46 protein-coding genes and 2 pseudogenes (1 of these 48 running past the window's edge) are annotated in these 57,671 nt (G+C 41.4%); 16 read left to right on the top strand and 32 right to left on the bottom strand.

Annotated features, from left to right (window positions below):
* The 6 genes from A4S05_RS21580 to A4S05_RS42660 form a co-directional block, all read right to left on the bottom strand.
* Positions 1-1,157 carry the start of a non-ribosomal peptide synthetase gene (locus A4S05_RS21580; protein WP_069071847.1) on the bottom strand. 2,125 nt of this gene lie to the left of the window's left edge, so 1,157 of the gene's 3,282 nt are visible here — the first part of the coding sequence; the start codon lies at positions 1,155-1,157; the stop codon falls past the left edge of the window.
* 75 nt (positions 1,158-1,232) lie between these two features.
* Complete coding sequence (locus tag A4S05_RS21575; protein WP_069071846.1) at positions 1,233-2,366, bottom strand: acyltransferase family protein; 1,134 nt, start codon at positions 2,364-2,366, stop codon at positions 1,233-1,235.
* A gap of 278 nt (positions 2,367-2,644) precedes the next feature.
* Positions 2,645-7,594 carry a type I polyketide synthase gene (locus tag A4S05_RS21570; RefSeq protein ID WP_069071845.1) on the bottom strand — a complete coding sequence of 1,650 codons (4,950 nt, stop codon included), beginning with the start codon at positions 7,592-7,594 and terminating at the stop codon, positions 2,645-2,647.
* The gene (locus A4S05_RS21565) at positions 7,588-9,624 is read right to left on the bottom strand and encodes a non-ribosomal peptide synthetase (protein WP_069071844.1); all 2,037 of its coding nucleotides are present in this window, start codon (positions 9,622-9,624) and stop codon (positions 7,588-7,590) included. Before A4S05_RS21565 ends, A4S05_RS21570 begins: the two co-directional genes overlap by 7 nt.
* Positions 9,625-10,172: 548 nt before the next feature.
* Positions 10,173-10,334 (bottom strand): hypothetical protein, encoded by a 162-nt coding sequence (locus A4S05_RS42665; protein WP_218107965.1) that lies wholly within the window; start codon positions 10,332-10,334, stop codon positions 10,173-10,175.
* A 71-nt stretch (positions 10,335-10,405) separates the two neighbouring features.
* Entirely contained in the window at positions 10,406-10,567 is a 162-nt protein-coding gene (locus A4S05_RS42660) for a CHAT domain-containing protein (RefSeq protein ID WP_218107964.1), read from the bottom strand.
* 312 nt (positions 10,568-10,879) lie between these two features.
* Between A4S05_RS42660 and A4S05_RS21560 the strand changes: the two genes are divergently transcribed.
* Together A4S05_RS21560 and A4S05_RS21555 are read left to right on the top strand one after the other, a co-directional pair.
* Positions 10,880-13,888 (top strand): UPF0182 family protein, encoded by a 3,009-nt coding sequence (locus A4S05_RS21560; RefSeq protein ID WP_084227191.1) that lies wholly within the window; start codon positions 10,880-10,882, stop codon positions 13,886-13,888.
* Positions 13,889-14,006: 118 nt separating this feature from the next.
* Positions 14,007-14,189, top strand: coding sequence for a hypothetical protein (locus A4S05_RS21555; protein ID WP_069071843.1), 183 nt, complete (start codon positions 14,007-14,009; stop codon positions 14,187-14,189).
* A 163-nt stretch (positions 14,190-14,352) separates the two neighbouring features.
* Here A4S05_RS21555 and A4S05_RS21550 read toward each other — a convergent pair whose 3' ends face one another.
* The 8 genes from A4S05_RS21550 to A4S05_RS21520 form a co-directional block, all read right to left on the bottom strand.
* Positions 14,353-14,820: a hypothetical protein gene (locus A4S05_RS21550; RefSeq protein ID WP_069071842.1), complete on the bottom strand. Its 468-nt coding sequence runs from the start codon at positions 14,818-14,820 to the stop codon at positions 14,353-14,355.
* A 104-nt stretch (positions 14,821-14,924) separates the two neighbouring features.
* Positions 14,925-15,227: a hypothetical protein gene (locus A4S05_RS21545; RefSeq protein WP_069071841.1), complete on the bottom strand. Its 303-nt coding sequence runs from the start codon at positions 15,225-15,227 to the stop codon at positions 14,925-14,927.
* Positions 15,228-15,515: 288 nt separating this feature from the next.
* Positions 15,516-16,919, bottom strand: a complete 1,404-nt coding sequence (locus A4S05_RS21540; protein ID WP_069071840.1) for a glycoside hydrolase 100 family protein — start codon at positions 16,917-16,919, stop codon at positions 15,516-15,518.
* Positions 16,920-16,982: 63 nt separating this feature from the next.
* Complete coding sequence (locus tag A4S05_RS21535) at positions 16,983-17,792, bottom strand: SDR family oxidoreductase (RefSeq protein WP_069071839.1); 810 nt, start codon at positions 17,790-17,792, stop codon at positions 16,983-16,985.
* Between the two features lie 271 nt (positions 17,793-18,063).
* Complete coding sequence (locus A4S05_RS21530; protein WP_069071838.1) at positions 18,064-18,723, bottom strand: class I SAM-dependent methyltransferase; 660 nt, start codon at positions 18,721-18,723, stop codon at positions 18,064-18,066.
* Positions 18,724-18,878: 155 nt separating this feature from the next.
* Positions 18,879-20,237, bottom strand: coding sequence for an APC family permease (locus A4S05_RS21525; RefSeq protein WP_069071837.1), 1,359 nt, complete (start codon positions 20,235-20,237; stop codon positions 18,879-18,881).
* A gap of 541 nt (positions 20,238-20,778) precedes the next feature.
* Entirely contained in the window at positions 20,779-20,934 is a 156-nt protein-coding gene (locus A4S05_RS41830; RefSeq protein WP_176727062.1) for a hypothetical protein, read from the bottom strand.
* A 96-nt stretch (positions 20,935-21,030) separates the two neighbouring features.
* A complete protein-coding gene (locus A4S05_RS21520; RefSeq protein WP_069071836.1) occupies positions 21,031-21,459 on the bottom strand; it encodes a hypothetical protein in 429 nt (142 codons plus the stop codon).
* 1,098 nt (positions 21,460-22,557) lie between these two features.
* Between A4S05_RS21520 and A4S05_RS21515 the strand changes: the two genes are divergently transcribed.
* Positions 22,558-23,199 (top strand): type 1 periplasmic-binding domain-containing protein, encoded by a 642-nt coding sequence (locus tag A4S05_RS21515; RefSeq protein ID WP_069071835.1) that lies wholly within the window; start codon positions 22,558-22,560, stop codon positions 23,197-23,199.
* A gap of 260 nt (positions 23,200-23,459) precedes the next feature.
* Entirely contained in the window at positions 23,460-24,785 is a 1,326-nt protein-coding gene (locus tag A4S05_RS21510; RefSeq protein WP_069071834.1) for a hypothetical protein, read from the top strand.
* Between the two features lie 324 nt (positions 24,786-25,109).
* On the opposite strand, the gene A4S05_RS21505 is transcribed toward A4S05_RS21510, so the two are convergent.
* Both A4S05_RS21505 and A4S05_RS44260 read right to left on the bottom strand, forming a co-directional pair.
* Entirely contained in the window at positions 25,110-25,925 is an 816-nt protein-coding gene (locus tag A4S05_RS21505) for a superoxide dismutase (RefSeq protein WP_069071833.1), read from the bottom strand.
* Between the two features lie 101 nt (positions 25,926-26,026).
* On the bottom strand, positions 26,027-26,179 hold the full coding sequence (locus A4S05_RS44260) for a hypothetical protein (protein ID WP_370684474.1): 153 nt from the start codon (positions 26,177-26,179) through the stop codon (positions 26,027-26,029).
* Between the two features lie 807 nt (positions 26,180-26,986).
* Between A4S05_RS44260 and A4S05_RS21500 the strand changes: the two genes are divergently transcribed.
* Positions 26,987-27,376 carry a hypothetical protein gene (locus A4S05_RS21500; protein WP_069071832.1) on the top strand — a complete coding sequence of 130 codons (390 nt, stop codon included), beginning with the start codon at positions 26,987-26,989 and terminating at the stop codon, positions 27,374-27,376.
* Positions 27,377-27,465: 89 nt separating this feature from the next.
* Here A4S05_RS21500 and A4S05_RS21495 read toward each other — a convergent pair whose 3' ends face one another.
* The 4 genes from A4S05_RS21495 to A4S05_RS21480 all read right to left on the bottom strand — a co-directional run bounded on the left by A4S05_RS21495 (position 27,466) and on the right by A4S05_RS21480 (position 30,823).
* Entirely contained in the window at positions 27,466-28,596 is a 1,131-nt protein-coding gene (locus tag A4S05_RS21495) for a site-2 protease family protein (protein WP_069071831.1), read from the bottom strand.
* Between the two features lie 341 nt (positions 28,597-28,937).
* Positions 28,938-29,411, bottom strand: coding sequence for a TspO/MBR family protein (locus A4S05_RS21490; RefSeq protein WP_069071830.1), 474 nt, complete (start codon positions 29,409-29,411; stop codon positions 28,938-28,940).
* A 260-nt stretch (positions 29,412-29,671) separates the two neighbouring features.
* The gene (locus tag A4S05_RS21485; protein ID WP_069071829.1) at positions 29,672-30,235 is read right to left on the bottom strand and encodes a 3'-5' exonuclease; all 564 of its coding nucleotides are present in this window, start codon (positions 30,233-30,235) and stop codon (positions 29,672-29,674) included.
* 153 nt (positions 30,236-30,388) lie between these two features.
* Positions 30,389-30,823 (bottom strand): hypothetical protein, encoded by a 435-nt coding sequence (locus A4S05_RS21480; RefSeq protein ID WP_069071859.1) that lies wholly within the window; start codon positions 30,821-30,823, stop codon positions 30,389-30,391.
* A 149-nt stretch (positions 30,824-30,972) separates the two neighbouring features.
* Between A4S05_RS21480 and petN the strand changes: the two genes are divergently transcribed.
* The 7 genes and pseudogenes from petN (at position 30,973) to A4S05_RS21455 (ending at position 38,907) form a co-directional block, all read left to right on the top strand.
* The gene (petN, locus tag A4S05_RS39170) at positions 30,973-31,062 is read left to right on the top strand and encodes a cytochrome b6-f complex subunit PetN (RefSeq protein WP_012408302.1); all 90 of its coding nucleotides are present in this window, start codon (positions 30,973-30,975) and stop codon (positions 31,060-31,062) included.
* A gap of 7 nt (positions 31,063-31,069) precedes the next feature.
* Positions 31,070-31,231, top strand: a complete 162-nt coding sequence (locus A4S05_RS41825; protein WP_094350864.1) for a hypothetical protein — start codon at positions 31,070-31,072, stop codon at positions 31,229-31,231.
* A 205-nt stretch (positions 31,232-31,436) separates the two neighbouring features.
* Positions 31,437-34,568, top strand: coding sequence for a GAF domain-containing protein (locus tag A4S05_RS21475; RefSeq protein ID WP_069071828.1), 3,132 nt, complete (start codon positions 31,437-31,439; stop codon positions 34,566-34,568).
* A 481-nt stretch (positions 34,569-35,049) separates the two neighbouring features.
* Positions 35,050-36,342 carry an ATP-binding protein gene (locus tag A4S05_RS21470; RefSeq protein ID WP_069071827.1) on the top strand — a complete coding sequence of 431 codons (1,293 nt, stop codon included), beginning with the start codon at positions 35,050-35,052 and terminating at the stop codon, positions 36,340-36,342.
* Positions 36,332-38,116 carry a tetratricopeptide repeat protein gene (locus A4S05_RS21465; protein WP_069071826.1) on the top strand — a complete coding sequence of 595 codons (1,785 nt, stop codon included), beginning with the start codon at positions 36,332-36,334 and terminating at the stop codon, positions 38,114-38,116. Before A4S05_RS21470 ends, A4S05_RS21465 begins: the two co-directional genes overlap by 11 nt.
* A 50-nt stretch (positions 38,117-38,166) precedes the next feature.
* Positions 38,167-38,584: pseudogene (locus A4S05_RS21460) on the top strand (XisH family protein).
* A complete protein-coding gene (locus tag A4S05_RS21455) occupies positions 38,572-38,907 on the top strand; it encodes a XisI protein (RefSeq protein ID WP_069071825.1) in 336 nt (111 codons plus the stop codon). The pseudogene A4S05_RS21460 and the gene A4S05_RS21455 overlap by 13 nt, the downstream one beginning before the upstream one ends.
* A 138-nt stretch (positions 38,908-39,045) precedes the next feature.
* On the opposite strand, the gene A4S05_RS21450 is transcribed toward A4S05_RS21455, so the two are convergent.
* From A4S05_RS21450 to A4S05_RS21430, 5 genes are all read right to left on the bottom strand, one after another.
* Positions 39,046-40,122 (bottom strand): PstS family phosphate ABC transporter substrate-binding protein, encoded by a 1,077-nt coding sequence (locus A4S05_RS21450; RefSeq protein WP_069071824.1) that lies wholly within the window; start codon positions 40,120-40,122, stop codon positions 39,046-39,048.
* 170 nt (positions 40,123-40,292) lie between these two features.
* Positions 40,293-41,537, bottom strand: a complete 1,245-nt coding sequence (locus A4S05_RS21445) for a serine/threonine-protein kinase (RefSeq protein ID WP_069071823.1) — start codon at positions 41,535-41,537, stop codon at positions 40,293-40,295.
* A gap of 1,173 nt (positions 41,538-42,710) precedes the next feature.
* A complete protein-coding gene (locus A4S05_RS21440; RefSeq protein WP_069071822.1) occupies positions 42,711-43,337 on the bottom strand; it encodes a cytochrome c oxidase subunit 3 in 627 nt (208 codons plus the stop codon).
* 122 nt (positions 43,338-43,459) lie between these two features.
* A complete protein-coding gene (ctaD, locus tag A4S05_RS21435) occupies positions 43,460-45,196 on the bottom strand; it encodes a cytochrome c oxidase subunit I (RefSeq protein WP_069071821.1) in 1,737 nt (578 codons plus the stop codon).
* A gap of 67 nt (positions 45,197-45,263) precedes the next feature.
* Positions 45,264-46,346, bottom strand: a complete 1,083-nt coding sequence (locus tag A4S05_RS21430; protein WP_069071820.1) for a cytochrome c oxidase subunit II — start codon at positions 46,344-46,346, stop codon at positions 45,264-45,266.
* 404 nt (positions 46,347-46,750) lie between these two features.
* Here A4S05_RS21430 and A4S05_RS21425 point away from each other — a divergent pair, with 404 nt between their 5' ends.
* Both A4S05_RS21425 and A4S05_RS21420 read left to right on the top strand, forming a co-directional pair.
* A complete protein-coding gene (locus A4S05_RS21425) occupies positions 46,751-47,692 on the top strand; it encodes a COX15/CtaA family protein (RefSeq protein ID WP_069071819.1) in 942 nt (313 codons plus the stop codon).
* A 227-nt stretch (positions 47,693-47,919) separates the two neighbouring features.
* The gene (locus A4S05_RS21420; RefSeq protein ID WP_069071818.1) at positions 47,920-48,873 is read left to right on the top strand and encodes a heme o synthase; all 954 of its coding nucleotides are present in this window, start codon (positions 47,920-47,922) and stop codon (positions 48,871-48,873) included.
* Positions 48,874-49,068: 195 nt separating this feature from the next.
* Here the strand turns inward: A4S05_RS21420 and A4S05_RS21415 are convergent, their stop codons facing one another.
* Positions 49,069-49,311 (bottom strand): type II toxin-antitoxin system HicA family toxin, encoded by a 243-nt coding sequence (locus A4S05_RS21415; RefSeq protein ID WP_069071817.1) that lies wholly within the window; start codon positions 49,309-49,311, stop codon positions 49,069-49,071.
* Positions 49,308-49,517, bottom strand: coding sequence for a 2-oxoisovalerate dehydrogenase E1 subunit beta (locus A4S05_RS21410; RefSeq protein WP_069071816.1), 210 nt, complete (start codon positions 49,515-49,517; stop codon positions 49,308-49,310). The genes A4S05_RS21415 and A4S05_RS21410 overlap by 4 nt, the downstream gene beginning before the upstream one ends.
* Before the next feature lie 69 nt (positions 49,518-49,586).
* On the opposite strand from A4S05_RS21410, the pseudogene A4S05_RS39165 reads away from it, so the two are divergent.
* A pseudogene (locus A4S05_RS39165) lies at positions 49,587-49,811 on the top strand (protoheme IX farnesyltransferase); the annotation flags it as partial.
* 151 nt (positions 49,812-49,962) lie between these two features.
* Here A4S05_RS39165 and A4S05_RS21405 read toward each other — a convergent pair.
* From A4S05_RS21405 to A4S05_RS43460, 5 genes are read right to left on the bottom strand one after another with little or no spacing between them, the layout of a single operon-like run.
* Positions 49,963-51,873, bottom strand: a complete 1,911-nt coding sequence (locus tag A4S05_RS21405; protein WP_069071815.1) for a caspase family protein — start codon at positions 51,871-51,873, stop codon at positions 49,963-49,965.
* A gap of 35 nt (positions 51,874-51,908) precedes the next feature.
* Positions 51,909-53,039 (bottom strand): hypothetical protein, encoded by a 1,131-nt coding sequence (locus A4S05_RS21400; RefSeq protein WP_069071814.1) that lies wholly within the window; start codon positions 53,037-53,039, stop codon positions 51,909-51,911.
* Positions 53,036-53,992 (bottom strand): AAA family ATPase, encoded by a 957-nt coding sequence (locus tag A4S05_RS21395; RefSeq protein WP_069071813.1) that lies wholly within the window; start codon positions 53,990-53,992, stop codon positions 53,036-53,038. The genes A4S05_RS21400 and A4S05_RS21395 overlap by 4 nt, the downstream gene beginning before the upstream one ends.
* Positions 53,977-54,957, bottom strand: a complete 981-nt coding sequence (locus tag A4S05_RS40470) for a hypothetical protein (protein ID WP_069071858.1) — start codon at positions 54,955-54,957, stop codon at positions 53,977-53,979. Before A4S05_RS40470 ends, A4S05_RS21395 begins: the two co-directional genes overlap by 16 nt.
* A gap of 33 nt (positions 54,958-54,990) precedes the next feature.
* Positions 54,991-56,112, bottom strand: a complete 1,122-nt coding sequence (locus A4S05_RS43460; protein ID WP_256091070.1) for a CHAT domain-containing protein — start codon at positions 56,110-56,112, stop codon at positions 54,991-54,993.
* 420 nt (positions 56,113-56,532) lie between these two features.
* Here A4S05_RS43460 and A4S05_RS21380 point away from each other — a divergent pair, with 420 nt between their 5' ends.
* The gene (locus A4S05_RS21380; RefSeq protein WP_069071812.1) at positions 56,533-57,408 is read left to right on the top strand and encodes an MBL fold metallo-hydrolase; all 876 of its coding nucleotides are present in this window, start codon (positions 56,533-56,535) and stop codon (positions 57,406-57,408) included.
* The last annotated feature ends 263 nt before the right edge of the window (positions 57,409-57,671 follow it).

The raw sequence follows: 57,671 nt of genomic DNA, 5'->3' as shown, positions 1-57,671 counted from the left end.
TTATCACTATCTAAACCCTGATCGATATTAAATGTAATGGGAACTAAGGGAATACGGCTAGAATCCCGTGCCAAAACTAATTTTTTGACCAGACTACCAAAGGTAAATTGTTGATGATCGTAAGCATCTAAGACAGCCGATCGCCGCGATCGCAAATAGTCGCTGAAAGATTTTTCGCCATCAATCTGGCTACGCAATGGTAATAAATTTACGCAGTGCCCTACGAGATTATATTGCCCCAAAGCAGCTTGTCCGGCGGCTGGAATACCTACAACCAAGTCGTTTTGTCCCGTCAGACGGTGCAGCCAAACCTCAAATCCTCCCAGGATAGTAGTCATAAAGCTACAACCGAGTTTTGTGCCTAGTTGTTTGAGGTTGGCAACTAGTTCGGGATTTAAATGCCAATCTTCGCGGGCGGCGTTAAAGGTTCTGAGTGGTGGACGAGGGCGATCGCTAGGGAAATCTACAACAGGTACAGTGTCAGCGAATTGTTGCAACCAATATTGTTCTGTGGCGATCGCTTCTGGACTATCCGCCTCTTCTTCCTGCAAAATCGCATATTCACTTAAATTGTCTGGTTCTTCCAATTCAGGAACAATACCCTGTTGTAAGCCAGAATAAAGTTTACCCAAATCTGGCATCAGCACCGCCCAAGACCAACCATCACAAATAATATGATGGGCTGTCAAAATAGCTAGATGCTCCTGCGGCTGCAATTTGACAATTTTTGCCCGAAATAGGGGGCCATGTTCCAAATCAAAAGGTTGCTCTACCTCTTGTCGCAAGATACTAGCTAATTTTTCCTGTTGTTCTTGTGGTTCCAGGTTAGAAAGATTAATAATAGGGATTTCAATTTGCCGAGAAGCAACAATGCAGAGTGTATTGCCATCGGTGCTAAAAGTTGTTCGTAGTGCTTCATGACGTTGTACTAACTCTTCAATCGCAGACTGGAGAACTTTGACATCAAGTTCGCCTTTGAGTCTCAGAGATTGGGATTCGTTATAAGCACAATTGGCAGCATCCCCCATTTGCACAGAAGCCCAAATTTCTTTTTGTGATTCTGTAGCAGGGGCGGTTAGAAGTAATTCTCCATCTGCAAATGGATCAAAATCAACCGCAGTTAATGTCGATTGGTAATCTACAGGTGATAAGGTCATAAAACTCTATTATTTTCTCAGTTTATTGAATGTGGTTAAATTTAAATCAGTCTTGATAAACTACTGACGCTCAATTCATTGTTTAGCGAAGATTGTAGATTTTAAATAATTACGGGCAGGAACTTCTACAAATCTATATGTCAAGGATGCAGTCAATAATACGATCATAAGAAATACTCCTAGAGATGTCAATGCTTCATATTCTGTAAACCCTTTGCCAAAAGGGTTGTGAAATTCATAAAGCCAAAATAGTTTTAACAATTCTTGAATAAACCAATGAATCATATAAATTGAGTAAGATATAGTGCCGAGATATAGCATTAACCGTGAACTTAAAAACTTGGATATCACACCATTATTGTTGACAGATACAGCTAAAATCAGTAGACAAAAAGCTGGTAAAACTAGCCAATCGTGAAGGGTACGCCAATAATTCCAGTAGTAATTCATAATCATAATTATCCAAGTTATAGCTATAATTGACAGTAAATTAAGATTGAAATACTTTTTATAATTACCTCTATAATAGATTTTGTAAGTTATAATACCGAGTACGCATTCTAGCCCACATCTAGCTATCGAAGGTATGCCAATAATACTATCTAAATTGCCACGGGTAAAGGCGATTAGTAATAATATGCTAATGAGAGTAAAACTATAAACTAGTAAATCATTTTTGGGACTATTTCTTAATAATAATAATAAAAATGGAAATATGCAGTAAATAACAAACTCTACGCTAATTGACCAAGCAGGTTCATTCCAGTAAGTATCACACCAAAATAAAGGTGGGCAATTTAAATCGAAGGCTTGTAGAAGAAAAACGTTAGCAAAAAGGGCAGTTAAGTTAAATTTACCCGTGAAGGCAGAAGTAGGTAGTAAAAATATTTTTATGATTTCTAATCCAACAAACAGAGACAAAATGAATATATGCAGAGGATAAATTCTAGCAAAACGTGATAATAAGTATGAACGATAGTTAGACGAATTAACTTTTAATGAAAAATCCCCAACATAAACGTGGGTCATGATAAAACCACTCAAAATAAAGAAAAAATCAACCCACAGATATCCATTTTTAAAAAAATCGCTATAGGCTGATAAAGTTGAACCAGTTTTAGGTAAAGTGTAATAAGAGAAATGGTGTATAACAACAAATAAAGCTGCTATACCGCGCAGAGAAGTAAGAGGCTTAATGTGTTTATACATTGATTATTTTTAAGTTTAATCATGAGTGAAATGTAAGTGTTTGGCTATGATTTACTTGTTACCTGAATATACTTGTCACCAGTTATTTATGTTTTGGTCAGGACAAGCTGACCAAAACAAAGGAATGTAACAGGTGCAACCTCATGTCCAACTATCGATTAATTCATAGCCAAGTGAGGTAAATTTTTAGCAAAGGAAGCTCTCAAAGTCATATCAAAACCTTAATATCGGCAGATTTTTTGCTACTTTTTTGATAAAAATGGCTGTTTCAAAACACTTCAGGAAACACTTGCAACTTGTAGATATTTCCCAGGACGTTCGGTATCGGGGATATACCAGGCGGGGTTCCCTTGGGGATCTCGTCCTAATTTGGCATTGGGTTGCGGAGGACGATTGCGTAGGCTGTTATTGGTAATTTCTGATCCATTGCGATCGCAGTTTGTTACTTCTATAGGCGGTGCAGACAAGAAGCCAGCAGATTGCATTTCGGCAATACTTTCTTTAAAGGCTGCCATTACAAAAGCCAGATCAGCTTCGGAATGGGCTGTCGTCAAGAAGCAAGGACGGTGATCCCAAGTATGCACTCCCTTATCCCGCAGCAAGTAAAAGAGTAAATCTCCGTAGGCGAACTCTGGTGCAGATTTCACCATAAACAGGGAGCCAAAATTATAAGCTGTGAACGGTGCTTGAACTTGCTGGAAATAACCCATGAGTTCCGCTACAAACTTATCGGTTCTGGCATTAAGATTTTGCTGCAAGCTGGGGCCACTCTGTTTTAAATGCTGAAGTACTGCTTTGGCGGCTGCTAGTGCGAGAGGATGGCGGACGAATGTGCCGGCAAAGTAAGTCACGCCTACTTCTGGAACGGAGTCATCGCCAAACTGCCAAAATCCACCGTCCAAAGCATCCATATATTGTGATTTGCCAGCAATGACTCCAATTGGTAGCCCACCGCCCACAATCTTGCCGTAGGTTGCTATGTCTGCCTTGATACCGAAATGCGCTTGAGCGCCACCTGGATGAATTCTAAATCCGGTAACGATTTCATCAAAAATTAGGGCAATACCAGCTTCTTCCGTGAAATCACGCAATTGCTGGAGGAATTCTTTGGGCTGGTATTCAGGGCGACGGCTTTGCACGGATTCCACCATCACTGCTGCTAACTCATCAGCCCGACTTCTGAGGATTTCTAGAGACTCAGGTGAATCGTAATCTACCACCAAAATGTTCTCTACCATTTCGGGTGGGATACCAGGAGCAGCAGGAATTGACCGGAGTTTCTTTGTACCCCGAACAATTACTTCATCCAAAATACCGTGATAAGCTCCAGAAAATATAGCGATTAAGTTACGTCCTGTGATGGTGCGTGCCATCCGCATCGCTCCCAGAACCGCTTCCGAACCTGTGTTACAAAAGGCTGCTCGGTCAAAGTTGGTCAACTCACACATCAGCTTCGCCACTTCTCCAACCAAGGGAGTTTGCGGCCCAATTTCCATGCCGAGTTTCAATTGTGCTTCAATTGCTTCGGTAATGAAAGGTGGCGACCAACCAAACAAATTCAAGCCAAAACCATTGCTTAAATCGACATATTCATTGCCATCAACATCCCAAAGTTTAGAACCAGATGAACGAGACACCACGATGGGGTAAACCATCTCTTTCATCGTCGGGTTAAACCCGGAAACAGTTCTTGGGTCTGCCAAATAAGGGCGATGAGTTTGAGTATATTCTTTAGATTTTTGAGTCCGTTTTGTATATCTTTGGATAATTTTGTCTAGATGAGTGCGTTGTTGCGCTGTCAGAGTTTTAGTTTGGGTCTTTTCAATTCGAGCCGCCGCACCAAATGCCTTTTTAGCACCATTTGACTCTGTTTCTACTGATGCTGATTCTTTGCTGGTTTGGGTTGGGGGGACAGATACAGCGTTTTGTGGCTTGACACCATTATTTTGAGATGTCACCGCAGGTACAACTGGGACTGTTAAAGATTGACTGCTATTACCCAATAGCGCCAATTGCTGGCTCATAATTTGTAGCTGCTGATTAATCACACTTTCTAGGACGTTACTAGATGCAGCAGGTTGCAGGGAAATCTGAGGTGCAAATCCATTTGATCCATTTGTATGAACTTCATGCACTACCAAAGTGGGTGATGTGGTTGCAGGTGGAGGTTCTGGCAATGGTGCTTCTGGAATTGGGTCTGCAACGGTTTCTATTAATCCTAGTGCAGATAAAGTTTCGGGAGACAAGGCTTGATTGATCAAGTCAGCCAACGTTACTAAGTTCGGGCAAATTTCTAGTAACTGCCTAAGTGTTACTTTGACTTTAAATTTTTTCTTCAAAGCTAACCCGACTTGCGTTAGAGATAAGGAATCTAATCCCATTTCTAAAAATGTTGTCGAGTCGTCAACACTAGCAATTTCCAATCCTGATGTTTCTTCGATAACTTCTTTGAGCAGAGGAATAAGCTTTTGCTGAGGGTATGTTGTCATAGTTTGGGTCTTTTCTAATAAATGAGGATTTAAAAGTTTGGAAGTTGCTGCACGATTGGGATGAGGTGGAGGATCAATCCAGAAGCGTTGGCGCTCAAAGGGATAGGTAGGTAGAGGAATTCGTTGTCGCGTTTCCCTTTGATAGAAGTTGCTCCAGTCAATAGATACTCCTGCTAGCCACAGTTGTCCTACTGCCTTGAGTAATGCTGTCCATTCAGCTTCGTTCTCAGCATTATCACTTAGAGAAGGAATGGCTATCTGTTGTTTAATATCTTTTGCTTGTTGGCGGGCTAAGGTCGTAGTTGTGATTCGTGGCCCCACTTCTAACAGTACGCGCTCCGGTTGCTGCCATAGAGTTTGTACGCCCTCCGCAAATCGCACAGTCTGACGCAGATGTGTAGCCCAATACATCGGATCAGTTGCTTGTTGGGCTGTAATCCAGTCGGCGGTAACTGTGGATACAAAGGGAATTTGGGGTGGCGATAATTTAACCTTTCCAACTACCTCAGCAAAGGGGGCTATGATGCTATCCATCATTGGGGAGTGGAAAGCGTGGGAAGTGTGTAAATGGCGACAGACAACTTCTTCGCTTTCTAATTGTTTTTGTAGAGCCGCGATCACCTCTGTGGGGCCAGAAACTACACACAGGGAAGGGCCGTTAATTGCGGCGATCGCTAATTCTGCACTCAATCGTGGCTCTATCTGTTTGGCTGGAAGGCGCACCGAGAGCATCGCCCCTTCTGGTAACTCCCACATGAAGCGACCGCGATTTGCAACCAACATCAGCGCATCTTCTAAGGTGAATACACCCGCTATACAAGCAGCAACAAATTCACCAATGCTGTGACCAATCATGGCTTGGGGCTTGACTCCCCAGCTTTGCCACAGTTGCGCTAAAGCATATTCAATGACAAATAATGCTGGTTGAGTAAAGCAAGTTTGCCGCAGAGAGATAGCCGCAGTTTCGCAATCGCTCGGTGCTGGATACATGATTTCTCGTAAATCCCTACCCAACAAAGGTTTAAGGATTTCAGCACATTCATCTACTACCTCCTGAAACACAGGCTCGCGGTTGTAGAGATTCAGTCCCATGTCTACATATTGCGATCCTTGTCCGGGGAACATGAAGACAACGGCTGGATTGCGGATTTCTGTATGCCGGGTATTTACTTGATTTGGATCTAAAGATTGCAGCGCTGCGATCGCATCTGTGATGTCGTGACAAACTATACTGCGTCGGTAGTTGAAGGCTTTGCGCCCTCGCTGTAAAGTATAAGCTGCATCAGCTAAGTTAATTTCGGAATTATACTGCAAATGTTGGTGTAAATTCGCTGTTGCAGCCTCTAAAGCTTGACTAGTTTTTGCCGAGAGCAACAATAGCTGCTGTGGGCGCGAAGATCCTGAACTTTGGATTTGTGGCGCTTCTTCTAGCACAATATGAGCATTAGTCCCACCGACACCAAAAGAACTTACACCGGCTCGTCGCGGAGTTTCACCTTCTGACCATTCAGCTAGTTTGGTATTTACATAGAAGGGGCTGTTGGCAAAGTCAATTTTGGGGTTGGGAGCCTCAAAATTTAAACTAGGTGGAATCTTTTTATAATGCAGGGCGAGAGCGGTTTTAATTAAACCTGCGACTCCAGCCGCCGCAACTAAATGTCCGACATTGCTTTTAAGAGAACCGATCGCACAAAATTGTTTAGCATCTGTATGTACTCGGAATGCTTGCGTCAGCGCTTCAATTTCAATGGGGTCGCCTAAAGGTGTAGCTGTACCGTGAGCTTCAATATAAGAGATGGTTTCTGGGTGGAAGTTGGCATAAGCTTGGGCCATTGCAACGGCTTCTGCTTGTCCGTCTACGCTGGGAGCGGTAAAGCTTACTTTATCAGCCCCATCATTATTAATACCAGAACCACGAATTACAGCATAGATGCGATCGCCATCATTAAGCGCATCTTCTAAACGCTTGAGGACAACTACTCCTGCGCCATTATTGAACATTGTGCCCTGAGCGCTGGCATCAAAGGGACGACAATGCCCATCTCCAGAGAGCATACTGCCTTCTTGAGTCATATAACCGCTGTTTTGAGGTGTAGTCATAGATACACCACCGGACAAAGCCAAATCGCACTGATAGCTGGTTAAGGCTTGGCAAGCCTGAATGACTGCTACCAAAGAAGTGGAACAGGCTGTATTGACGCTGACGGCTGGGCCTTTAAGGTTGAGTTTGTAAGCCGCACGGGTTGTCAAAAAGTCTTTTTCATTGGCTAGCATCGTCTGAAACTCGCCGATGCGATCGACAATTTCCATACGTCCAGAAATGTGGCTAGCAAAATAAGTATTTTGACCGCAACCAGCGTATAAACCAATCAAACCCTCGAAAGATTCTGATTCATAACCAGCATTTTCTAAAGCTTCATAAACCAACTCTAGAAAAACTCTGGCTTGTGGATCCATAACCACAGCTTCCAGTGGATTAATGCCAAAGAAGGCAGCATCAAAAGTTTCTCCCCCAGAAATAATTCCTCTAGCTTTCACGTAGCTAGGATCTTTACAAAGGTTCGGATCAATACTAGGGTCTAGTTCGTCATCTTGAAAAAAAGTCGTTGATTCTAATCCCTCACACAGATTGCGCCAAAACTCATCAACATTTCCAGCCCCAGGAAATCTTCCTACCATGCCAATAATGGCAATACCATCATTAGGATCTTGGTTATCGGATGCTTGCATATTTACCATTGCTTAACACCTTGTTGATGATTACGACGACGAGTCCGAGCTGCTTGTTGGCGTTGGGCGCGATTTTGCAGCTTGTCAGAAGATGGTTGGCTATTCTGGTTGGAATGCAAATAGTTTGCTAAAGAGCCAATCGTTGAATACTGAAATAACTTCACAGCAGATAGCTCAATACCAAGTTCCTGTTTTATTCGCGCAGCAACTTGGAGAATTGAGATTGAAGTTGCTCCCAAATCAAAGAAATTATCATCAATCCCAACGCGATCGATTTTGAGCAGTTCGGATAAAATACCTGCAAGCAGACGCTCTAAATCGGTTTGGGGAGAAATGTAAGCTTGTTCCAGTTGTGGACGTTCTCTACTTGGTGCTGGCAATTTATGTCTATCGACTTTACCATTGGCAGTCAAAGGCAGCGACTCTAACATCACAAATGCTGATGGCACCATGTAATTAGGTAGTCGCTGTTGTAAGAAACCACGTAATTTATTGTGCGTATATCCACTGTTATAGTGAGGAACAATATAAGCTGTCAACTGTTTTTCAGCTGCTTCATCCTGACGAGCTAAAACGACAATTTCCCGAACATCAGGATGTTGTGCAATTTCCCGCTCAATTTCACCTAGTTCAATTCTGAAACCGCGAATTTTTACCTGATTGTCAATACGACCTAAGAATTCTACTTTGCCATCTGGAAGATAACGAGCTAAATCTCCAGTCTTGTAAAGGCGCGTTTCTAAATTGCTATCAAATGAGTGAAAAATAAATTTTTCGGCAGTCAAATCGGGACGGTTTAAATAGCCTCTAGCTAATCCGTCACCACCAATGTACAATTCGCCAGCTTCTCCTATTGATACTGGTTGGAGGTTTTTATCTAATATATAAACTTGGGTATTAGCAATTGGGCGACCAATAGGAATAGAAACATCTGGTTGCAGTGGCGCTGTTATAGGATGGCAACAGGTAAAAGTTGTATTCTCAGTTGGCCCATAACCATTAATTAGCTGACAGTTGTCCACTGTTTGCAGAAACTTCTGCACATGTGGAACAGATAAGACATCACCACCCGCTAAAAGTTGACGCAAGGATTTCAAAGCATCTATTTTTTCATCCACTATCAGATGGAATAAACCGGCTGTCAGCCAAAGAGTAGTAACTTGATATTGCTGAATAATCTGTCCTAATTCTTCTAAAGATGGTGTATGAGGAGGATAGATTATTAATTGCCCACCGTTTAGTAAGCAACCCCAAATTTCAAAAGTTGAAGCATCGAAGGAAATAGGAGCAAGTTGCAGAATTATTTCTTCAGCTGTGAGGTGAGCATAATTAGTTTCCTTGACTAATCTAACTACACCACGATGGATAACGCTAACACCTTTGGGTGTACCTGTAGAACCTGATGTATACATGACATAAGCCAAGTTATCAGCAGTGACACTAGTGTTTAGGTTCTCTTTGTTATTTTGGGAGATTGTATTCCAATCTGTATCTAAACAAATTACAAATGCTGTATGAGTAGGTAATTTTGCAACTAATTCTTTTTGAGTTAATAGTATTGATACCTGGGTATCTGATAGCATGAAAGCTAAACGTTCTTGTGGATAACCTGGGTCTAATGGTACATAAGCTCCACCAGCTTTGAGGATAGCTAAAAGTGCCACAATCATTTCTAAGGAGCGCTCTATGCAGATTCCTACAAGAGTTTCTGTTTCTACCCCTAGTGATTGCAGATGTTGTGCTAGTTGATTAGCCCGACTATTCAAATCTCTATAAGTAAGATGCTGATTATTAAAAATTAGTGCTATAGCATCAGGTGTTTTCTCTACCTGTGCTTCAAACAACTGATGAATACACGCTTGCTGAGGATAATTAGTTTGAGTATTATTCCACTCGTTCAGTAGGTGCTTTTCGGATTCTTTCAAGATCGGTAACTTTAAATTATCTAGTTCTAAGTTATTTTTTGATAATGAGGGTTTACACTCAGTTGCCAGCAATTTATTTTTATTTTGAGCTAATGAATCAATTATTGATTTCATATTTAATGTCCACAAAAAATATTTTTATTGCAATCCATGTGATTTTTAATTAGTGCTGCATTTTTCACTTAACAAATTTATATGTTAGTGATGCAGTTAATGTAACTTACTAAAATATACAAAATTCAGAATGATTACTGAGTGAAATATTAAAATTTGTTCCAAAATTTATATTAAAGATAGTTTTATATATTAACGATATAGATTTTTGGATAAACCAGTGAGCTATGTAAATCGAGTACGATATGGTTTTGAGATAAATGAGTAACAAAGTGTACTGACTTTTGTTTAAAATCAAAGATGAGTCCTATATTAAAAGACTAATTTCATTACAAATTATGCCGCAATCCCACAAGATTTGTGTGAAAGGGTACTGACTCTAAGATTTAGTTCTCTTATTCTGACCTATTTCCTAAAAATCGTAGTTATTTTCAATACATCTTCATTGAAAATTAAAACTTGAGAGATGGTTTGCAATGGGAGTATTAACTGTACCTTCGCTCATGTTGAGAGGAGATGAAGAATAAGTACTTGAGGAACTGTTCTTATCACGGACTACCAATCATAGTGAATGGTGCCCAATAAAACGGATGGGAGAGATTACCAACGATATTTTGTTGTAAGTAGGTTACCATTTGCGGTGGCAAAGATACGCCTTGATTTGTGCCAGTTAATTGATTGCCTTCAATTCGCACCTTTCCCTGAATCATTACTAACTTTGCTTATCGCAGTGCTTCTGCTTTAATTGGTGCAGTCTTTAACTGGCTGTAAAACTCCGTCATTAGTCGGCATCCGAGACGCACCACAAACTGGCAATAGCCGACTTAACACCGGTCTGTATCGCTAACCCCGCAAAACCCAACTCCGCTTGTTCATCCCTAAAAGCTGATTTACAAGTCCGACCTTTAGATTCATACAAAGCCGTGTAATTAAGTTTGGTCAAGATTATCTGTGATGGGATGTAAAAAATGCATGGGCATTGCGAAATTCAGCTATTGTAGAAAGTAGTAATAATTTTTGGAAAAGTATTAACGAGTCACATTGAAGAGTCTCCCACCAACAAGTAAGTATGGTAAGGGATAAAAGCCGCTCTGGGACTCGGTATTGGGGACTGGGAAAACATTCCAAAATATGTTCCGGATTAGAGCCAATTTCATAATTTTTCGTTTGAAAACCCAATCCCTAGTCCCCAATCCCTTTTACTACTTTCCTTAATGCGGTAAGGTTGACTTTGCAGAAGTTTGGCTGCCAGTGAATGTATTGGAAATGGGGCTTTAGACTATTAATCGGATTCTTGGGGCTGTGGCTACTACTGGATCTGGGTTCCCGCATGGGAGCAGAGATTTTGTGGTTTCAGGAAGTTGGCTACCTCCAAGTATTTCTGTTGAGGGTGGTGACTCGTGGTGTTTTGTGGATAGTGGTGGCTGGAATAACTGCTGCCTATCTACTACTAAATCTGGCTCTAGCACAACGGCTAAAATATTCCCAGTCTTTGAAGATTGAGGAATTCAAGCGTGAGGAAGCAAAACTCACCAGTGAATTAACAAATTTTCTCAGTCCTCATAATCCAAGACGCAACGAAACTGGGATACTTTCGCCGCAACGGTTTAAAAAATTAAGATTGCGTGGGTTATTACCCCTAAGTCTTGTACTGAGTTTGTTAATCGGTTTGATGCTGGCTCATTATAGTCAAATTGCTCTTTCCTACTGGAATTATCCAGTTAATCAGGCTAGTCTACCCATTCCCGCCCTATTTCGACCAGAGACAATCTGGCAACTCTTGAGACAGATTGTCTCTCAAGTCTGGTATCTCGGTTTAATTGGGGGAGTAACGATCGCAATCTTAATTTATCCCCAATTTTTATTAACTGCGATCGCAATTTTATTCAGTCCCATGTTTGGGTTCATCTTATTCCAACACTGGCCAAAGGTGCTGCAATATTTCCAGCCCACTCTTTTCAACAGCACTGAGCCTTTATTTGGTAAAGATATCAGCTTTTACGTATTTTCCTTACCCGTTTGGGAACTGCTAGAACTCTGGCTGATGGGATTATGTTTGTATGGCTTCGTCGCCGTTAGTCTCACTTATCTCCTGTCAGGAGACAGTTTGAGTCAGGGAATTTTCCCTGGTTTTTCGCCCCAGCAGCAGCGTCATTTATACGGTATGGGTGGCTTGTTGATGCTGGTAGTGGCTCTGAGTTATTGGCTGAGTCGCTATGAACTCGTGTATTCTAACCGTGGTGTTAGTTATGGTGCCAGCTACACGGATGTGATAGCCCAATTGCCAGCTTATACCGTCTTGTGCATTGTGGCAGTAGCGATCGCAATTTACCTAATTTGGCGAACATTTTTCTGGAAACCCAAATCCCAGTATCGTCGCTTAGTATTTTACGGATTAGGGGTTTATCTAGTACTAGTTGTATTAGCTGATGTTGTTCTACCTGCTGTGGTGCAATATTTAATTGTCCTACCTAATGAATTGCAACGGGAGCAACCCTACATTCAGCGGACTATCGCTTTGACTCGCCAAGCATTCGATTTAGAGGCGATCGATTCCAGAGGCTTCAACCCTGAAGGAACACTGACTGAAGCTGATATTCAAAAGAATGACTTGACAATTCGGAATATTCGCCTTTGGGATCAGCGACCACTGTTAGAAACGAACCGTCAGTTGCAACAAATTCGACCGTATTATCGGTTTCCCGATGCCGATATTGATCGGTATACTCTGAAAACAGATGTAATTTCCCGCCGACCATCAGCCCCTCGAAACCCACCAGAACCTCAGCCGGAAGGAAGTGAATCAACGGAAAGGCGGCAGGTATTAATTGCAGCACGAGAATTAGACTACACTGGCGTACCACAGGAAGCTCAAACATGGGTTAACCGCCATTTAATTTATACCCACGGTTTCGGGTTTACTGTTAGCCCAGTTAATACAGTCGGGCCGGGTGGGCTACCAGAATATTTTATCAAAGATATCAGCGGGGATAGTAGCGCTCTGACAACTTCCAGTGAAGCCATTCGTGACAGTATTCCCATTGGACAACCCCGAATTTATTACGGTGAAATCGCCAATACCTACGTAATGACCGGCACAAGAGTTCGAGAGTTAGATTACCCCAGTGGTAGTGACAATGTTTATAACTCTTACAATGGTGTGGGTGGCGTTGAAATCGGTTCAGCATGGCGACGGTGGTTATTTGCCATGTATTTGAAAGATTGGCAAATGGTGCTAACGCGGGACTTTCTGCCAGAGACAAAGCTGTTACTGCGGCGAAATGTCAAGCAAAGAATTCGAGCGATCGCACCTTTTCTTAAATTTGACAGTGATCCTTATTTAGTAGCTGCTGCGGCTAATGAAGATTTCCCCAAAAATCCTAGTTATCTTTACTGGATTGTTGATGCGTATACAACAAGCGATCGCTATCCCTACTCAGACGCAGGTAGCGATAGTATTAACTACATTCGTAACTCGATCAAGGTAGTGATTGATGCTTATAACGGCAGTGTGAATTTTTATATTGCCGATCCCAGCGATCCAATCATTGTCACTTGGTCAAAAATATTTCCCAATACCTTCAAACCGCTCAATGCTATGCCAGTTAGTCTCCACAGTCATATCCGCTATCCTGTGGACTTCTTTAAAATTCAATCTGAGCGGTTGATGACCTATCACATGACTGACCCACAGGTATTTTACAACCGGGAAGACCAGTGGCAGATTCCTAACGAAATCTATGGCAGTGAAACTCGTCCGGTAGAGCCGTATTATTTGATTACTAGTCTACCCACTGTACCTTTTGAGGAATTTATTCTGCTTCTACCCTACACTCCCAGACAGCGGACTAATTTAATCGCTTGGTTAGCGGCGCGATCGGATGGTGAAAACTACGGTAGATTATTTTTATATACTTTTCCCAAAGAAAGACTAGTTTACGGGACAGAGCAAATCGAGGCACGGATTAACCAAGACCCAGTAATTTCTCAGCAAATTTCCCTGTGGAATCGCCAAGGGTCGAAAGCCATTCAAGGCAATTTACTAGTAATTCCCATTGAGCAATCCCTGCTGTATGTCGAGCCGATCTATCTAGAAGCCACACAGAATAGTCTACCAACTCTGGTGCGGGTAGTTGTGGCTTACGAAAACCGGATTGTCATGGCCCAAACCTTAGAACAAGCATTGCAGGGAATTTTTAAACCAGAAGTCACACCAGCCCCGGCAATTATCCGTCCCTTTGAAGAAGCAGCCCCGCCAGGTTAAGATATTTTAGGACTAAATAGTTACATAGCAGATCACAGTGAGCGATCGCCATTAACAAAATTTATTGCAACAGCCATAGTTTAATAGTTCAACATAATGTCATAGACACTAAAAGTTAATGAACATGGTACAAAGTAACCAACTAGAGATTCGCCACATTAGCCCTAAAGTGAGGCAGTTGATTAAAATGTACGCCGATGTTAATAACTGTACGCAATCTGAGATGCTGGAGCGCATTGTTTTGGAGTGGAACGCCCAACAAAGCGAAAGCGAAAGACCGCCAGGAGACGAAGATGAATAGCTTTTTGATACAACCCCTAATCCGTTTCGAGCGAAAGGTTTTCCTTAACTAATTCTGACAGTTTAAGTTGCATAGCAACTAACAAAAAACAAGTTTTGTGACTGGGTTTAGATACCAGTTACAAAACTTAATTACGAATTACGAATTATTCTAACCTGGCTCTCTAGTTCAAGAAAAATTTTCCAGAAATTGGATCTTGTTTGAGGGATTGAATAAAATCCCTCAAAGTCATCATACTGCCTGTTAAGGTGAATTTAGGAGTACCATTTTGAGCAACGATTCTCACTTCCCCATCTTGGATCTGAATCTTATTTTTAATACTATCCCATAGAGTATCGAAGCTTTCATCATCCTTGCAACCATTCGCTTCAAGGAATCTTTGACGTACTTCTGTTTTTAGTGCTAGTGCTTCTGCTGCTTGAGTCCGCGCCTCAAAGTGCTTAACTACATCTTCGTAAGCACTCTCCCTCAGAATTGTGTTTTCAACCTGAACTTGCTCTAACTGAATTTTTATAGCTTGCAGTTGGGATGCTAAAGCGGTTGATTTCTGGTATTCAAGTTTTAAGGCTTGCTTTGCATTGGCTAACAAGACTTTATAATCTAGCTGATCTTGATTTTTTTCGGATTGCATTTTTATTTCTTGATCAACAGATTTAAGATGATAAACTCTCGTCAGTTATCTGACAAGAACTGGCGAGAGCTTAGTAAATATTATGTGGGTTATCTAAGTATTAGTTATTTCACCAATAATGGTGTTTCAGAGGTAGGATTCTCCTGGAGACTACTCAAACAAGAACTAATGTGGGAGCGGATAGCTCGCTCATAAACACTAGTCTGCTGAGTACGTACCCCTACAGCCTGATATATTAAGTTAACTTCTGGGAATTCAGACCAATACATCAAAAAAATGTCTTTAGCTGGAGTAATAATTTCATAATTATTCTCTTGTCTTTTCTTTCTAAGTTTACAATTATTGAGTTGTAATTTTTGTCTGAATAGTTTTTCAAATTCTGGAATTAAATCTGAAGCAGTTTTCATGTGTTATCCACGTTAAAACGTGTTAATTATGCAAAGACTATCTGGTGATATTACTAAGTATGACACTTCAGATACCTCTTACAATATAGTGTATCAGTTATCGAGTCTTTGAGAATTTGAGGTTACTTTTCTCTTTTGGGGGCTGGGGGCTGGGGACTGGGGATTGGGGACTGGGGATTGGGAATTGGGGATTAGGGATTGGGAAAATAGTTAGCAGAGACACCCTGATAATTACAGTGCTAAATATAAATAATCTTCCGGATAGCAGCCCTGGAGGGCATTGAGTAGCTACAAACTACAACCTGGGACTTCAAGACCCTCTACAAAGCTGATTAATTCCAAGTGATCTGGATTTTCCAGCAACTTTTTGGCTGCTAGCAATCCGGCGATGCTCCAAGTTTGATAAATTCTGGCTTCTTTGCCAATCAAACGAGCATTGTGTCCATCGTAGTATTCCGGGAATTTATCCTTAAATAAACGCCTTTCGGCAATGGCGATCGCTGCTTGGGCAAGTTCTGTTCGATCTGCTTTCATTGCCGCAGCCGTAAATAACCACAGCAAAACGGGCCAGTTACCGCCGTTGTGATAAGACCAAGCCCTGTTCTTAGAATCACATCCTGTCACAATTCTCCACTCTAAACCTTCCAATGCTGGAAAGCAGATTTTAACAGGCATATGGCCGATCAAGTCTTGCCAACGTTGGGCAAATAAATTCATAATGCTTTGAGATTCTTTTTCGCTTGCTAAGGAAGCTAAGATTGCCATCAGATTTCCCAGAGCAAAAAAGCGAAAATCTATCCGTCCCGGCCCCAGATTTCCTGCTAAATATCCTCCAGTTTCGGGCAACCACTCGGTCAACCAAGTGGGAATTGATTCTGAGTTGATGTTGAATTTATTAACAATTTCTTTACCAAATTCGTTATCCTTGTAACGATAAATTTCTCCCAATCGCTTCAGGTCTAGCCAATAATAGTTGCGGATATGATATTTCAAAGATCCCAATCGCTTATTGACTTTGCCGAGGTAGCTATCGCCATCCCCATCTGGTAAAAGCAATTCAGTAGCAGCCCTGAGAGACGCATAGAATAACACCTGAATTTCTAGAGGATGTTCGTAGACTCCCATACGACGGTCAATCATGAATGCGCCATCGGGAACTAACATTGTTGGGTACATAGAAAAGCGATGTACCAAGCAAAGATCCAAAATTAACTTGATTCCTGCTTGAAAATCTGGCTGACGCGCTAGGGTTAAATCGCCTGTAGCTTTTTCATAAGCGCGTAGCAGAAGAATCCACCACATACAAGAATCAATTGGGGAAACACGAGCGATCGCCAATTCACCAAAATCAGCGACCAAAAATTCCTCATTTCCCTTGGAATGTACTTTGAAACTTGCAGGCATTAATCCCGCTCCTGGTTCAAAGCAGTCTATCTGCTTTTCATGACTTTGTAATTTCAGTGTTTCTACTAAGAAGTTACGGACAATCTCTGCTTTGCCGTACATCAGAAACACTAAGGCAGAAGGGACAAAATCGCGGAGGAAGCACTGGTCATAATTAAGTGCATCTGACTCCGGATCGTGGGCGGCTACAGTCCCAATGGGTTTTCCCTGGTAATAAATTATCGACTCTTCCAACAATTCCCAGGCTTCTGCTTCCAGTTGACTGTTCTGATCGATTGCGCTAGTCATGGGCGTTTAATTCCACTAATAATTATGTATCGGCTCAATTGTGGAAAGTACGCCAGCCTTACCTCAAGCTGACCAGGTTTCCCGGAAGTCAGCATACAGAGTCAATCCACCATCTACAAATAACGTTTGTCCGGTGATGTAGGCGGCTTCATCCGAAGCTAAAAAAGCTACTGTGGCTGCCATCTCCTCTGAGGTGCCAGCACGCCCCATTGGGATGTGACTTTCCACGATCGCCTTTTTTTCGGGGTCATCTATCCAGTCTTGATTTATTGGGGTGATTGTTGCTCCGGGGGCAATGGAGTTGACACGAATACCTCGGTTAGCATATTCCAATGCTAAGGTTTTGGTCAGGTTTTCCATCCCGCCTTTGCTAATGGAATAGCTAATATACATCGGTCGAGGAATAACTTCGTGAACGCTGGAAATATTAATAATCACTCCCGAACGATTTACAGACAGGAGGTGTTTAATAGTTTCACGGGCGCAGAGATAAGCACCCCGGAGATTAACTGCAATTACCCGATCAAAGTCTGCTGTGGTAACTTCGTGGGATGGGCTTTCTGTTTGAATCCCAGCATTGTTAACTAGAATATCTAGACTGCCAAATTCCTTTACTACGGTGTTGACCATCTCAACAATGTCTGATTCTTGGGAGACATCTCCTTGAACCAGTAGTGACTTTACGCCACAATTTTCGATATTTCCACAGGCTTTTCGCAATGCCATCTCTTCTGTGTCTACCGCAGCTTCAGGGCTTTTGCGGTAATTGATAGCGATGTTGCACCCTTCTTGAGCGAGTCTGATAGCGATCGCCTGACCGATTCCTGAAGTTGCACCTGTAATTAAAGCGTTCTTTCCCTTTAACCCTATCATATTTCCTCTCTAAGCTGCCTTTGCTTGAATTTACGCTCAGTCAAATAACTTTGGATGTTAGATTTTAGATTAATCTTTGTGATATCTAAAGTTGCTACTGTCAACCCCCTTTGGAGGTAATTTAAAATTTAAAAATAGGTTTTTCATTATTTTGAATTTCTGATATTTTTTGGCGAAATCCCTGTTAAAAATAAATGTGTAAGGGCATACAGTTGTACACCCCTACAGCCGATTTACTTGTTACAAGAATTGTTGAAAATGCTATTAGTCTCTAGCGCAAATTCGCTGGTACTTGTTCAGGAACTACCCAATAGTAAATAGTTTTGCCATCTACAGTTAGAGTCTGCTCTGGTTTCCAATCACCCATATCAAAAGCGTGGGAGACAATGCGAGTCCCAGGTTTGAGTTCACTCAATAGCTTGGGACGAAGTTTGGCGTTTACCTCTGGCAGTAAGTAAAGTGTAACTACTGTTGCTTCACTAAAGTCAGTGGTGAACAAGTCTTGTTGGACAAACTTGACGCGATCGGTGACTCCTGCCTTCTGGGCATTATCATTAGCTTCTTGGATGCGTTCGGGGTTAATATCTATACCTATACCGCGCGTACCAAACTTTTGTGCCGCAGTATTGACAATTCTCCCATCACCGCTACCAAGGTCGTAAAGTACATCATTCTTACCCACTTTTGCCACTTTCAACATTGCATCTACAACTGGCTGTGGTGTAGGTACATAAGGAACATCACCGGGGCGTTCTTGTGGTTGAGTTGTGGGAGTTGTCGCAGATGGTGTTTCGGTTTCGGTTTGACCGGTTAAGGTAGAAGGTTGCGTCCCGGCTTCCAAATCTTGCTGTTGCGGTGTACACCCAGCAATTCCCAGACTTGTGATACTAACACCTGTAGCCAGTAAAAACAGAATTTTTTTGAAGTTCATGAATTTTCTCCTTGATTCAGTAGCTTGTGGTCAGTAGTTAGGAAAACAACTGATAGTCATAGAATTTTGAATTGCTTACAGTGTGAGGTTTGGTTTACACAATCCAAAATCAAAGTTGCGCTAAAAGCGCACCAAAGGTGCGACGCAAAATTGTATTAAGTCCTACGTTGACGGTAGTTATTCCAGAACAACACGGGGATACCTGCTGCGACAACTAAAACACCAGCAATTGCTCCCACACCTGTATAGGCCAAGCTGGAGTAGAGCAAGTAACCACAGACGGCGCAAAAGAGTAATGGTGTGAAAGGATAAAATGGCACACGAAATGGGCGCACTATGTGGGGTTCGCGGATTCGCAGTACCATCAGTGATATGCCGGAAAGCAAGAAGAAGAACCAAAATATTGGGGCGGTGTAATCCACCATTGTTTCAAAGCCTTTGCGGGTAAGCGTGCCTAAAAAAACCAGTGCTAAGGCGATCGCTGCTTGCAAAAATAAGGCATAGGTAGGACTGCTAGGACGTTGTTGCCAGCGTCCCATAAAACCAAATAGGGCAAAATCCTGTCCTAGTGCGTAGTTAGTACGCGCTCCAGTAAATATTGTAGCGTTGGTTGCTCCCAAAGTAGCGATCGCAATCAATACACTAATGAACAAGGCTCCCGGTGCGCCCCAAATAGAGCGCATTAAATCTGCGGCTACTGCTTCTGACTGTGACATGTTTGCTAATCCCAGTCCTCGCAGGTAAGCCAGATTGATTAGCAAGTAAATGGCGGTGATAATGCCAATACTCCACATTAGCGATCGCAGAATATTACGTCGTCCATTTTGAATTTCTGCGGAGATGTAAGCCGCTTCATTCCAGCCGCCGTAAGATAGCAACACAAACACCATCGCCAGTCCCCAGGTTCCTGATGATGCAGGTTCCACAGGGGGGGCAGAATTAGGAATGGCCGTAAGCCCAAGAATTACTACCAGCAACAAACCTAAAACTTTGGCAGCACTTAGTAAGTTTTGCGTCCACTTACCCTGCTGTAAACCGACAATGTTCAAAGCAGTTAAAAGTGCGATCGCTATAGCTGCATAAATAGAAGATGAAAACGTTCCTAACCGCCATATCTGAGAAACATAATCACCAAAAACAAATGCCAAAAGAGCAATAGAACCAGTTTGAATCACTGTCATCCGCGCCCAGGCAAATAAAAAGGCGACTCCCCGCCCGAATGCACGTTTCAAATAGTAGTAGACACCGCCGACATCGGGATAAACAGTCGCCAACTCTGCGTAGCACAAGGCTCCTACCAGAGACACGACACCACCCATTAGCCAAAGAAACATTACAGCAAGATCACTGCCTGCTTGACTTGCCACTAGAGCCGGAGTTTGGAAAATCCCTGCCCCGATAACAATACCCACAATCAGAGCTACTGCGTCTGATAATGTTAGGGATGGCTTAGGTACTCCTACTTCAGTTGATGTTGTCTGCTCAAGCAAACTGTAGTCTTTAGGTCTACTCACATTACTCCGTTATTTAGTGTTGAGTTGGGACTCTTGGCTTGGTTTCATAGTCTTTATTCAACAGAGGAATTATCTTATGTACTCCAAATCTGGGAACTCACGATTCACCAAGACCTTTGAGGTAGTGAACTACTAGCCCAAAAGCTAGTCCATCGGGTAGGTCAAATTTTAATCACTGTTTTACTCATACCAACTATGGTAAAAAACAAATGTGACGGGAAAGTGACAGTCACCAATGAGATATCCTCAAATTATTTGGTAACATTCAGATTAATTTCCCTGCGTAGCTTGCCGCCGTAGGCATCGCTCCCAATTCTTTTAATAGACAACATCGTGATGACAATAACATAGAAAATCTGACTCGGTAACACTTCTTCCACGAGTGAGATTTTTAGTAATCTAAAGAATGATTGACTAATAATGGGTAATCGTGCATTCTTTGGTCATAAAGCTCGTAATTCCCGTACCACAAACGTTTCCTTGATTGAGAATGGGTGGTTTATCAAACAGAATTCAGGAGTCAGAATGGGCTAAACCTTAGCTATCCGCTAACAGCAATGTTTTCTATGCGACTGGCGGATAGTGTCGGCGGCAAGTGAGTATTTTCGAGTCGCGTCTGAATAAATGGGTTTAAAATGAGTGGCGAGTCTGAATTTAGGCTGTTGACTTTGATGAGATTTACCCATTTTTTATTCATACAGTTTTGGTATCATTATCGGTGAACCAAATTAAATGAGTAATGAGTAATGGCTTCTGAATTCTGACTTCTGAATTCTTCTTCAACCCTAATTTTTTAGTATCGGCTACTGGGAAAAAGTAAAATATCTATTAATTCACCTACTACCAAACCCAAGACAGCTAGGACTGTTATAACCCAAAATGAATCTAGTTTATTTAAGCCAGAAAAACGCATTTCCAAATCGGCTAAAAGCGTAGTGGCTAAGGGAATGATAAAGAGCCTTAATAATATCGACCAAGTTGCGACTAAAGCAATTGATATACTTAAAAATAAAATGACAACTAAAATTTTAGAGCCAAATTCAATTAAACGTTCTAACCAATAAATACTTTTTCGCACTACAGCTATAACCATAGCAGCGACAAAAGCCCCTACCAACCAAATAATATGATGAGCAGCAAGATACCATCCCAAGAGAGTATAAGCCAATAAGAGTAATACTAAAGGCATCAAAGGAATCCTGTTAAAAAATTCCACATTCATACTGCCAAGGCTTGTAAAAATACCAAGTTATTCTCTTAATTTTAGTCAAAACTTGTTACTAATCAAACTTGTCAATATACCAGTTTTTCTCAGGATACTTCTCTATCTACAGAGCAAATTTAAAGACGTATTTTTTCATCGTGACAATATATAGCTCTACTTAATCATTTGTACACAACAATAGAAATCGGGAATCTGAGCTTAGACGCTTATCAGGTCTGTAGCAACAACAGCATATTAGATCACAAATTTTAGATTTGTAATCTAATTTAACTTTGTTAGATACGATTGCTTTGCAGCATAACCAGGAACTTGGGTTAGCGATCGCAGTAGATTGCTTATACGTATTGAAATTATAAGTAAGTTATATTTAAGACGTAAATTTATTAGTTGAAGAACAATAGTATTGGAGAATCTAAGACTAGTGAGGTCTAAATAGATTGCTTTGGCTCTCACCTATTTGCCATGAAATTTAATCAAGAGGTGGTTCCAATTCACTGTGTACAACTTTGACAACTGTCCACAATACTGTTGCATGTCTCAAGCTCATGGTAATATTATTTTACTGTCAGGAGATATTATTTTATACATCAAATTGCAACCATGCGGAAACAGTTATTTAGGTGTGCTACCTCTAAAAAACAAAAAACTATTCGATCCACCCAGGAAATCAACAAAAGCCCCAATGTGCAAAGCACAGAGCTTTTGAAATTCTGCTTATATAAGGTACTAAAGAGCTAAAAAAGCCTTTTTTTAGTAATCATAACAGCTAGTTAGGAAGGCATAAAACCCTCTTCTAATGGCAAAAAATTAGACAACAGTAAATAGAAAAGTTTTGACATAGAGTCAATTGTTTTTTGTATATGTAAAAATATCAAAAAGCCCGATTTGTCTTGCGACTAAGACATTAATATTCTGTGTTTATTTAGATTTAGTTACCTATATATAAAAGTCCTATTTTATTGGTGAAAACTTCAGCTATCCTCAACCAAATGAGGCAAGCTCTTAAATTTAGCAAATGATTTAGGGCTGCTAGATCAATCTTGATTTAGTAAAAACTCGATTATTGACAACGCAAATAAGAGTAACAGGAAAAACATGAATATCATTGTTCGTTTGTTTGGAGCGATCGCTCTCCAAATATCTGTGTTGGCTGCGATGTCTAGCATGGCAATGTCTGATGACAAGCCCTTCCGCGTCAACACCCAGCAAACTCCTGCTGTTTCTCAACGGAAAACAACACAGAGGATTTGCTCTTTAGATCCCATTGAGGATTTATTACCTCCACCACAAACTAAGGCAAGTAATTCTTTGCTTTCTTATCTTGCTGAACAGGGTTTTACACAGAATCAAGAGGGTTCCTGGGTTTGTTATGCGAATGATCCTAAAAAAGAAGGGCGTTACTTTACTCTGTTTAAGGTCAAACAAGTTAATGGCAGGCTTATAGCCAGTTCTTTCCTAGATGAGGGCAGCCTGATTCAGGGGCAGGAAAATCGTAGTTTGGACTTCTTTATGATGCTGGTTGAGCGTCATATAAATCCTAATCAAGGAAACCGTCAAGGTATACGTAGATATTTAGAAACCTTTGTTTCCTTAGTCAAGCAAGGGAAAATCAAACCCACGCGTCGTGGCTTTCTTTTTGACCAACCAAACCGAGCATTGGTCTTATATCACCCACTCTCATCAGGAAGCCTCAAAGGTACAGGAATCACAATCAACATTCATTTACCTAAAAGTTGAATTGGGGAGTGGGGAGTGCTGAGTCATGAGTGCTGAATGCTGAGGAACTGTTTTGCCCATGCCCGAATGGCACTAAGAAAAGCTGAAACCTCGTCAGGGTGTGGGAGATGTGGGAGGTGTGGGAGGACGGGGAAGAAGTCTTACCCCTCACACTCCCCACACTCAAAAAGCAAGTTATATCAGGGCTTTGCGATTAACTTAGTGCCATTCCCCCATGTCCCATGCCCAATTAAATTGCTGTCGTTTAGTGGAGGTGCATCTTGCCTAAATCAATTGTTCAAAGAATTGCGATATCGAAGGGGGTTCGCTTTGCAGCGATCGCATTTTCATCTGTTGCAGTAGTACTCACTACGTGTCAATCTGCTTTTGCACAGTTAAATGTTGGACGCTATGGCATCCAACAAGGACTGGAGTCTGAGTATCTCCAGTACCAAATTAATAACCAAAATTTGAGCCGGATGCGAGTCATTCCTGCATGTGATGTGGGATTTGGTCTGACCTGCAATAAGACTGGATCGGTAATCCAACAATTAGTGGAGTTAAACAATGGGACTAGTTATCAAAACCTTCTGATCCGAGCAGCCGGTGGGGAGAAAAACTTCCAGAATTTCGCTAGCTTCTACGGCAATAATCCCAATCTCTCTGCCGTGCCTTACGCCTCATTTTGGAGAAATGCATCCCCCACAATCATGGATGGATCTCAATACCTTCTAGGACAACCTTTTGGTCGCAATCCAGTAGAAGGACTCGGACTTGTAACCAAGCAGTTCTACTGGGCACCATACTCAGGAGTCAATGACTCTGTTAGTCCCCGTAATGGATTACTAGACCTGAAATTGTCATACGGACGACTGCTGTTTGAAGAGGCCTCAAAAATTTCTAACATTCAAGAGCAGATTCAGTCTCTAGGTCTGTCGCCAGAGATGACAAATTTCTATTTAAATAAAATCTCTACAGGCTTGGATGCATTGAATTCTGGAGATCAGAACCAACTCCAACAGAAGATTTTTGAAGTACTATCCTTTCCATACTCCGAAGATGGTGGGGAATACGGACGGCCCAATAATGCGATTCCACAGGAATTGAATCAGCTCTTGGGAGAAGATATCGCAGGAGATATTTTGCTAAGTGACAATCCACTAGCCTTGGATGGAGAAACAATAGCTTTTGATGCTTTTCCTGGCTCTGCGGGAGATGTCTTGATACCAGACAGTTCTGATTCCTTTCCACTCTGGCCAATAATCGGAGGTGGGGGTCTTGCTTTACTTCTGCTTCTAGTACTGGGTGGTGATAGTTCTTCAGCTCAACCATCTGTTTCTTCATCTCAACCACCTGCACCTGTTTCTCCAGAAAATCCACCTTTGTCTCTCACCAACAAAGGCGAATGCGATCTGACTCCCAGTGGTAATGGTTCTGATCACACACAGATCATTGAAATTCCGTGTAATGTGACTCCTAAAACTCCTACGGAAGTGAAGAGGGTAGTGGAGCCATCAATGATCAAAGCGCTTGTGTTGCTAATTGTTCTACTATGTATAGTCCGTCACAAACAGAGGGCTTTGAAACTTCGTAATTATGTTACATAACGGGATTTAGCCAAAAGTCAGAGTGCTGGTTTCCAGCGATGTCTAAGACGGGCTACGCCTAAGCAAGTCTGCGAACATCAGGCTCAGAATTGAAGAAGAATTCAGAATTCAGGAGTCAGAATAAAGACGCGACGCTCGCAGACTCGCTACCGCTCCGCTATCGTTCGCGTAGCGTGTCGTAGACAAGACTCGCTAACGCTTCTCTACGAGACGCTAAAAGCGAACGCTATTAAAGTAATGAGTAAGGAGTAATGAGTGGATGAAAAATGGGTATTTACTCATTACTCATTACTTATTACTCATTACTCCTTCTTAAGAGCGCCTTTAGGTCGGTGAAGATGTCAAAGAGCGTTCCGTAGAGAAGGAAAGGTATCGCCTGTTAATCTGCGGCCAATTCACTACATTCCACCAATTATTCAAATACTCAGCCCGACGGTTGCGATATTTTAGGTAATAAGCATGTTCCCACAGATCATTACCCATAATCGGATATGAACCCTCCATAATTGGGTTATCCTGATTTGCGGTGGTGACAATCTGGAGTTGCTTTTGAGGATTGCGTACTAACCAAACCCAACCACTACCGAAGCGAGCTGCACCCGCTGCATTAAACTGTTTTTTAAAGGCATCAAAACTGCCAAAAGTTTTGTTAATTTCTTGAGCGATCGCTCCCGATGGTTGTCCACCACCTTCAGGACTCATCAGTTGCCAAAAAATTGTGTGGTTGAGATGCCCACCACCGTTATTGCGTACCTTTGTCCGAATATCTTCAGGTACGCTGTTCAAATCCACCAGTAAAGCTTCAACACTTCTTTTTTGCAAATCTGGATACTGCTTCAATGCATCATTTAAGTTCTTGACGTAGCTAGCATGGTGTGCATTATGATGCAATTTCATTGTCTCAGCATCAATAGCTTTTCCTAATGCCCCATAAGCATAAGGCAATGGTGGTAGCTGTGCAGGAGAAGCACTTAGTGCCCTATTAGGATAGGCTACAGGGGGAAATGATCTAGCAGGCGTTGGTATTGGTGTAGAAGATTGTGCCTCAGCTATTGGTACTGGTTCATGAGAAATCAGCAGAATTGCCAGCAAAATTGTTGTGAAGAAAAAAACTATTGTTTTTCGCCAAAACTTTATCATAAATTGTAGCCTCAAAATCAATATTATTGGCTTGTAATCAGATCATGGAATGTTGTTTTGCAGCCAAATCAAGCCAAATATTATATATATTACCTTAGTTATCAGGTAATTCGAGGCAAAATACTCAAGAGAATAGAATTAATCACGGTCAACCCAGTGGAGGCATTTAAAGCACTCCAAAAGCACCATCTTAAGCGAAAATGCTCTACTACATAAGCTGTCAATGCAAAAATAATTGTATTTAAAATAAACAATATTAAGCCCAGATTCAGGATAATCAAGCGAAATATAAAAAACTGAGTATTGAGAGCAGAATTGCATTTGAAATCCCGTAAACAACACCATATATCGCTTTAATAAAAGTATCAATTTTAATAAAGAAAGGTAGCTTAAAAATAATTAAAAAACTGATAGTGATAACTAATCAAGTGAATATAATACCAAACATTATAATTCCTTATTTTATTCATCTGAGTCGATAAGTTTAACTATGGATTCAGTTGTAGTGATAAAGATGACATAGCTTTAATGTCTATAAAAGTTTGATAAATTATTTCTACATATTATAACATATAAATAAACATCTATGTCTCTCTTACTTAATTTATTCCCTTGGATATATAAGGACAAATAACAAGCAAAACTCTTGACAGATATAGCTAAAAATTTATTTTGCTAAACCTATAATTAAGAACTTGTAAGCATTAGAATCTGACCTACTGACAACTTGACAACTGTGTAGTGATTTTTAGTTAATTAAAATACACATGAATAAACCAAATCCATAAATACCCTTATTTCCTGGTCGGCTTTGAGCGCTACACCTCTAATATGGACGTTTTTCAACTTTTTTACGATTAACCTAAGATTCAGTACTTGTTTATAAGCATTTTCTGAATTTATTTGCTTACTAAACGTCTATATATTTCAAATTCAAGAGTGTTATCAACCTACTAACTACGATAAAACAGGAATAGATCATGTCTTTTCACAAATTATTAGTTAATTACCCGGCGAGCAAAAATCAAGGCAATAAAGACATATAACAAAAGGTAAATAATATGCATCCTAATCAAATCAGGCAAAAAACTGTAGTAGTCAATAGTAATTTAGAGCAAGGAATCCGGAGTGAAGTCAAAATTGATCAAGCACAAATGCATGAAATAACTATCCGTGATCTAGCGATATCTTTATCTCCTGTTGGCTTTATAATTGGTTGGATAGGTTTTTTTCTAATATTGCAAAAAATCCGAGCATTTTTAGATGAAAAGATGGTTTTATCCATCAACAGTGCACACAGACTTCCCTGTAAAAACTGCCGCTTTTATTCCAATAATCATTATCTAAAATGTGCAGTAAACCCTTCTATTGTTCTCACTGAAGAAGCGATGAATTGTTCTGAGTACTCATCCAGTAAGAAAAATTTTTCTTCTAAAAAGCCCTTTAGCTAAGAATAATAATTATCAATCTTAGGGCATAAGATTTTCACATTTTGATTTGCGGCTAAATATCAAAGCTGGTGCTAATTTTTTCCATTTATTTATCCCATCTGGTTGCCTAAGTCTCGCTGTCGCCGTAACCAATGTGCGACATCGTTAGCGGTAATAATGCCTTTGAGTGAACCATTCTGAGTCACCAGTACCCGACGAACTCCCGATTCTTGCATTTTTTCCAATACCTGCGACATCTGCTCTTCTGGACGAGCAGTAACTCTTGTGTCTGTGGAAATCATGGCATCTCTAACAGTACGATAAATCCATTCTTCGCGCGGGATATCCTTGACCTGATTTAAGGTAATAATCCCTATAGGATGACTATCTTCCGTTACTGGGAAAGACTGGTAGCGACGACTGAGGAAATATTTATCCACTAAATCTTGCAGCGTCAGGTCGGCATTTACCGTTTCTGGATGGGGAGTCATGATTTCCTGTGCCTTTACTCCTTCCAGGCTTGTGCGGATCAAAAGCTCTTCGTAACCGGCTTCTGCGGCATTATATAAGAACCAACCAATCAGGATCAACCAGAGTCCACTCAACAAGGCTGAACCGAACAACTCCCAGAAACCAAGGGCAATAAGCAAATAAGCTAACCATTTACCGCTCGTCGAGGCGATTTTGGTAGCCTTTTTCTGATTGCCAGTATACTTCCAAATTAGCGATCGAAAAACACGACCGCCATCTAGAGGAAACCCAGGCAGCATATTGAATATGGCTAAGATGAGGTTAATTGTTCCGAGGTAAGATGCGACACCCGTAACTACAACACTCCATCCAGCATTTGTGCCGATATACGCAACTAAACCGAAGAAAGCAGCCAGCACTAAACTGGTCAAGGGCCCAATGATCGCAATCTGAAACTCATCATCAGGACGTTCGGCATCCATACGAGTGCGTGACACCCCACCAAAGATAAACAGAGTGATGCCTTCGACGGGAATTCCTTTTGTCCTAGCCACCAAGGAATGAGAAAGCTCATGAGCCAGTAGCGAGGCAAAGAAGAAAAACGTTGCTACTAGGCCCATACCGAAATAAGTTGCATTGGAAAGTCCCGGATAGTTGGCTGGAAATAGACCTGCACTTAATGTCCACAGGATGAGGAAGACAATTAATAGCCAGGACAAGTCTATTCGGATTTCAAACCCGAAAATGGAACCTAAGCGAAAACCCTGCATATATTCCTCTTTTTCTAAAGCAGTTTTTGTCTAGAAATGCTGTTGCTGAAAAAAACTAGAGTGAAAATATAGGACTAGTATTTGATTTTTGAAATTACTTGTAGAGATCAAGAACTCTTGACAAGAAAGAAGGAAATTAGAGGTATACAGATTTTTTTTCAGAAATCAAACCGGATTCCTATATGTGAGTGATACTAAATCACCAAAAGCATAGAAAATCACAATCATTGCTTCCTCTGGCAAACGATAGATATTGCCAAATCTCAATAGTGGTCTGTTACATTAATTTTGTGAGGTTTGTAGTTAGCGATCAATCGCTTAATTTTCAGTGTCGAAGTCTTTTATCTGCCTGTGCCCTGATTAAGTTGGATTAATAGCCAAGTGAGATAAGTACCGAAAGGGCCCCAGAGAGCATAAGGTAAGAATAGCCAGGAGGCTTTTTGGGAAATTGGCTTAACCAAAAATGCCAAAATATAGACGAGAAGTGTTGCCAAGCCACCGACAATCATTCCACCTGTTAGGCTGCGAAGTTCTACCACAATGGGACTGTAAACGGAGGTCAAAAGAGCGATCGCTGCGTACAAACCCATCAACAGCCAGGGACGAGACTGTTTTGAGCTTCTTTCCCAGACGATAATTGCTGAAATTGTCAGACAGATCCAAATGAATGTCCAGATAAATGGGATGAGGAATTCAAAGGTTAACCAGTCGGGACGCTGCAAGTTCTGAAACCAAGGGTCACGCAATGATGTGAGCAGGCTACCGCCGAAAAATAGTGCTGCCGAAACTGCTGTGATAATCCATCTAGCTTTCACAAAGGTTTCCTGCCATAGTTAGGATTACACTTATAGTCTAGTAGTTCGCCAAGTGAACTTGGCGGGGTAAAGGGTAAGGGGGAAGGTGGGGTCCCCTCTGGGGATAAGGGGCGGGGGGAAAGGGTTTAAATCTCTTACCCTTTTCCCTTTCCCCTTTCCCCAGTCCTCACTTAGCATTTTTGGGTTGGCAGACTACTAGTTCAGGGCTGCATTAGCGTTTGCAAAGCGTCTTGATTGCTGAATTCTGCATTCTTCTTAAATCAGCTTAATTTTTTAGTTTTAATCTGTCTGTAGATAGATGCAATGTTATGAGCATCATCAATTCCACGATGATGTTTGCCTTTCAATTCTATTCCTAGCTTATTGAGAGCCTCTGCCATACCAAATTTTTTAGATACGCCAAGATATTCTGAAAATTCCTCTTTGATATTTATGTGCTCTGAAGTAAAAGGGTAAGAGAAATTATGAAACGCGCAATCTTGAATAAATTGCTTTTTGTCGTAACCGCCCCAAGAACAAAAAATATAATTGGGAAATAAATCAATCCATTCTTTGAAGCGAGAAATTGCCTCTAAAAATTTGGGTGCTTCGTCAACATCTTGCTGCCGAATGCTAGTCAATTCGGTGCAAAAACCTGTCAGTTGTGGATGTCTCACAGGTTGGATGAATTGCTGAAACTCTGAATCAATTTCCCAGGTTGTTCGATTGAGCATCACTGCACCGATTTCGATGATTTCCATTTCGTGACGAGGAATAGTCTTACTGTTACAGCAAGTAGCCTCCAAATCGACTATTAGATAGTAGTGGGATATTTGAGATTTCATATTAGGTAATAAATAATCTTATTTAATAAGAGTAGTTGTTTATACGTATTTTTTAAGGCTTACAAAATAGCCATGTAATTTATTGTAGTCAATATACTACAATAATGCGGTATTTACAACCTTTTTCATGTATTTGAACTACAAACTGCCTGTTTAGATTGATGAAAAAGGTCTAACCCAACGCAGTTGAATAGCGATATCAAGAACGATCGCAGCTATTGCAAACCACAATACACTTTCAAAGGCCAAGACCACAAAAGGCCAAATTGTGCTATGAGAATTCCACCCAAGTTCTATCTGAGTTAATCCCCGCACCAAGCCAAAGGCTAGCACACCACCAGCTTTGAGTTGAGGGTTTTTATCTGAGCGGATGATGTAGCGGTAGGTGACACCAAATAGCAAACCAGTAAAAGTTGCGATCGCACCACTCACCCACCAATGCCAGTTAAGATCATTTTGCAGACTTGCGAGTGTTGAAAAATACTTTGCCAGAACTAAAGTATTCAACAGACTGGTAATTCCAAAAGCGCAACACACAGATAAACCCCCAATTATTCCAGCTTTCAGGGATTCTAGGCGTTCTGCCATCAGTTGAACATCTGAAGTTTCGTTCACTTTGCGTCCTTGAGTAAAATTTAAGAGTGCAGCGATCGCACCAACACTGCTGAAGGATCAACCGCCCAATCCCTGTATGATAAATATTAGAAACCTTTTGTAATTATTTGAAAAGTGGGACTATGGAGATTTTGACACTAGGTTGGGTATCACTGTTAGTTGTGTTTACTTGGTCAATTGCAATGGTAGTGTGGGGACGTAACGGACTGTAGAGGCATTGTGGAAAGTCCATTTTTGAGTATTTTGGCTTTATTTGCTGTAGTGCTGCTCGTAGTAGTCACTGGTGGTATTGGTTATTTGACCCTGGCAGACTGGCGCGATCGCCGTCGTCGAGATGAAGAGAAACGCACCACCCGCAGCGCCACTCCTAAGCGGCGATAATTTTCTCGTGGTTGAAAAATCTTTGTGTAGGGACGCGATATTATTCATTGGTGTCAACTTCAGCTANNCGTTAAGTTGACACCAATGGATATTATTGTGTCCCTACATTGTTTTTTCTAGCATTTAAAGGAAATGACTGTTACCTTTGCGATCGCAACGGGAATCATGAGATAGAAGACTTTCAATATTTCAAGTCCCACTGGGAATGGAAAACTCCTCTACCACTCAACCCATAGAACCAAATTCAGAACAGCAAGAGTCTCATTCAGATGTGACAACAGCCTCTCTGTGTCAAAATGAGCAACAAAAAGCCTTGTCTGGAGTTATTGCCCACATTCGTGAGTCTCTAGACATAGAAACTATCTTCAAAATTACGGTCACTGAAGTCCGCCAACTTTTAAAAAGCGATCGGGTTGGCGTGTTTCGTTTTGATCCTGAATTGGCATGGGAAGGGGAATTTATCTATGAAGATGTGGGAACCGAATGGGATTCGGCACTAGCAGCCAAACTGCGCGACCACTGCTTTAGTGAGAAATTTGCAGAACTATATCAGCAAGGTCGGATTAGAGCAATAGCTGATATTTATCAAGTTAATGCTAGTGATTGCTATATCCAGATTCTAGAAAGATTTCAGGTACGTGCCAATATAACAGCCCCTTTGATGAAAGGTAAAGATTTATGGGGATTGCTGTGTATTCATCAGTGTAGTAGTCCTCGGCAATGGGAAGCATCAGAAATTGAGTTTGTGCAACTCATTGCTGAACATCTAGGAGTTGCTTTGCAGCAAGCAGATTACTTAGAACAAGTAAAACTGCAATCAGCACAACTAGCACAAGCAAAAGCCAGAGAAAAAGCAGCCCAATGGCAAAAAACCATAGCCATAACCATTGAGAAAATTCGTCAATTCCTAGACTTGGAAAGCATTTTCCACACAAGCACCGCAGAACTTCGGCAACTGCTAAATGCTGACCGCGTGGCTATTTATCGCTTCAATCCCGATTGGAGTGGTGAATTCGTGTTTGAATCAGTGGCAGAGGGTTGGATCTCCTTGATCCATGAACAATTGCAGCGACCGGAATTGAGTGAAAATGTTAGTGAATGCAGCGCCAAAGATTTAGCTAACCCCCCAATTCCTGATACCTACTTACAAGATACAGAGGGTGGTAGCTTTAGTCGATGTGAAGTGTATCGTGTTTGTAATGATATTTACAATTCCGGCTTTAGTGACTGCTACATTAAAATCTTAGAAATTTATCAAGCAAGAGCTTATGTGATCATTGCCATTTACCACGGTCAGAAGCTCTGGGGCTTGCTAGCAGTATACCAGAACGCCAGAACCCGTGATTGGCAAAAAGATGAGGTTTATTTGCTCACTCAAGTGGGCACTCAATTAGGTGTGGCTTTGCAACAAGCGGAATTTATCCAACAAATGCAAATCCAAGCAGCAGAGATCAGTAAAGCTGCTGAAAGGCAAAGGGCATTGGCGAACACCGTAGAAAAAATTCGTCAGTCCTTGGAAATTGAAGCCATCTTTAAAACCACAACTCAAGAAGTCCGTCGGTTATTAGAAGTGGAACGAGTCGCAATTTACCGCTTCTATCCTGATTGGAGTGGCGAATTTGTCGCTGATTCCATTGTTGATGGTTGGACACCAATAGTTAAACCGCAACCTGTAACAGAAGGCGTTCTTGTGCAAGGAAAGCAAGCGGGTAAGTATGCACGGAATGAAGTTTTTGTACCAATTTCTCAGGGCGAGAAATTGTGGGGGTTGCTAGTAGCTTATCAAAACTCCCAACCTCGTTATTGGCAAGATGAAGAAATCAACTTACTAGCACAAGTTGGCGTCCAATTGGGGGTAGCATTACAGCAAGCTGAGTCATTGAAACAGGTGCAGGTGCAAGCTCAAAAACTGGCTAAAGCCGCCGAACGAGAACGCAAAGCAGCCGAAAGGGAGAAGGCCTTAGCCGCAACTGTGGAGAAAATTCGCCAGTCTCTTGATATTGACACCATTTTTGCTACCAGTACAGAAGAGGTGCGGCGGCTATTAGAAGTTGATCGAGTGACAATCTATCGATTTCGGGCTGATTGGAGTGGCGAATTTGTTGCTGAGTCTTTAGCTCAAGGTTGGACACCAGTAAAAAAAATTGTACCTGCGATGGTAGATGATTACTTGCAAAAAAACCAAGTAGGAGATTTTGCTAATGGTAAAACTCTGGTTATTAAGGATATTTACAGCACTGATGATTCTATTCCTTATATTGCCCTGATTGAACTAATGGAGGCTAGGGCATATATGATTGTGCCGATTTTTCAGGGTGAGAAACTTTGGGGATTACTAGCAGCTTATCAAAATATCCAACCCCGTGATTGGCAAGAAGATGAGATAGATTTGCTGATGCAGATTGGTACTCAGTTAGGGGTAGGACTTCAACAAGCGGAATTATTTGAACAAACTCAACGTCAAAAAGAAGAAATCACCCAGACTCTTAAAGAATTACAGCACACTCAGAGTCAGTTAATTCAAAGTGAGAAAATGGCAGGCTTAGGACAGTTAGTTGCTGGTGTAGCCCATGAAATTAACAACCCGATTAGTTTCATTTATGGCAACATAACTTACGTTACTGAACATGCCGAAAATTTATTGAAATTACTGCGCCTCTATCAGAAACAGTATCCTAAGACAACAGGAGAAGTTCAAAAGCAAGTAGCAACACTTGATTTAGATTTCATTAGTGATGACTTGCCCAAAATTCTCACTTCAATGAAAATAGGAGCAGATCGCATCTCTCAATTAGTCTTGTCGTTGCGAAGTTTTTCTCGACTTGACGAAACAGGCATGAAGCCTGTAGACATTCATGAAGGCATCGACAGTACTTTGCTAATTTTACAACATCGACTGCAACCAGAGACTAATTCTTTTGCTATTGAGGTAATTAAAGAATATGGGGAATTGCCTTCAGTAGTCTGCTATGCAGCCCAGATGAATCAGGTATTTATGAATATTCTCAACAATGCGATCGATGCACTGGAAAACTTAGCAACTAGTGGAAAAATAATTGACAATCCTAAAATTTGGATTCGGACAAGAGTCATAGAAGGGAATATGATTCTGATTTGGATTGCCGATAATGGTTGTGGGATTCCAGAGATGGTGCGATCGCGCATTTTTGAACCTTTCTTTACCACCAAACAACCTGGACAAGGTACTGGTTTGGGTTTATCTATTAGCTACCAAATTATTGTCGAAAAACACGGTGGTAATATCAAGTGTACTTCTGAACCTGGTAACGGCTGTGAGTTCTGGATCGAAATTCCGATGAAACGGACAGTTAGTTAAAAAGATCGTAGGTATAGTCAGCCGCAAGCATCGCTTGGTGTAATACATATCTATTGCTGCTGTTGCAACCAAGCACAGAAAACAGTAGAAGAATCATTTGAGTACGGAGAGATAGACAGAGACCGTTTTGTAATAATAGCCAGAGGGTACATAAACACAGGATGCGGAAAATTAAATTTTATAAACGAAAATTTAATTTTATTTATTTTTTAGGTAACTTTCACTATCTCAAATGTATAATCTGTTATTTATTTATATTTATTAAATGTATAATCTATCATTGATTTTTATTTATATTCACCTCCATTACTTGTTTGTCGGTTGGGATTGTGGAACTAACAGTATCGTCTTTGAAAACATAAGACAGTATCACCTAGTAGTCATTTTTTGACAGAGGTAGAAAAATTGTAATTACCTAAACTTGTGCTTCAAAAATCATGAGCCATTATATGGATAGTTAGCACGTTTACGGCACTATCCAATGTCTCAAGACTTATTAAACTCCTTTCAAGAAGCATACAGCAATCTCGAACTGTTTCCGTTGATGGAACGGAACGAAATGGAAAGATTTCGAGTCGAATATGGTGATGATTTAATTGCAGACCTTAACCAATTAGTAGAAGATAGTCCTAATGGAGATGGCAAAATTGTCTTTACAGGACATCGAGGATGTGGTAAGTCTACTTTGTTAGCTGAATTTAGCCGACAAATTCAAGATAAATATTTTGTAGTTCTCTTTTCTATTGCTGACAAAATTGAAATGTCGGCGGTTAATCATATTAATATACTGTTTGCGATCGCAGTTAATTTAATGACAGAGGCCGAAGCCCGCAAGGTTGATATTCCACAATCTACTAAAGAAGCTCTTTATAAGTGGTTTGCTACCCGCACTCGCACTGAAGAAACAAATTTGCAAGCAGAAGCTAGTATAGGTTTTGACCTTTTAAAATTGATTAGTTCTAAATTAAAAGCTGATGCTAGCGTTCGGGATGAAATTAAGCAAGAGTTTGAACGCAAGTTATCAGATTTAGTTGCCAGAATTAACGAAATCGCTGCTCTTATTCAAGCTGCAACTAAACAAAACGTTTTAGTAATTATTGATGATTTAGATAAACTTGACTTAGGCAGAGTTAACGAAATTTATCGAGATAACATTAAGGCTCTTTGTCAACCTAACTTTCAAATTATTTACACTATCCCGATCGCAGTCCTTCGAGAAACATTTATTAGTACAATAATTGCCACTGAAACTAACGATCAAGTTGTGGCAATGCCTGTCTTAAAAATATTTGATAAAGGTAAAAATCGCTTCCCTAATGCTCAACCTCGCCCGGAAGCAACAAAGATTCTAGGTGAAGTTTTACAAAAACGGATTCCCAGTGAATTAATTGCGGCTGAAACGGCTGAAAAAATTGTAATTTACAGTGGTGGCGTATTGCGAGAGCTAATTCGCATTTCTAAGGAATGTTGCCGTATATGTTTGCGGACTATCCGGCGTAATCCTTCAGCCGAAGTTATTATTGATGATAAAATTCTTCTGCAAGCAATAAATAAAATTCGCAATGATTTTTCCATCCGCTTAGGAAAAACTGATATCGATATTTTGCAGAGCGTTTATGAACAATTTATGCCCAATGATCCCAAACAAGCAGAGTTTTTAGATTTGCTACATGGGCTGTATGTTCTAGAATATCGCACCGATGAAACTTGGTATGATGTTCATCCAATTATTATCGAAAGCTTGAGAAGACAGGGAGCGATTAATGTTAAATGAAGAATTATTAGATGATGAGGGAGAAAATCAAGATGCGTATGATGATTTAATTGTTTCTATTGAAGCTCAAAAACGCGGCTTAAATTTACTGATTGCGGTTTGCGATGATGGTAGTTTTCGTGATGAAATTATTGCCCAGTATGAAGCTGAATTACAACCCGCCTTCCGTGCATATCGAGTAACTTTAGCACGTCAAGAACCAAGCCTAAAAGCTGCTCTTAACCAACTGGTTCAACAAGAAGAATATCTCCGTCAGCAGAAGCCGGCGGTGATTACTGTTACGGGTGCTGAACAACTTTATTTTCTCAGGTTGGGAAATGAGCAATCGGAACAGGAGAAATTTTTTGGCTACTTACAGTGGACAAGGGAAGGATTGCGCGAATTTCCTTTTGCGATCGTGCTTTGGGTAACTAATCAAATTTTAGTCAGCCTGATTAAGAAAGCCCCTGATTTTTGGAGTTGGCGCAATGGTGTATTCCGGTTTGAATCTAAAAAGACAAATGCTATTCCTGGTAAAGAATTAGAACACATTCGCTTTGTTTTTAGAGACACAGAATTAGCCAGCACAGATACGAATGAAAATAACCCCTTTTTCTTACCCATTCAAGATTTACAAAGGCTAATCGAGAAAGTAGAACAGGAACAGGGAACTAAAGATCCTACCTTGGCTACCTTATATTCAAGGTTAGGTGATATTTATCGCAGCAGATTAGAGCGGGGTGAATCTCAAAATTATCAAGAAGAACAGGAATTAGCAATTAAATATTGGCGTCAGGCGAGTGAGTTACAAAATGAATTAGGTTTGCAGGTAGACTTAGCTAATAGCCTCAATAATTTAGCAGGAATATATCGTGCAACGGGACACTATAGCGAAGCCGAACCACTATATAAACAAGCTTTAGAACTGAGGAAACGTCTATTAGGAGATAACCATCCTTCTTTTGCTACTAGCCTGAATAATTTGGCAGGACTATACAAATCTACTGGACAATATAATAAAGCGGAACTCTTATATCAAGAAGCTTTAGAGCTGAGGAAGCGTCTGTGGGGAGAAAACCATGCCGATGTTGTGGCCAGTCTGAACAATTTGGCACTACTATATGATGAACAAGGACGTTATGACGAAGCAGAACCTTTGTATCTGCAATCATTAGAACTCGAAAAACGTCTGCTTGGTGAAAATCATCCTTCTTTCGCTCTCATACTGAATAATTTAGCACTACTTTATTATCATCAAGGACGTTTCAGTGAAGCTGAACCGTTGTCGCAACAAGCAATAGAACTAGATAAGCGATTTTTGGGAGAAGAGAATCCTGATGTTGCAACAGATTTGCATAATTTAGGTTTAATATACCGCGCTCAAGGACGCTACAGTGAAGCGGAATCCTTGTTTTTGCAATCATTAGAACTCAAGCAGCGTGTATTACAAAAAGCGCATCCGCTTTTAGCAGATACTATTTACGCTTTGGGTTATATGTATAGAGAACAGGGACGTTACAATGAGGCGGAATCTTTATGTATAAAAGCATTAGAACTTGATAAGCTTTTGTTGGGAGAAAATCATCCTAATGTTGCGGAAAGTCTCAACAATTTGGCAGAAATTTATCGTGCAACAGGGCGTTATGGTGAAGCAGAGCCGCTTTATTTGCAAGCTTTAGATATTTGTGAACGAATTTGGGGTGTAAATCATCTCCGTAGCGTCACTGTTCGTCAAAATCTAGATAAACTTGCCGCAGCAATGCAGAATAATGGAGAGTGCGATCGCATGACATAGAGCTAAAATATCATTTTGGGTTAAGCTGACTCTAATCTAGAGATAGCAAAATGGCTAAAGATGTTTTCCATCAACAGGTAAAAAAAGCATTAATCAAAGATGGGTGGATAATTACTCACGACCCTTTTACAATTCGTGTTAGTGAAGCGATTAAACTACAAATAGACTTAGCTGCTGAAAATGCCAATTGCCGCAGAACGGAATAAAGAAAAAATAGCTGTTGAAATTAAAAGTTTTATTGCAGATTCAGATATCAGTGAATTTCATACGGCACTTGGACAATATCTCAATTATTACCAAGCTATTGAAGAGAAAGAAGCAGACAGAGTGCTTTATCTAGCCGTTCCTATCGAAACATATCAAGACTTTTTCCAACTTTCTTTTGTCCAACGCACCCTTCATCGTTACCAAGTTAAGTTGATAATTTACGACCCAAAATGTGAGGAAATTCGGCTATGGATAAAATAGAACGCTATCGACAATTTATCAAACAAATTTTGAGCGAACATCAACAAATCACATCTAATACCGATACTGTCAAATCACAATTAATTTTAGACAACGAAAACGACCATTATCAACTAGCCTACGTTGGCTGGCAAGGAGATAAGCGGGTGTTTGGCCCGGTCATGCATTTTGATATTCAAGATGGGAAAATATGGATACAGTATAACGGTACGGAAGAGTCTGTTGCTGAACGATTGGTTGAGTTAGGTGTACCCCATTCTGATATTGTTATTGGGTTCCATTCTCCTTTTAAGCGCCAGTTTACTTCTTATGCTATTGAGTGAACTTCAACTCAAGCGAGCGATATATTAATATTGAAAAAGCAGTGAATAGATAGAAAAGCGATCGCTTCTTCTAGATACCCGACCTCTTAAACAAGTCGGGTATCTCTGGAAAGCTTGCTCAATTGTCCTTAAAATCTACTAGCGAACCCCAACAAAACCAGCTTGCTCAATAGCCCTTTGTCCTTGGTCAGTTAATAAAAGATTGGCATAAGCATCTCCAATCTGCTGTTCTGGACCTTTATTCTGCTTAATAATCACAAACAAATTCGCAATCATCGGATAACTGCCATTTTTGATCGCCTGACTATTTAGCTGGTTGCGCTGACGTGGACACTGTTCAGGCGACACCATCGGCTCCTGATAGGGGGTAATTAGCTGACCAGAAGTGTTACCCAATGGTAAAGCCTTCACACTACATTGAAAGACTACTGAACGAGCCGAAGCGTAATACACACCACCAGGGGTTTTACTGAGTTGGCGCACTGCCTCTGTAGCAGAGTAAACATACTGGACATTAGAGCCAAGTGCTTGCCCCTTCAAGTCGCTGTTAGTAGGGAATATTACTGTATCTGCGTCCTCTGGTCGTTGGGAAAAAGCTGTGATGGGTAGATTTGGTCCACCTACTTGATTCCAATTGGTAATTTGCCCCAAATAAATCTGCTGTAATTGTTCAACAGTTAAACCAGGCACATTGAGTGATGGATTGACTACCACTGCTATCCCATCCATACCCACCTGACGTTGCTCAAGGGTGAAGCCTTGCTCTTTTGCGATCGCTTTTTCTTCATCTGTGAGAGGACGGGAAGACTGAGCAAAGTCTAGTTTCCCATCAAGCAACATCCGAATACCGGAGCTAGAACCAGGGCTACCATTAACAGGGTTTACATAGCGTAATTGTAGTTCCGGGCGATCGCTCTGGATCTGAGAATCTACCAATTGCCGAATAGATGCCCAAGCTGTACTACCTCCGTAGTTAAATGAGGCAGGGGGAACATCAGCAACTGTCTGAAAAGTTGATGCATTATTAGAGACGCGGTTGAAATTTTGAGTCGAGGAGGAGTTAGCACTGTTGCGGGACAATAAATTTGGCTTCAACAACCACCAAAGTAATCCGCCAATAACCATAAGTGTTAGAACTTTACCAATAATCAAACCTTTAAGAAAGAGGGCGATTTCGCTGTTAATTAAAGCTTTTCTTTGATTTGTATTGTCCATATCTTTAAATATTGTTTCATTGTATTTATCTTACAGGAATATCTAAGTATTTATCCTACAGTCATCTTGAAGTATTTAAATTAAAAGTAAATCTGTAATAGCTAGTTAATAGCCAGTCTTATGATTGCTGCTAGATGATTAACTTTTCTAATGTAGTGAAATTAAACTTGCTATTTGGTCTTTTTTGCAATGGTGCAATTGCTTTGACAGATTCTTCTGTTAAGTTCTGATTTAGCTAGTAGACTATTCGTCTTAGCTGACGGAAACTCAACAAATCTTTCTAGAAAACTCTTTAGTGGAGTAGGTTGGTTTGGAAGCGATGTCCCCGTATTAATAAATGTATAAATTAAAACTATTACTATCAAACTAGTGGTAGCACCAAGACCAATGCCCAGCAGTAAAATAAAGTTTCTATAAGTTAACAAATAGGTATCATCAGCCTTGTAGTTAATGTCAGCAGATTGTAAGGAATGTGACAACACCACATCAGAATTAAGTGCTTGTAAAGCTTCTGTGGCAGACTGATAACGTTGGTTATAGCGATCGCGAACCATTGTATCTAAAATATTTGCCAGAGCATCACTTACCTCTGCCTTGTCGCGCCAGATCACTTCTCCAGTACTGGGATCTTCTGGTATTTGCTCAGGTATTAAACCTGTCAAAGCTTGAATGCCAATCATCCCGACTGCATAGATATCGCTGCAAAGTTTTGGCTTTCCCTTAGCCTGTTCACTTGGCATATAGCCAGGAGTCCCAACAGCAATTGTTAAGCCTGCTCCCAAAGCACCAATTTTCTTAATACTGCCAAAGTCAATTAGCACAATCTTCTGATCAGAATACCGCCGCATTAAGTTTTGAGGCTTAATATCTCGGTGAATAATATTGTGTTGGTGGACGAAGGCTAACACTTCCAGGATATCTTTTAATAAATTTAAGACTGTATTCTCGCTAAGACGTTGACCTGGTATAATTTCTTGAGTCAAGGCATGACCGTCAATAAATTCCTGGACTAAATAAAAATCTCCATCTTCATCAAAATGGGCAAACAGTCTCGGAATTTGATCGTGGTCGTTGCCTAGCTGGTATAAAACTTCCGCTTCCCGATCAAATAGCTTTTTAGCTATGGGTAGAACAGCAGGATTGGAATCTTTTGGGTGGAAGTGTTTGACGACACAATGGGGTTGTCCTGGTAAATCCAAGTCAATGGCTAAGTAGGTATCACCAGATCCCCCGCTTCCTAAGTGTTTGACAATCTCAAAGCGATTGCGAAGTGTTTTTCTGGCGAGAGAGTATCGATGTCTGTTACGTATACCTCCTCCTAACAAGTAAGTATTACCATATCCTCCGCTTCCCATCAGTTTGACAGTCTCAAAGCGACTTCGGAGTGTTTTTCTGATTAGAGGGTTCTGGCTCATATGGCGTATACTACTTCTTATATTTACTGACCATTCAGAGCTTGGGTGAGGTTATAAATGCTTGCTGCTTGATTTGCTGATATTTGAGGCAGTCACCTGATCAGACCTTATATTTATATGCTTTGGAGCAGTTTCATGGTTAGCAGCTTTATTGGTTCATTTAATACCTTTATAGGCATCTTAATACAAAACTAATTTCTGGAATAGTTCAATAATCTTATCACTTAAGTAAATTTAACACTAATCCACAGTATTTAGAACTGCGGGCACAGGAGAACATTCATAGAGTCAGAGGTTTATTTATTTTAACTTTTGGGTCTGATTACTGACAAAATATTAAAGATACGCAGTCAAAAGCACACATGTCATTACAGTATCCACCACAATTTGTTTATCAGATTTTAGTCATCACTAGCGCGACCGCGCTTGTAATATCAACATGAGTTCGACAAAAATAAAAATTAGTAGGTAATTCCTGAAGCTAAATATCTAGTGATGGTTTTTGAGGCAAATAAGTATAACTTGTCAATCACTCATATTTTATTGTCTCGATCTCCTTAAAATTTTGGCAAATCTATAATGGCTTTTGTAGAAAGGTGATAGTTTTGTTAAATGTGTGAATTACTCAAATGAGAAAGTATTTAAGAATTTTGCTTATAAAAAACATCAAAAATAGAAAGCAAGAAGTATTTTTACTTGTTAAAAATTCGATAACTAATATCTGAACAACTCAAATGAGAAAGCAAAATGGCAAATCACAATGCTTGCGCTCTCTCCAAGAAGTTAAAATTTTAACTTTCATTACTAGAAAAAATGTTAGCACTGCCTTACCTTCAATTAAATCCGCGTAAATTTGCGAACTTCATTTATTGGTTTACTCTATCCTTAACATCTCAAGCTACAGCATATTAACTGGTTATTCAATAGTTTATATAAAACATCCTACTTTTCTGACTTTTCCCACTTTTTACTTGCTCCTTATCACTTGCAATAACTCAGTTGCATATATATATAGAAAAAGCAATAACATTTTATTTAGCTCTTGTAAAACTGTTTTATAGGAAATTCAAGACAGCCATCTGTAACGGCAGCATTTTGTTAATTAAATAAAAAAGCCCCCTAATGGGGGCCTATTAAGTTGTTCGCGTGGAATGAACAACTAATAATTAATACTCACAGCAGATACAGTAATCCGAACAAAATAATCCAAATCACGTCAACGAAGTGCCAGTATATTTCGGCTGCTTCAATGCCAAAGTGCTTTTCGTTACTGTAGTGACCCGGAACGCGCGATCGCCACAGCACAGCAACAATTGCCAAAACACCGATGGTAACGTGCAATCCGTGGAAACCAGTCAAAACGTAAAATGCACTAGCAAATAAATTGGTAGTCAAACCAAATTCCAAATGGGTATATTCATATACTTGACCCACTAAGAAAGTAGCGCCCATCAGAGCGGTAATTGCTAACCAGATTCGCGCACCCTTTGCATCATTCTTTTTAATAGCAGTGTCGGCATTGTGCATGACAAAACTACTAGAAATTAGATTGATGGTGTTAACTCCAGGTAACAATAGTTCTAACTCTGGAGTACCTGCTGGTGGCCATGCAGGTAAGGTAGCACGGAAAGCCAAATAGGCTCCGAACAGTCCCATAAAAATCATCCCTTCAGCAATCAGGAAGACATATAGTCCAAACAGGCGATGGTCTGGATGTTCTTCATGATGACCGACGGACGCTTCCGCCGCGTGGTGATGATTCAGTTCCGTTTTAGCTGGGTCAATAGTTTGACTTTGCATGAATTTTTATAAGTGGGGAATTGGGCATTGGGGATTGGGCATGGGGCATTGGGCATGGGGCATTGGGCATTGGGAAGAGAATTAATTAACCAGTCCCCAGTCCCTAGTCCCCAGTCCCCTGTTTATTTACGGTCTTCGGGATTAGCGGCAACCGCTGGATCGGGTTCTGCTCTTAATACCGAGTTGGGGCCACCAGATAATAATGGATTTGGATCGTACAAAGGTACACCTTCATTAGCATGTTCCAAACCGTAATCATAGGGGCCTGTAGCCAGTACTGGGGTTTGATCAAAATTCTCGATCGCAGGTGGTGAGGTAGTCATCCACTCTAAAGTCAATGCTCTCCAAGGATTATTGCCAGCTTTCTCGCCGTACAACCAACTCCAAATTGCATTGATGATGAAGGGGAATGTCGAAATTGCCAGTATGTAAGAACCATAGGTGCAGATTTCGTTTAGTGTGGTGAATTTGGGGTCATATTGGGCAATACGGCGATTCATGCCCATTAAACCCAGTTTGTGCATGGGTAAAAAAGTCATGTTTAGACCGACAATTGTCAAGGCAAAGTGAACCTTACCCCAAAATTCGTTTACCATCCGTCCCGTCATTTTCGGGAACCAGTGGTAAATAGCTGCAAAAATTCCTAATACGCTACCGCCAAATAGGACGTAGTGTAAGTGGGCAACCACAAAATAAGTATCGTGAACGTGAATATCAAAAGGCACTGCTGCCAACATCACGCCACTAATCCCGCCAATTACAAAGGTGCCGACAAAGCCGATGGCAAATAGCATGGCACTATTAAGCTGGATTTTTCCACCCCACATGGTTGCTAACCAGCTAAATATTTTAATCCCTGTGGGTACGGCAATGATCATGGTGGTGATCATAAAGAACATCCGCAACCAACCGGGGATACCACTGGTAAACATGTGGTGCGCCCAAACAATTAGCCCCAAAAAGCTAATAGCAAGAGACGAATAAGCGATCGCTTTATAGCCAAAAATTGGCTTGCGGGAATGAATGGGGATAATTTCTGAAATTGCGCCAAAGAAGGGCAAAATCATGATGTAAACCGCTGGGTGGGAGTAAAACCAGAACATGTGCTGGTATACTACTGGGTCGCCACCGCCAGTTGGGTTAAAGAACGTTGTCCCGGCAATTAAGTCAAAGGCAAGCAGAATCAAACCTGCTGCTAAGACTGGGGTTGATACCAAAACTAGGCACGAAGTGGCGAACATCGCCCAGCAGAACAAGGGCATTTTGTGAATGTCCATGCTGGGGATACGCATCTTGATCAATGTCACCAGGAAATTTATCGACCCCAAAATTGAGGACGTACCCAGCAGCAGGACACTCATAATCCAAATGCCTTCGCCCACTTGTCCTGTCACCAAACTCAGGGGAGGGTAAGAAGTCCAGCCGGCATCTGGTGCATCGCCTACCACTAAACTGGCGATTAGCAACACACCCGCAGGGGGAATCATCCAAAAGGCAACAGCATTCAGCCGAGGAAATGCCATATCTTTTGCCCCAATCATTAGGGGAATTAGATAGTTAGCAAACCCTGCCCCGGCTGGCACAATCCACAAGAAAATCATGATCGTGGCGTGCAGTGTAAACAGACTGTTGTAGACTTCCGGGGTGACAAAATCTACCTCTGGGGTTCGCAATTCCGTGCGAACCAAATCAGCCATCACGCCGCCAATGCAGTAGAAAATAAACGAAGTGACTAGATATTGAATCCCAATCACCTTATGGTCGGTTTGAAAACCAAAGAAGTCTTGCCATTTTCTGACCCCTGGTTCCTCAAGAAGGGCAGGGATATTGGCAGTTTCTTGCAACTGAGCTTGTGTCATAGTCATTAGTCATTGGTCATTAGTCATCAGTCATTAGTCATTGGATTTTGACTAAATAACATATTGATTAATGGTGAACTTGATGGAGGATTTCTGGCTTAATTCCCATGTCCTTGGTATAAGGCGCAAGAAATTCATGTGGGGATAGATCGGCAGGGTTAACAGCGATCGCTTGATTTAGTGTTTCTTTGCTAGCAACTAGCTGTTCTTGTACCCATTTATCAAAGGCTTCTTGTGGCTCAACAACTACTGGCGCTCTCATTGCACCGTGGTAGGGGCCACAAAGTTCAGCACAGATTAGGACATAATCTCCTGCTTTTTGGGGGGTGAAGCGAATCTCGCTTTGCCTACCGGGGATCGCATCTTGTTTTAGGCGGAACTCTGGAACCCAGAAGGCATGAATGACATCGTTGGCGGTCATGCTGATTTGCACTTCTCGCCCAATGGGGACGTGCATTTCACCTGTAGTTATACCAGTTTCAGGATAGGTGAAAATCCAGGCATATTGTAGACCAGTGACGTTGACTTGTAATTCTGCTGGTTTGCCTGCTTTTTCAGGACTGCCGCCAATTGTCGGAGCAACAATACCTACACCTGGGGCATTCCGCAGTTGGGGAATTTGGTCAGCATTACGAACTTCTGCCGTAGCTGGGTCTTGCATTGCCTCATCAGATTTTTCTTGATTGAGGTTCGGTTCAGTGCCAGGAGCAGTATCGCTTAAAGTTGCAGCGATTGCGGTTCCAGGCATTGCCATTGACTCCTGACTCATCGGTGCTTCATGGATAGAATGGGGATCAAAGCCACCGATTTCGTTGTACACATCAAAGCTGTAAACAGAAATACCGATAACGATAATTGCTGGGATCGCCGTCCAGAGAATTTCTAAAGGTATATTACCTTCAACTGGTGGGCCGTCTTCATTGTCACCTGCACGCCGACGATATCTAAATGCAGAGTAAATTAAAATACCTTCAACGAGCAGAAATATCCCTGTAGAAACGATCATCATCGCGTTGAACAGACCATCCACCAAGACGGCTTCATCAGTGGCGGCTGCTGGCAACAGACCGTGATTTTGACCGTACCAAAGGCTGGCTAGCGTTAGCACGATGCCAATGAGTAATGTCCAGATGGAACTTGGAATCTTCACGGCTTACTTAATTGAATTTACTATGTTATCTCGAAGCTACTCACTTACTAAGGTAGTCTAGGCTGTCAGACATGGGGGACAAAGGTCTGAAATTTTTATTAATTTTTTTGGCTATTTTAGTAATTTTGAGTATGAGTTTACTATCATACAACGCCAAAAATAGATGCAAACCAGTGAAAAAATTTAAGGAAAAATTTAGAATGCTTAAATTAATTGTCATTAATCAATTTTTGACATCTTGAAAAATACCTAAAGCTTCAGGCAAAACCTTGCCAGAGTGATTCAAAGTATAAGTGAGTGCTAATCTATAAACCCTTAGCCTATACGCTAGGGTGAAGATGGGACGCTAAAAGAAAATTGAAAATTTTAAGAGATCCACCAAGAGCGGGCAGAAGGTATCCTTCATGAGCGAATTTGTCCTACAACAACAAAATGAAGCGGCAGTTGAGCAGCAAAAGCCCAAAGAAATGATTCGTCGCTTGGTGTGGAAAATATGCATAGCCACCTTAATTTTGATGGCAATAGGCAGTGCCACCCGCGTGATGAATGCTGGACTTGCTTGCCCAGACTGGCCCTTATGCTATGGCGAACTCGTGCCAGCCAAGCAGATGAATCTCCAGGTATTCCTGGAGTGGTTTCACAGATTGGATGCAGCTTTAATTGGTTTAAGCGCGATCGCACTCTTCGGTTTGTCCTGGTGGCATCGTCGTTTCTTACCCTCTTGGCTGCCTTGGGCATCCACATTCGCCCTATTTCTAATCGTCTTCCAAGGGGTTTTGGGGGGACTCACCGTCACCGAACTGTTGCGGTTTGATATTGTTACCGCCCATTTAGGCACGGCGCTATTGTTTTTTAGCACCCTCTTGATTATCGGCACAGCACTCACACCCTATCAGGGGACTGGAACCGTTGGTAAGTTACCTTGGGTCAGTTTAACTGCTGCTGTTTTAGTTTACCTGCAAAGTCTGCTAGGTGCTTTGGTAGGCTCTCGCTGGGCGCTACATCAATGCCTCGGCGGTTCTCAACTTTGTACTGTAATGTACAGCCATATTGCTGGTTTAGTGCCGCCAACAGTGGCAACCTTGGCAATGGTATTTATCTGTTGGCGGACACCAGCACTACATCCAGCCTTGCGGCGACTGGCAAATATGGCTGGTGGGTTGTTGACCTTACAAATCTTGTTGGGATTCGCCACCTTCAAATTACATCTCCAAGTCGAACCTCTCACAGTCTCTCACCAAGCTATAGGAGCAGCTTTGCTGGGTACTTTGGTGGCTTTCACAGTTCTCGCATTGCGTGACTGGGCTACTAGCCGCGAGATCACAGTCTTGAGCAATGAGTGCTGAGTATGGAGTCAGAGAACAAAGGGAGTAGTGGAAGCAAGAATTCCTAACTCTTGTACAGACGCGATTAATCGTGTCTCTAACTCCTAACTGAGCACTAAATTATGGCCGCAACGGCGAGTATTGCGACCCACGCAGGTGCAGAAAATCTGTGTTTTCATTTGCCTGAAAGAGCCAGCTTGAGCGGGGGCTGCATATAAGTTGTTGAAAAATAAGGAACCAGAGCCAAAATGATTGAGACTAATGTCTCTCGCCACCACGAAACATTTTTACAGGTAGTTCAAAGTTACTACCAGCTAACCAAGCCTCGGATTATTCCGTTGCTTTTGATTACTACGGCTGGGAGTATGTGGATTGCTGCTAAGGGAGAAGTAGACCCATTGCTGTTGCTAGTAACTCTCACTGGTGGCACTTTGGCTGCTGCAAGCGCCCAGACGATTAACTGTGTCTATGACCGGGATATTGATTATGACATGGAGCGGACGCGCCATCGTCCGATACCTTCGGGTAAGGTGCAGCCACGCGATGCTCTAATTTTTGCGATCGCGCTGGCGACGATTTCCTTTACACTCCTAGCAGTATTTGCCAACCTGTTAGCCGCCCTGCTAGCTTTCTCTGGCATCGTCTTTTACATTTTGGTCTATACCCACTGGCTAAAACGCCACACCACCCAGAATATCGTTGTTGGTGGGGCGGCTGGGGCAATTCCGGCGTTAGTGGGTTGGGCTGCCGTCACGGGTACATTAAGCTGGTCAGCATGGTTAATTTTTGCCATCGTCTTTTTGTGGACACCGCCCCATTTCTGGGCTTTAGCTCTAATGATTCGGGACGATTACGCAAAGGTTGGGATACCAATGCTACCTGTGATCGAAGGTGATACGGCAACCGTGAAGCAGATTTGGTACTATACGCTGGTGACAGTATTTGCAACTGTGTTATTGGTTTATCCTTTGGGTGCAAGTGGAATTCTTTATGCTGTGATCGCTCTAAGTCTGGGAGGATTATTTATCCACAAATCTTGGCGGCTGTTGCAAAATCCAGAGGATCGCACTGTCGCTAGAGAGTTGTTTCTCTATTCCATCTCCTACATGATGCTGTTGTGTCTGGGGATGGTAGTTGATAGTCTTCCCGTTACCCATAATCTAATTAATGCAGCGATCGATCATCTGCATTTTATAGTTTAGGGGATGGAAAATTTAGCGATCGCGTTTGTTAAAGGGGCGCGATCGCATCTTTAGAGATTCAAAAATATACATAATAATTAGAGTTCGGCAGATTTGCGATGTCTACGATGGGCTACGCCTACGCGAGTAAAGTTTCAGTGATAAGTGAATTTATTAAACATTAATTACACTTACCTATTTATTCATTTTTAATAGCTATGGAAAAATCAACGCAAGTAATTCGTCACGAGTGAAACCAGCATGAGCAGCAACATCTCTCAGTATGGCGTTAAGAGTACCAATTTTAATCGGGTCATGGGCGGGAACTGTGATATGATGCTCGCCATTCTGTTGAGTAGTTAACCGAATGTGACTGCCCTTTTGATGACTGACCTCGTATCCTAGACGAGCAAGAGCGTTAACTAATTCTGAACCAGATAAATCTCGTGGGAGCTTCAAGAAGCTATTACCTCATCACGAACTATGTGTAACCGAATAATTTTAGGACGGTTTTGTTCATTAGGAAAATGGCAGTGAACTGCATCACGAAGCATTTCGCGGAGTGTTTCTATATCGTCAGCCTGAGTAAAAATTGACTCGGTTAAAGCTCTAGCTGTATAACCACCATCTGGATCATCTTCAACGAGAAATACAATTTCAGTCATAGCTAATCTTTCCATAACTACTAAATTTTACAATCTACAAGACTTGACAAGGGAGAAAAAATCCTCCCAAGCGCAATTCTTTATGCTGCGATCGCCCTAAGTCTGGGAGGATTATTTATCCACAAATCTTGGCGGCTGTTGCAAAATCCAGAGGATCGCACTGTCGCTAGAGAGTTGTTTCTCTATTCCATCTCCTACATGATGCTGTTGTGTCTGGGGATGGTAGTTGATAGTCTTCCCGTTACCCATAATTTAATTAATGCAGCGATCGATCAGTTGCATTTTATAGCTTAGGGGATGGAAAATTTAGCGATCGCGTTTGGTAAAGGGGCGCGATCGCATTTTAAGAAGTTCAAAAACTTTTACTGCTATATTCTCATACACAAATTGAGAACAGATAAGCTAATAAGGGTATTGCTTGCTTCACTTGAACATTTTAATCGCTTTAGTTGAATGGACGCCTGAAAAAATCAATAAATCTCTTGAATGCTCCATTAGGTGGATCTGAACTTGACTTTTCATTAGGTACAAAATCGTTGATGGAATATGCAGACGCAGTAACCCGTTCTTCAATTGGTGCTATATCCTCATCTCTAAGTCCCAAAGTCTGCTGATAACGTCGCAAATCATTGCGAATAGAGTCACTGAAAGGAAACTCTCTCTTAATCTCATCAACTAATACCTGCTCATATTGCTGCAATTTTTGCTTGTACTCTCGATAAGGTTTTAAAACCTTAGATTCGATTGCAGCAGTGTCTTCAGAGAGCAACCCCAAATTCTGGCGTAGCGTATCTAAGATTTTGCGACCAATAATAGAAATCTCGCCGCGATTAGCATAAATCTCAACTTCTTTACGATACCTAAGTTTAGGATCTGTTGCTTGTGCTTTAGCAATGATAATATTAAAACCTTCTGGCGATGCATATATTTCTGGTTTTATTGCGGGAGAAACTTCTTGGACTTTTCTTTTAGCATACTCGTGCAACTCATTAACAGAAATCAAACCATCTTCATTCAAATCACCTGCACCTGTGGCAATTCCTTCAACCAGATAACGCGTGTAAATAGAAAGCTCCTCCCCAATCTGCTCAAAAGAATACTGGGTTGAAGTTGACGATGTAAGAACTATTCGTCCCTCGCCTCCTAATTGAGTTCTAATATCTACTGAGCTATCCTCTTTTGCTGACAAACCTTCGGCAAACGCTCCACTGAAGCAACTGTCCAGAATCACCACTTGGCGTCTAGAACGGCTTTCACTCATGCGGTCGTGAATAAAATTGGCAGACACCGACGTTGAGCGAATCAATTCGCCCCTCGGCGTCTTACTGGTGTTCCGAGTCCCAAGATACAACCTACCGCGATCATCTTTGATCCCGTGTCCTGAAAAGTACAGCAACAGCAAATCATCCTTACGACGACCCATAAGACCCATAAATAGATTCTCAATCTCTTCTTCCATTGCCTGTCGGTTAGGATTTGTTAAGCATTTTACCGCAGCAAAATTACCCATTTCTGGATGTTGTAAAACTCTTTTTATTGCCTGTACATCCTTTACAGCTGAAGGAAGTGGTGTTAAGCCAGGCTCATATTCACCAACTCCAATCAACAACGCTATCTTGCCTGTGAGCTTATGATTAAGTAGTGAAATCTCTTCTACAGGAATAGTCGATTCTAGAGGAATATTTAAGCTGACTCCAGCAATCTTTACTTGACGCTCTAATACATGTAATTGATTAAATTGAGCCGTTGCGCCTTTCAAATTGTTACGAACAAAGTTTGCCATCCCACGAGCATAAACTAATAGTGGTTCAAACCCCGTCAAAGGTTCTGCAAAAGTCTCTACTAGATATGCCATGCGAATCCACTCGGATTTTTCCTCCAATTTCAACTTTGAAAGAGTTAATGCCAATTCACGCGCTGCCTCACTTGGGCGAGTATAAGCTAATGCTGTCCACCTCTGAGCCTGAGCAAAATCACGAATATCCGGGTCGTGACTTTCAACTTGCTGCCGCACATAGGTAAGCAAAAAATCAGACAGTTGATTAATCCGCTTTTCGCCAAAACGAGGATTCTCTTTTAAATCTCTCAATAGGGCATTTCGCACTGCTGCATCCATTTCGTATAGTTCATGCCCCACTTCATCGCAAAGGCTAGAAAGCAGCAGATCAGCCACAGCGAGCCAAGGTATTTTCAACTCCTGCCTATGAATATCTCGTTGGAAATTCGCCCATATTCGGTAAAGTAAATCTGGGGTGAGCGCTAACGGAAAAGCAGCATGATAGGCAAAAGAGAGGTGTGCTTCCCCGAAGCGTTGACCAAAAGATTCAATTCGACGACTAGCTACTTCTGGCTTCATGCTCTCTACCCTTGAAATACTCCCAGTTAAATTAATTACAGCCCCTGCCTCAATTGTGCATTGATTCCCCGACCCCGCAAGACATCGATCGCACCATCAAAACCCTGTCGGCTAACTTCAAACATCGGCACTAAACTGGCAATTTCTCCTGCTGTTGTGCCAAACCAGCGCTCTGTTGCCATTGGATTCAGCCATGCAATATAACGCGATCGCTGTTTTAACTGGTCTAAAAATTTTTGGGTTAACTCCAACCGTTCCAGACTAAAACCGCCCCGTGCTGCTCCCCCATCACTAAAAATTAATACAGCGGAACGCTCTGGGCGCAACTGAGCTAGAAAATCTGTGACAGGTTGGGCTTTTTGGCGCGTATGGTCATGGTAAAGATACTTAGTTGGGCAATTGTGAAAGTAGTAAATACTAGCTTTTCCTAAGCGTCCGCCTCGTAATGCTGTCTGGGCTAATCGCTGGGATAGTGCGTGAAAGGGAACCATAGATCCCTTGTGATCAATCAGCAAAAGTAGTTCAGTTCTATTCACACGACTGGGCATCATTACAGGCTCTAGCAAAACCCCCTGCCGTACCACTTGCTCAATAGTTGCCTCTATGTCTAACTCTGTGGGCAAACCTTGGCGTACCATTCGGCGTAAATGCCGCCAGCTTTGTTTCATCTGCCGCCGCGTCACTGGAAAATACTCATCGGTTTCGGTAAAGCGATTAACAGTAATTTCCTCATTATTTTGAGTAGTAATCTGTACTGCTTCAGCCACTTGCATCTCATCCTGTACTTCCATTAATTCTGATGAAACAGGTATAGTGGCAGGTGTTGTATTGAGCAAATCAGGTGAATAATTATCGTCACTTTCTACCGCTTCTTGTCTTCGGGAAGACGTTTTCTCTTCTTCCTTCCTGACAAAAGGTTTTATAGGATAAGGTTCTGTTATTACTTGTTGAAAGTGATAGTTGAACAGGTGTTCTTCATCCTGAGATTTTACCCACAAGGTACGGCACAGTTCTGCTAACGCTTTTTGATCAGTCGTGCCAAAGCCTTCCTGTAAAGCTGTCAAAACAAGGCGGTATTCATCGATCCCCAAGGGCAAACCTGCCTCGCGCAGTTGTGTAAAAAGCTCAAGCAGTGGTAGTTCTTCGTGGTGAGCTTCTATCTTCATACTTCTGGCTGCGATCGCATCTGTTCACCATAACGGCGATAATCATCCCAACTCTTCAGCAACACGCCAGGATAGAGAAGTTCTGTTTTTAACTTGCTGAGAATTTGATCATCTTGATGATGACTAAGAATCCGCACCCAATCCATCAGTTCGCTGGTGCTGACCTTTTTTCCTGCTTCGCCCTTGTCCCGCCGCATCTCTTCGCGCAGTTCTAAAAAGCGATCAATAATTGCGTCCACTAATTCCAAAGGCGAGATTGTAAACCGAGTCTTGACAATTTCGATTAACTGCTGACGTTCAGGGAATTTGACATAGTGAAATAAACAACGACGTAAGAAAGCATCAGGCAAGTCTTTCTCATCGTTACTGGTGATAAAAACAATTGGTGTTGCTTTGGCTTGAATTTTCTTGAGCAGACTGTTTTGTTTTACTTCTGTGACTTCAAACCTTTGCTCATCAAGCTCTAACAGCAGATCGTTAGGAAAATCAATGTCAGCTTTATCTATTTCATCAATCAAAACCACAGTTGGCTGCTCGTTGCGAAAGGCACGCCCTAACGGGCCCCACTCTATATAGGCATCAGCATTTTTTGCTTTGACTGCGGCTTCTTCATCTATTTTGGAGGCAGCAAGTTGAGCATCCCGCAACCTGCCCACGGCATCATAGGTGTAAAGACCATCCCGCGCTCGACTGGTAGATTTGATGTACCAAGCTTCATAAGGTAAACCCAACTCATAAGCCACCGCACGAGCCAATTTTGTCTTGCCGCATCCTGGTTCTCCCTTTAATAGTAAAGGGCGTTCGAGGGCGATCGCTAAATTCACAGCCTCTACCAATTTCTCACTAGGCAGGTAGGGATACAAGATTTGCCCCGTCTCCGGATCTTGCTCTCCTGGCTGGGGTTGAACCTTACCTACATATTTCAGCCGCTTTCCGTCTAAAGTTCTAACCACCGGGTTTCCTCCTCCTGCCAGTTACAGCCACACAAACCAAAAATTTCAGCAAACACACGCTCTGGAATGCCTTCACTCTTCTCTAGAATCACCTGAACTGTATAGTTAATTTTTTTAGTCATCTGGATTGGTAGAATATCAATTGCATTTTCCATCCAGTTAACCAAGACTTGCTCAGATAAGGGATCAATCATTGGTAGCCTAATGGGAATATGGGGTTTCCATACCAGATCAAGCCGATCTGCAAACTCAAGATTCCAAGTATTGACACAACCATCTTGGTCAAGCAAAAACATCAGTAGAAAAAATTCGTTGCTTGAGCAAATTGTCTGTGGGGTTGAGTTTACTAGAGGCAACCAAAAATCATGGATTAATTCGTACAGATAGGTTTCATCAATGCAATCGAGATCGTGAAATACTAGGATGATATGTTGAGTTTTTAATTGAGCTACGACATTCCTGGCAATCTCTTCATGGGATGAAAAATCTTGTACTCCAATCCGACGACCCAACTCTCTCCATAAGGCTGCAATATCAGTCCTAAGTGCCCGGCGTGAGAGATAAAATTTGATTGGGGGAGTCACTGTACTTTCAGGAATTTTCTGTAACAAACGCTTCAGTAACCAGATTTGACCATATTCTGGCGAACCATGAACTAAGAAAGCTCCTATACGTTTTTCTGTAATAAATTCTCGGAATAACTGTACCTGTGCTATGTAGTTGAGGCGAAACAGTTCACTGTGTATTGGCTCACTCTTGCAAGACCTCTCAATAATCTGAATCTGCTTCAGGAGGCGATCGCGCTCTACCTCAACCCGCTCAATTTCCTTGTCAAGCTGAAAAGCTACTAAAGTCCCTGCTTGGATAGCGGAATCAATCCGCAAGCGGCTTATCTTTTCGCTGAGGAGATCGTATTGTTGTTGAAGTTCTTCCTGTCTTTGCTGTAAGTGCCTAAATAAGGACATCAGTAAGTTTTAATATCCAATACTGAGATAATACTATTTTTGTTGCAGGCTGTTTTCTAGCTGCTCGATCTGTTGAGTAAGTTGTGTTATTTCAGCTTCAGCGTTTTGAATCTGTATTTCTAACTGGAACTTCACAGAAGTAGCGGATTCTATCGCTAAACTTTGCCGCAGACGGCTCAATTTCTGGCTCAACAAGTCGTAGTATTGCTGGAGGCTTTCGATTTCCTGTAAAATTCGCCGTCTTTGCCTAATATTGAAGCTAGTTGATCCAGAATCCAAACTAGTTGAGTTAGCTACTACCCTCTCTAATCCTTGCTGTTGTATTTCTTGAATAGGAATACCCAATATTTCAGTTAGTGTGCCTTCTCTGAACAAAGCTGAAATCTGCTTAAAACCTTCTTGAGAACCTAATAAAACTAGCTTTACACTGCCTGCTTCAATTTTTTGTAGTGTCAAGGATGCATCTCCCGAAATTTGACGTAAATGGGCAACAATAGCTTCTGCTAGTGGTCTGTCAATATCATTAATTGTGGCACTTAATATAAGAGTATATTTAACCGGATCGGAAGTATTTTTTATAGGTATTTTTTTTACGTACAAGACTGGAGTCAGATGTTCTGAAATACCTTGTAATCTAATTTCTACGCAACCGAACTTGTAAGCCTGATCTATCGTCCGCCTTGCTGCCAATGCTTTGTAAAAACCAACAGCAAAAGCGATCGCGGCTTGATCTCCAATTTCTTTATTCATACCAATGACAAAAGAAATATGTTGTGCAATTGCTTTTGCTTGAGCTTCGGAATAGCAAGCATTCAACAGCACACAATTTATTTGATCGGCTACTAGTTCAAATAACGCTGCGAGAGCATCGGGTTGTACAGGTTGGTATTTTCCGAGTAAATCTTCAAAACAAAGCTCACCTGTACTGGTTCCATGTCCAGAAAAATGCACAATCTGCGGCTCAACATCGAATATTGCTTGGCTGATATCTCCCGGACGTACAGATTCACGGGAGTCTAGAATAAATCTATCTCGCTCTCTTGCTAGTTGCAGTCTCTCACGAATATCACGTAACTCTTGCCCCAAGCGTAATCGTGTAGCATTACTGGGATCTGCTGCTAAAAACAGAATTTTGATTTGACCATTACTGCTCATTTAGATGATCAACCCAGAGTATGATTTTTGACTAAGTTCATTTTCACATAAGTAAAGACCATAATTGTTGCACCTTTGCCGCTGTTCTTGTTAAAAACATAAAAATCTGGCATTTAAATTGAGAACTACTCAGAAAACAATCGAATCATTAATCTAGTTTCTAGGAGATAAACAATTTGTTATTAGAGTTAAAGGGATTTGCACAACTAGAATTAGAACAGTAAAGCATATTTGGGAATATATCAGCAGATAGTGTCTATGTTCAGTTTTCCCAATTTATGCTTACTGGGTTTCACGAGTCTTTATATTTTTGAGCGGATTTACTTCTAGTGGCGGCTACAGTCTCAAGTTACTTTTGCTAGCGTAGTGATATAAGGTTTATCGATCCCCCAGTAAGTGGCTGGAAGCAAAAGGATTAATATGGCTCATTTAAATCAGCGTCGCTCTCAAAATGTCAACGGCGATTTTTATGTAGATACTACCTGTATTGATTGTGATACCTGTCGCTGGATGACTCCTGAAGTATTTTCTCGTGTTGATGAACAGTCGGCGGTTTATCATCAACCAACAAATGATGCGGAAAGATTAGCTGCACTGCAAGCACTTTTAGCTTGTCCTACTAGTTCCATTGGCACTGTTGATAAACCAAAAGATATCAAAGCTGTTCAACAAAGTTTTCCAATATTAGTAACAGAAAATATTTACCACTGCGGCTATCATTCTGAAAAATCTTACGGTGCTGCTAGCTATTTAATTCAACTTCCAGAAGGTAACATTTTGGTGGATTCTCCCCGTTTTACGCCGCCTTTAGTCAAGCGTTTAGAAGAACTGGGGCCAATTCGTTATATGTACCTAACTCATAAGGATGATGTGGTAGATCATCAAAAGTTTGCCGAGCATTTTCAGTGCGATCGCATCCTCCACGTTGATGATATTACTGCGGATACTCGCAATGTAGAAATACAGCTAACTGGTTCTGAACCATTTACCTTGACTCCAGATTTATTAATTATTCCAGTTCCCGGTCACACTAAAGGACAAACAGTCCTACTTTATAAAAATAAGTTTCTCTTCACTGGCGATCATCTCGCTTGGTCAGAAAGCTTCCACCAACTAGCTGCATTCCACAATGCCTGCTGGTATTCTTGGTCAGAACAGACTAAATCAATGCGTAACTTGGCTAATTACTCTTTTGAATGGGTGCTACCAGGTCACGGGCGAAGGTTTCATGCTGATAAAGAAACCATGCGCCAGCAGATGCACAAGTGTATTCAGTTGATGGAATCTTTGAATTGAGTGAAACTGTCACACTGACCGACATCCCGCCCAGAACTGAAGTTCAGGGCTGATAGCGAAAGTCCACTCAAGTGGACTGAATTGATTATTTAGTCCACTTAAGTGGACTTCAGCTATTAGACTCGGAATTCATTCCGAGGCGGGATAGAAACGCAGTGAGAGATTTATTAATAAAGATATGGCTGTGGGCTTGTGTGTACACGGTAGCTTTTAATTAGAGAGAGGTCAGACTGTATTGCATACAACTGGAGTTTGGACTAAAA

This window comes from Nostoc sp. KVJ20 (assembly GCF_001712795.1).
In the GTDB taxonomy this organism is placed as follows: Bacteria; Cyanobacteriota; Cyanobacteriia; order Cyanobacteriales; family Nostocaceae; genus Nostoc.
Note: the sequence above shows the minus strand (reverse complement) of the source record. Positions and strands in the feature narration are given on the sequence as shown.

What these genes read in the sequence shown, in the direction of transcription:
- A4S05_RS21575 (WP_069071846.1), bottom strand. Translation starts at nt 2,366, where the DNA reads ATGTATAAACACATTAAGCCTCTTACTTCTCTGCGCGGTATAGCAGCT.
- A4S05_RS21570 (WP_069071845.1), bottom strand. Translation starts at nt 7,594, where the DNA reads ATGGTAAATATGCAAGCATCCGATAACCAAGATCCTAATGATGGTATT.
- A4S05_RS21565 (WP_069071844.1), bottom strand. Translation starts at nt 9,624, where the DNA reads ATGAAATCAATAATTGATTCATTAGCTCAAAATAAAAATAAATTGCTG.
- A4S05_RS42665 (WP_218107965.1), bottom strand. Translation starts at nt 10,334, where the DNA reads ATGATTCAGGGAAAGGTGCGAATTGAAGGCAATCAATTAACTGGCACA.
- A4S05_RS21560 (WP_084227191.1), top strand. Translation starts at nt 10,880, where the DNA reads ATGTATTGGAAATGGGGCTTTAGACTATTAATCGGATTCTTGGGGCTG.
- A4S05_RS21555 (WP_069071843.1), top strand. Translation starts at nt 14,007, where the DNA reads ATGAACATGGTACAAAGTAACCAACTAGAGATTCGCCACATTAGCCCT.
- A4S05_RS21550 (WP_069071842.1), bottom strand. Translation starts at nt 14,820, where the DNA reads ATGCAATCCGAAAAAAATCAAGATCAGCTAGATTATAAAGTCTTGTTA.
- A4S05_RS21545 (WP_069071841.1), bottom strand. Translation starts at nt 15,227, where the DNA reads ATGAAAACTGCTTCAGATTTAATTCCAGAATTTGAAAAACTATTCAGA.
- A4S05_RS21540 (WP_069071840.1), bottom strand. Translation starts at nt 16,919, where the DNA reads ATGACTAGCGCAATCGATCAGAACAGTCAACTGGAAGCAGAAGCCTGG.
- A4S05_RS21535 (WP_069071839.1), bottom strand. Translation starts at nt 17,792, where the DNA reads ATGATAGGGTTAAAGGGAAAGAACGCTTTAATTACAGGTGCAACTTCA.
- A4S05_RS21530 (WP_069071838.1), bottom strand. Translation starts at nt 18,723, where the DNA reads ATGAACTTCAAAAAAATTCTGTTTTTACTGGCTACAGGTGTTAGTATC.
- A4S05_RS41830 (WP_176727062.1), bottom strand. Translation starts at nt 20,934, where the DNA reads ATGAATAAAAAATGGGTAAATCTCATCAAAGTCAACAGCCTAAATTCA.
- A4S05_RS21520 (WP_069071836.1), bottom strand. Translation starts at nt 21,459, where the DNA reads ATGAATGTGGAATTTTTTAACAGGATTCCTTTGATGCCTTTAGTATTA.
- A4S05_RS21515 (WP_069071835.1), top strand. Translation starts at nt 22,558, where the DNA reads ATGAATATCATTGTTCGTTTGTTTGGAGCGATCGCTCTCCAAATATCT.
- A4S05_RS21505 (WP_069071833.1), bottom strand. Translation starts at nt 25,925, where the DNA reads ATGATAAAGTTTTGGCGAAAAACAATAGTTTTTTTCTTCACAACAATT.
- A4S05_RS21500 (WP_069071832.1), top strand. Translation starts at nt 26,987, where the DNA reads ATGCATCCTAATCAAATCAGGCAAAAAACTGTAGTAGTCAATAGTAAT.
- A4S05_RS21495 (WP_069071831.1), bottom strand. Translation starts at nt 28,596, where the DNA reads ATGCAGGGTTTTCGCTTAGGTTCCATTTTCGGGTTTGAAATCCGAATA.
- A4S05_RS21485 (WP_069071829.1), bottom strand. Translation starts at nt 30,235, where the DNA reads ATGAAATCTCAAATATCCCACTACTATCTAATAGTCGATTTGGAGGCT.
- A4S05_RS21480 (WP_069071859.1), bottom strand. Translation starts at nt 30,823, where the DNA reads ATGGCAGAACGCCTAGAATCCCTGAAAGCTGGAATAATTGGGGGTTTA.
- petN (WP_012408302.1), top strand. Translation starts at nt 30,973, where the DNA reads ATGGAGATTTTGACACTAGGTTGGGTATCACTGTTAGTTGTGTTTACT.
- A4S05_RS21475 (WP_069071828.1), top strand. Translation starts at nt 31,437, where the DNA reads ATGGAAAACTCCTCTACCACTCAACCCATAGAACCAAATTCAGAACAG.
- A4S05_RS21470 (WP_069071827.1), top strand. Translation starts at nt 35,050, where the DNA reads ATGTCTCAAGACTTATTAAACTCCTTTCAAGAAGCATACAGCAATCTC.
- A4S05_RS21465 (WP_069071826.1), top strand. Translation starts at nt 36,332, where the DNA reads ATGTTAAATGAAGAATTATTAGATGATGAGGGAGAAAATCAAGATGCG.
- A4S05_RS21455 (WP_069071825.1), top strand. Translation starts at nt 38,572, where the DNA reads ATGGATAAAATAGAACGCTATCGACAATTTATCAAACAAATTTTGAGC.
- A4S05_RS21450 (WP_069071824.1), bottom strand. Translation starts at nt 40,122, where the DNA reads ATGGACAATACAAATCAAAGAAAAGCTTTAATTAACAGCGAAATCGCC.
- A4S05_RS21445 (WP_069071823.1), bottom strand. Translation starts at nt 41,537, where the DNA reads ATGAGCCAGAACCCTCTAATCAGAAAAACACTCCGAAGTCGCTTTGAG.
- A4S05_RS21440 (WP_069071822.1), bottom strand. Translation starts at nt 43,337, where the DNA reads ATGCAAAGTCAAACTATTGACCCAGCTAAAACGGAACTGAATCATCAC.
- ctaD (WP_069071821.1), bottom strand. Translation starts at nt 45,196, where the DNA reads ATGACACAAGCTCAGTTGCAAGAAACTGCCAATATCCCTGCCCTTCTT.
- A4S05_RS21425 (WP_069071819.1), top strand. Translation starts at nt 46,751, where the DNA reads ATGAGCGAATTTGTCCTACAACAACAAAATGAAGCGGCAGTTGAGCAG.
- A4S05_RS21420 (WP_069071818.1), top strand. Translation starts at nt 47,920, where the DNA reads ATGATTGAGACTAATGTCTCTCGCCACCACGAAACATTTTTACAGGTA.
- A4S05_RS21410 (WP_069071816.1), bottom strand. Translation starts at nt 49,517, where the DNA reads ATGACTGAAATTGTATTTCTCGTTGAAGATGATCCAGATGGTGGTTAT.
- A4S05_RS21405 (WP_069071815.1), bottom strand. Translation starts at nt 51,873, where the DNA reads ATGAAGCCAGAAGTAGCTAGTCGTCGAATTGAATCTTTTGGTCAACGC.
- A4S05_RS21400 (WP_069071814.1), bottom strand. Translation starts at nt 53,039, where the DNA reads ATGAAGATAGAAGCTCACCACGAAGAACTACCACTGCTTGAGCTTTTT.
- A4S05_RS40470 (WP_069071858.1), bottom strand. Translation starts at nt 54,957, where the DNA reads ATGTCCTTATTTAGGCACTTACAGCAAAGACAGGAAGAACTTCAACAA.
- A4S05_RS43460 (WP_256091070.1), bottom strand. Translation starts at nt 56,112, where the DNA reads ATGAGCAGTAATGGTCAAATCAAAATTCTGTTTTTAGCAGCAGATCCC.
- A4S05_RS21380 (WP_069071812.1), top strand. Translation starts at nt 56,533, where the DNA reads ATGGCTCATTTAAATCAGCGTCGCTCTCAAAATGTCAACGGCGATTTT.